Raw genomic sequence first — 54,827 nt, 5'->3', positions numbered from 1 at the left:
CGGCCGGCGCCGATCAGCTGTCCTGCTGCCTTGCGGTCCGCGGGCGGAACGTCGCGCAGCCCGCCGTTCAGGGCAGCGAGCTCGCTCCCCTGCCCGTTGTGCGCGGCCTTCGCGGCCTGCAGCTGGTGGGTCGTCGTGGCGGCGTCGATAGCGGCGAGCGCCGCGGCGACCGCGGCGTCGACGCGTGCGCCGAGGTCGGCGTTCTCGTCAGGGTGTGGCACCCGACGATCCTAGCGGCGGCCGATCAGGTCAGCCGCCTCCGCCGTCCATGCCGGCGCCCGGGTAGCGGGTCGTGTCGGCCATCGGGTCGCGGCCCGCCTGCTGACGCATCGCCTGCGTGGAGACCGGGATCGCCTCGGTCTTCGTGCCGTCGAGGTTCGGCCCGCCCTTGCGCGGCCGGGAGACGCGCTTGTGCAGCCAGCGCACGATGGCCGAGAGGCTGAGGTTGAGCGCGAGGTAGATGGCCAGCAGCACGAAGAACATCGAGAGCGCATACGGACCGCCCTCGCGGTCGTAGAAGTCGACCAGCTGTCGGCCGATGCGCAGGATCTCGGGCGAGCCGACGATGTAGCCGAGCGAGGTGTCCTTCAGCAGCACGATGAGCTGCGCGAGGATGATCGGCAGCATGATGCGCAGCGCTTGCGGCAGCTCGATCTCGAGCGTCGTGCGCAGCGGTGTCAGGCCGATCGCCAGCCCGCTCTCGCGCTGCCCCTTGGGCAGCGACTTCATGCCGGCGCGCAGCGCCTCGCCGATGATCGCGCCGTTGTAGACGATGAGTGCCCAGACGACCGACCAGTAGGCACCGGACGCGAAGACGATGAGGATGAACAGCATCATCAGCAGCACGGGCATGCCTCGGAAGAACTCCAGCACGATCGTCGTGGGGATGCGCACCCACCGGGATGCGGCCGTGCGCAGGATCGAGAAGATGACGCCGAGGATCACCGCGCCGACCGCCGCGATGCCGGCGATCGACAGCGTCGTGCCGAGACCCGCCATGAGACCGCGCGCGGCGAACCACACCTCTGGCTGCGTGAAGATGTCCCAGCGATCCTGGTAGAAGGCTCCCCCGAGCCAGAGCTGGTAGGCCGCGAGCCCGAGCAGCACGACGGTGGCGATCGAGAAGACGATCGACAGGACGCGGGAGCGCCGGATCGCGTTGGGCCCGGGCGCGTCGAAGAGGACGGAACCGCTCATCGCTGCACGCTCCACTTGCGCTCGAGATGGTCGACGAGCTGGCCCAGCGGCACCGTGATCAGCAGGTAGCTGATGGCGATCCCGATGAAGATCTGGAGCGCCTGGTTGCCGTATTCGGTCGAGAGCCGCTGGGCGACCGACGTCAGCACGAAGACGAAGAAGCCCATCGCGACGGAGGTGTTCTTGGTCAGCGCGATGATGACGTTGATGAGGGGCGGCAGCACGCTGCGGAAGGCCTGCGGCAGCACGACCAGCCCCATCGTCTGGCCGAAGGTGAGGCCGACCGAGCGGGATGCCTCCGCCTGCCCGATCGGCACGGAGTTGATGCCGGAGCGCACGGCCTCGGCGAAGAAGGCGCTCGTGTAGTAGGTGAGCGCGAGGATGGCGCCGAGCGTGAAGTCGAAGATGAAGCCGAGCTTCGGGAGCACGAAGGCGGTGAAGAAGAACACCAGCGTCAGCGGCGTGTTCCTGGCCACCTCGGTCCACACCGACGCGACGACGCGCAGGGCGGCGACCGGCGATACGCGCATGGCCGCCAGCAGGATGCCGATCGGCAGGCCGATGAGTGTCACGACGCCCGTGAGCAGCAGCGTCATGCCCATGCCCTGCCACCAGAGCGGCAGGTTCTCGAAGATTGCTTGCATCAGTCCCTCATCCGGAGGCCGGATGCGGGAGGTCGCCCTCCCGCATCCGGTTCGGGTGCTCGATCAGTAGCGGTCGGGTGCGGGGAACTCGGGCGTGGGCAGCACGACACCGGCCGTCTGCTCCCAGAGGGAGTCCATGCGGCCGTCCTCGTACGAGGCCTCGAGCGTGTCGTTGATGAAGGTGCGGAGCTCGTCGTCGCCCTTCTCCAGGCCGATGCCGTAGGGCTCGTCGGTGAAGGTCTCACCATCGGCGACCAGCTCGAACTCGCCCGGGTTCTGGTCGACGAAGCCGGCGAGGATCACGTTGTCGGTCGTCAGCGCGACGACCTGGCCGTTGCGCAGCGGGTCGAGGCAGTTCGAGTACTGATCGGTCGCCTCGAGGTTCGCGTCGTACTCGTCGACGATGGTCGCTGCGGGCGTGGAGCCCTCGACCGAGCAGACCGGCTGCCCGGCGACATCCTCCGGGCCCATGATGCCCTCGGGGTTGCCGGACTGGACCATCAGCGCCTGGCCGGCGAGGTAGTACGGGCCGGCGAAGTCGACCTTCTCCTTGCGGGAGTCGTTGATCGTGTAGGTCGCGACGACCATGTCGACGGTGCCGTTCTCGATGAACGTCTCGCGGTTGGCGGAGACGGTCTCGACCCACTCGATGTTCTCGTAGGGGATGCCGAGCTCTGCTGCGATGAGCGAGCCCACCGCGACGTCGAAGCCGACGGGGTTGCCATCCGGGCCGACGAGGCCGAACAGCGGCTGGTCGAACTTCGTGCCGATCGTGATCGAGCCCGCCTCGGCGAACTCGGCCATCGAGGTGCCCGCCTCGAACTCGGGCGACTCGACGACCTCGAGGCCGTAGGGGTGCTCGGTGCTGGAGGCACCGTCGTCGGCCGGCTCGTCTGCGGGCTCGGTCGATGTCGTGCCTGCGGGGCCGCCGCACGCGGTCAGTGCGAGGACCGCGAACGCCGCGACGCCGAGCGTCACCTTGCTCTTGCTGCGCATGGTGCTTCTCCTTCGATAGTCGTGCTGATGGTGGAGTGAGAGATGGTCAGTGCGTGAGGATCTTCGAGAGGAAGTCCTTGGCGCGCGGTGTCTGCGGGTTCGAGAAGAACGACTCGGGGGTGGAGTCCTCCATCACCTTGCCGTCAGCCATGAACAGCACGCGCTCGGCGGCCTTGCGGGCGAAGCCCATCTCGTGGGTGACGACGACCATGGTCATGCCGCCGTGGGCCAGCTCGACCATGACGTCGAGCACCTCGTTGATCATCTCGGGGTCGAGTGCGCTGGTGGGCTCGTCGAAGAGCATGAGCTTCGGCTCCATCGCGAGCGAGCGGGCGATCGCCACCCGCTGCTGCTGGCCGCCGGAGAGCTGGGCGGGCATCTTGTGCGCCTGGTTGCCGATGCCGACCCGGTCGAGCAGCGTCATCGCGTGCTCCTCGGCCTCCTTGCGCTTCTTGCCGCGCACCTTCATGGGGCCGAGCGTCACGTTCTCGAGGATCGACTTGTGCGCGAAGAGATTGAACGACTGGAAGACCATGCCGACGTCGGCGCGCAACTGCGCGAGCGCACGGCCCTCCGAGGGCAACGGCACGCCATCGATGCGGATCTCGCCGGAGTCGATGGTCTCGAGTCGGTTGATCGCGCGGCAGAACGTCGACTTGCCCGATCCGGATGGACCGATGACGACGACGACCTGCCCCTGCGGGATGCTCACGTCGATGTCGTTGAGGACATGGAGTTCGCCGTAGTGCTTGTTGACGTGGTCGAGCTCGACGAGGGGCTGCATGCGCTCATCAAAGCACGCGGCGTGAGGTGCGGACGCGCCTGCGGGCGGATCGCAACGAAATGGTTACACGACGGTCATTACCGACCGCGCTGGGCGAAGGCGCTCTGATAGAGGCAGACGGATGCGGCAGTGGCGAGGTTGAGCGACTCCGCGTGGCCGTAGACCGGCAGCCGCACCGAGCGGTCCGCCAGCCGCACCGTGTCGGCGTCGAGGCCGCGCGCCTCGTTGCCGAAGAGCCAGGCCGTGGGACGGGCGAGCACGCCGGCGCCCTGCAGGGCGAGCAGGTCCTCGCCCGCGACGTCCGCCGCCAGCACGCCGAAGCCGACCGCCGCAGCCGCGTCGATCGCATCGCTCGTGGCAGCACCGACAGACACGTCGAGGTGGAACAGCGAGCCGGTGGTCGCGCGCACGACCTTCGGGCTGAAGGGGTCGACGGAGTTCGCAGTCACGATCACCGCGGATGCGCCGGCCGCGTCAGCGGCGCGGAGGATGGTGCCGAGATTGCCGGGGTCGCGCACCTCGTGCAGGATCGCGATGAGCGGGTAGGGGGCCTCAGCCGCTCGCGCGATCGCGTCCTCGAGCCGCACCGGCGCCTGCTTGGCGACGGCGACCACGCCCTGCGGATGCACGGTGTCGGCGATCGCCGCGAGCGCGCGGTCGGAGACGTCGGTGACGGGGGCGTGCTGCGCCGCGGCCGCGATCAGGTCGCCGTGCCGTGCACGTGCCGCCGGGGTGGCGAAGACGTCGACGAGCAGCGTCGGCTGCCAGCGCACGATCTCGTCGAGCGCCGCCGGGCCCTCCAACAGGAACAGCCCGGTCTGAGACCGGGCTGTTCGCTGCTGGAGCTTGGCAGCCTCTCGCACGCGCGGCGCGCGGGGGCTGTCGAGCACGTCAGGCTGCGTTCGACGGAGCCGACGTGTCGGTCGGCAGCGCAGCCTTGGCTGCCTCGACGAGGGTGGTGAACGTCGCCGGCTCGTGCACGGCGAGCTCGGCCAGCATGCGGCGGTCGACCTCGATGCCTGCAAGGCCGAGACCCTGGATGAGGCGGTTGTAGGTCAGGCCGTTCTGGCGCGACGCGGCGTTGATGCGCTGGATCCACAGGCGGCGGAAGTCGCCCTTCTTCGCCTTGCGGTCCCGGAACGCGTAGACGTGCGAGTGGAGCAACTGCTCCTTCGCCTTGCGGTACAGGCGCGAGCGCTGTCCACGGTAGCCGGATGCCTGCTCCAGGATGACGCGACGCTTCTTGTGAGCGTTGACTGCTCTCTTGACACGTGCCATGAGTTGTTCTCTCTATCTCTTCGTCGTCGCGCGCGTCAGCGCCCGAGGAGCTTCTTGATGACCTTGGCGTCGGCCGGGGCCAGGATCTTGTCGCGGTTGAGGCGGCGCTTCTGGCCACCCGACTTCACCTCGAGGTTGTGGCGCATGCCGGACTGCTGCGAGCGGACCTTGCCGCTGCCGGTGACCTTGAAGCGCTTCTTCGCACCGGAGTGCGTCTTCTGCTTGGGCATTCTTGTCTCCTACTCGGATGGCTCGCTGGCGGGTGAAGCCGCCGGCTTGGCCTTGGGCGTCGCGGGCTTGGCGGCCGCCGAGGGCGCTGCGGGCTTGCCAGCAGGCTTCGGGGCGCCGGGCTTCGCGGCGGGCTTGGATGCTGCGGGCGTTGCGGGCTTGGCCGCTGCGGAGTCCGCAGCCGGCTTGGCCGCGGCGGCGGGCGCAGCGGATGGGGTGGCCGGGCGCCCAGCGCCGGGGCCGGGGGCACCGGCCGGGCGGGGTGCCCCTGCCGGCGTCGGCTGCACCGTGCGTGCCGTCTGCTTGGGGCGCGAGTCGGGGCGCGGCTCCGAACGGGGCTCGGAGCGGGGCTCGCTCCTCGGCCGCGAGGACGAGCTCGAGCTCGAGCTCGAGCTCGAGCTCGAGGACGGACGCGATGAGGACGCGGGGCGGCTGGAGCGCACGGGCTCACCCTCGCTCCGGACGCGGCTCTGCGCCGGAACCGCGGGGCGCGCGGGGCGCTCAGCCTCGATAGCAGCCTGGTATGCAGCCTGCTTCTCGGCCTCGACGCGGCGCTTCTCCTGCTCCTCCTTCTTGTGCGCGACGCGGGCGGCGTTCTGCTCTGCCTTGGCATCCGACTTCGAGCGGGAGGGGCCGACGATCATGACCATGTTGCGACCGTCGATGGTCGGGTTCGACTCGACAGAGCCGTACTCCTGGATGTCCTCGGCGAAGCGCTGCAGCAGCTTCACGCCCAGCTCCGGGCGCGACTGCTCGCGCCCGCGGAAGAGGATCATCGCCTTGACCTTGTCGCCGCCCTCGAGGAAGCCCTGCGCACGCTTGCGCTTCGTCTCGTAGTCGTGCTCGTCGATCTTCAGACGGAAGCGGACCTCCTTGAGGACCGTGTTCGCCTGGTTGCGACGGGCATCCTTGGCCTTCTGCGCCTGCTCGTACTTGAACTTGCCGTAGTCCATGATCTTGACCACGGGCGGGCGCGCCTCTGGGGCGACCTCGACGAGGTCGAGCTCTGCTTCACGGGCAAGGCGAAGCGCATCCTCGACCCGGACGACGCCGACCTGCTCGCCAGCAGGTCCGACCAGTCGGACTTCGGGGACGCGGATGCGCTCATTGGTGCGGGGATCGCTGATCGCGGGCTCCTTCTCGAATCTCTTGTGTGCACATGCACGGCGAGAGAGAAGCCAGGGCGCGACCGCTGTCGCGTGGCTCAGCACCCGTGACGACGAGCGTCTGGTGCTGCTGACCCGGTAGCCTGATGACGGCTGCGGGTGGGATTGCTCCTCTTTCACCTCCGGGCGAGAGCCCGAAACCTGCACAAGCCTACCAGAGACGATTCCTCAGGAGAAGACTGCGATGACCGACCCCGGCGAGCACACCCACGGCGACGACGCCCTCGAGCAGGCGCGCGACATCGCGGATGTGCCTGCGGTCGAGCTCATCAACACCGTCGCGATCCATCTGCTGAGCGCTGCGGCGGTGAAGGTGGGCCTCGCCGACGATCCGGAGCAGCAGGTCGATCTGGATGAGGCCCGCAAGCTCATCAACGCCCTCTCCGGCCTCGTCACCGCGGCAGCGCCGGAGATCGGCGGCGTGCACGCCGCTCCGCTGCGCGACGGCCTGCGCTCGGTGCAGCTGGCCTTCCGCGAGGCGAGCTCGATGCCCGACGCGCCCGGCAAGGGGCCGGGCGAGAAGTGGACCGGCTCGGTCGTCTGAGGCGTCAACGCGCCCAGTCGCCGCGCGTGATCGCGTAGGCGGCGGGGGCAGCGAGCGGCAGCTGCGCCGCTCCCCCGTCCCAGCGATGCAGTCGCACGGCGACACTCGCGATGCGTGCTCGCACGACGGGCGCCGCGGCGATCTGCGCCGCCGCCGACTGCACCTGAGCCGCGGCTTCCTCCGTCGCGTCGACGAGCGCGTGCACCTCGAGCTCCGGGCCCGCGAGGCGGTTGCGCGGGTCGCCCGTCGTCAGCACCACAGCCTGCACCGCCGGCTGCACGAACAGGGCGTCGGCGACCGCGGCATGCACCGCCGCATCCTCCACGCCCCACGTCCACGCCTCATCCGCCAGCAGGGCTTCGAGCATCGAGCGGGTCAGCACGAACTCGCTCTCCGCGGCCGGGTCGACGACGACGCGCGCGGGCCCGTCGAGGGCCGCAGCCGCCGCGCGCTGCACGCTGGTGGGCACGGGACGAGCACGCGGATTCCACGCCTGCATCGCGCTCACCTGCGAGAACATCGGCAGGATGGTGCCGCCATCCGGCGCCTGCACCGTGACGATCGAGAGCTCCTGCGTCTTGTCGATCATGCGCCCGCGAGCATCGATCCCGGTCTCACCGGCCGCCGCCAGCAGTGGCACGAGCAGCCGTTCGCCGCGCAGCGCGTCGACCACAGCAGCACGTCCCGAGGTGCCCGCCGCGAGGCCAGCCACCGCCTGCAGGTACGCCGGGGGCGCCGAGCCGTCATCGCCCGCGTAGGCGGTGTCGTGGTGCTGGAACGAGCGCCCCTCCCAGGGGCGGCCCGCTGAGTCTGCCTGACGGCTCACGGGGCGCGGCTACTGGCCCGCGACGTCCAGCGCCGCGACGAGCGTGAAGGCGCCGGCGTAGAGCGCCTTGCCGACGATCGCGCCTTCGACGCCGTGCGGCACGAGCTCGCGGAGCGCGGCGATGTCGTCGAGGCTCGCGACCCCGCCGGAGGCGACGATGGGCTTCTGCGTGCGTTCAGCGACCTGCCGCAGCAGATCGATGTTCGGGCCCTGCAGCGTGCCGTCCTTCGTGACGTCGGTGACGACGTAGCGGCTGCAGCCCGCGGCCTCCAAGCGGTCGAGCACGTGCCAGAGGTCGCCGCCCTCCTGCGTCCACCCGCGCGCCGCCAACGTCGTGCCTCGCACGTCGAGGCCGACCGCGATCTGATCGCCGTACTCGGCGATGACGGACGCGGTCCACTCGGGGTTCTCGAGCGCGGCGGTGCCGAGGTTGATGCGCTTGACGCCGGTGGCCAGCGCGGCCTCCAGCGACGCCTCGTCGCGGATGCCGCCGGAGAGCTCGACCTGCACGTGGCCCCTGACCGCCTTGATGACCTTCTTGATGATCGCGCGGTTCTCGCCGCGGCCGAAGGCGGCATCGAGGTCGACGAGGTGGATCCACTCAGCGCCCTGGCGCACCCAGTCCTCCGCCGCATCGATGGGCGAGCCGAACGAGGTCTCGGTGCCGGCCTCGCCCTGGGTCAGCCGCACGGCCTTGCCGCTCGCGACGTCGATGGCAGGCAGCAGCTGCAGCTTGGGCGACTGGTTGAAATCGGTCATGGTGACGATGCCCTCTCGGAGCGGTGGCGGTGCGACAGCCGGTGCGACCGGCCCGTGCGATGGTACTCGTCGGGCTCAGAGGCCGCGAACCCAGTTGGCCAGCAGTGCGATGCCTGCCTCCCCCGACTTCTCGGGGTGGAACTGCGTGGCGCTCAGCGGCCCGTTCTCGACCGCGGCGACGAAGCGCTCTCCGTGGGTGGCCCAGGTGACGCGCGGCTGCCGCATGCGCGGGTGGGGATCGATGCTCCACTCGGTCGCGGCGTAGGAGTGCACGAAGTAGAAGCGCTCGTCGCGCACGCCGGCGAAGAGCCTCGAGTCCTCCGGCGCCTCGACCTCGGCCCAGCCCATGTGGGGCAGCACGTCGGCCTGCAGGCGGCGGACGGTGCCCGGCCATTCGTCGAGACCCTCGGTGTGCACGCCGCCCTCCTCGCCGGCCGAGAACAGCACCTGCATGCCGACGCAGATCCCCAGCACGGGTCGGCCGCCCGCGAGCCTGCGGCCGATGAGCTCACCGCCGTGGATCGCCTGGATGCCGGCCATGCACGCCGCGATGGAGCCGACACCGGGCACCACCAGACCATCCGCGGCCATGACCGTGGTGCGGTCGGCGGTCAGCGACACGTCGGCACCCGCCGCCTCCAGAGCCTTCGCCGCGGAGTGCACGTTGCCGAGGCCGTAGTCGAGCAGCGCGACGGTGGGGCGTGCCGCCGTCATCGCCGCAGCCGCCTCGCGCGCGCTGCGATCACAGCGCGCCCTTCGTGGAGGGCACGCCCGTCACGCGCGGGTCGGGCTCGACGGCCACCCGCATCGCGCGCGCGAACGCCTTGAACTCGGCTTCGGCGATGTGGTGCGGGTCGCGGCCCGCCAGCACGTCCACGTGCGCGGTGATGCGGGCGTTGAGCGCGATGGCCTCGAACACGTGACGCACGAGCGAGCCGGTGAAGTGCCCGCCGATGCGGTGCAGCTCGAAGCCGGCAGGCTCTCCGCCGTGCACGAGGAAGGGGCGGCCCGACAGGTCCACCACGGCGCGCGCCAGCGCCTCGTCGAGCGGCACTGTCGCGTCGCCGTAGCGGCGCACGCCGGTCTTGTCGCCCAGCGCATCCCGCAGCGCAAGGCCGAGTGCGATCGCGGTGTCCTCGACCGTGTGGTGCGCGTCGATGTCGGTGTCGCCCGTCGCCTGCACGTCGAGGTCGATGAGCGAGTGCTTCGAGAGCGCCGTCAGCATGTGGTCGAAGAACGGAACGGTGGTCGAGATCGAGGAGCTGCCGGTGCCGTCGAGATCCAGCAAGAGCCGGATGGTCGACTCGCTCGTGGTGCGCTCGATCGTTGCGGTGCGGGCCATGGCTCAATCCTATTCTGCGGTGAGCGCTGCCATGGCCTCGAGCAGCGCGGTGGTCTCGGCGGGGGTACCGGCAGTGATGCGGAGCGTGCCGGGCAGGCCGACGTCGCGCACCAGGATGCCGCGATCGAGGAGCGCCCGGAACGTGCTCTGCGGATCGGCGATGCCACCGACGAGCACGAAGTTCGCGTCGGACGGGTACGGCGCGAGCCCGAGCGCCATGAGCTCGTCGACGATGCGATCGCGCTGCTGCCGCAGCGCGTCGACGCGCGCGAGCATCTCGCCGCTGTGCCGCAGCGCGGCGACCGCGGCCGCCTGGGTGATGGTCGACAGATGGTAGGGCAGGCGCACGAGGCGCAGGGCGTCGATTACCGCGGGATCGGCCGCGAGGTAGCCGACACGGATGCCCGCGAACGCGAAGGCCTTGCTCATCGTGCGCGAGACCAGCAGGCGCGGGTGTCGCCCGAGGAGCGTCAGCGCCGTCTGGCTGCGGTCGTGGGCGAACTCGGCGTATGCCTCGTCGACGAGCACGATGCCGCGGGCCGACTGCACGGCGGCCTCGACCACGTCGAGGCCGATCGCGGTGCCGGTGGGATTGTTCGGCGAGCAGAGGAAGACGACATCGGGGTCGTGCTCCTCGATCGCGGCCCGGACGGCAGCGGGCGTCAGCGTGAAGTCGGCGGCGCGCGGCACCGGCACCCATCCCATGCCGACGCCCTGGGCAAGCAGCGGGTACATCGAGTAGGTGGGTGTGAATGACAGCAGCGTGCGACCGGGACCGCCGAACGCCTGCAGCACATGCTGCAGCACCTCATTCGAGCCGTTGCCCGCCCAGACCTGCGAGGGATCCACACCGTGGCCGAGGTAGTCGGCAAAGCCCTGCCGCAGCGTGTCGAACTCCCTGTCGGGGTAGCGGTTCGCGTTCGGCAGCGCGCGCGCGATCTCCTGCACGATGTCGAGCGCGACCGCCTCCGGCACGCGGTAGGCGTTCTCGTTGACGTTCAATCGCACGGGGACGTCGAGCTGCGGTGCGCCGTACGGCGTGAGTCCGCGCAGGTCGTCGCGGATGGGCAGATCATCGAGGCTCGTCACGTGACAAGCCTAGGACGATGTCTGATGCCCCATCGCGACGGCCGAGCCGCAGGACTCGGCGGGCGCGGTCAGCTCGTGAAGTGCGCTGGGATCGCGAGCTGCTCGCCGGGCTGGATCGAGCCGTTGATGCCGTTGAGCATCTCGATCTCGGCGATCACGTCGCGCGGGTCTGCCTCCGGGGCGACCGCCTGGGCGATCTGCCACAGGGACTGACCGGGCATCACGGTGACGGTCTCGAACGAGGCCGATCCGGTGGTCGAGGATGCGACTGCACCCGCGAGTGCATCGCCGAGCACGCCAACGCCGGCGAGCGAGGCCACGGCGAGCACGGGGGTCGCGACCAGCAGCGCGAGCGCCCGTCGTCCTCGGACGGTCATGCGAAGCCGAGTCGCTTCAGGGGCAGATGGGGCCGCAGCAGGTGCCGCAGCGGGCATCGTCGCGGCGATCCATGCGGTGGGTGCGATGGCAGTCATCGGTGCTCCTTCCGGTTGGGACCCGCAGGCGATGCTCGGCCGGGAGCATCGCCTGCGAATCTCTGTTTCGAACCTATCTTCGAATGCCCGAGCTCGTCAAGCGATACTGCAAGAATTACGCCCGACACGCTCGAACATCCGTTTGATTCAGGCATCCAGTCGGATACGCTTTCGAACCAGGAGCAGTCAATCCCAGGCCACCCACACGCCCCGTCCGGGGCACCCGGAGGCGCCGGATGACGGAGCGGAGCGGTATGACGAGGCAGCTGACCGAGAAGCAGCAGGCCATCCTGCAGGTCATCCAGAAGGCCGTGCGCCAGCGCGGCTACCCGCCCAGCTACCGCGAGATCGGCGATGCCGTCGGTCTCTCGTCGCTCTCGAGCGTCACGCATCAGCTGGGGCAGCTCGAGCTCGCGGGCATGATCCGTCGCGATCCGGCTCGACCGCGGGCCATCGAGGTGCTCGTGCCGGACGAGCTGGATCCGTCGGTCGGGAGCCTGGAGCAGGCCGCCTTCGTGCCGATGGTCGGCCGCATCGCCGCAGGCATCCCCATCACGGCGGAGGAGCAGATCGACGAGGTCTACCCGCTGCCGAAGCAGCTCGTCGGCGGCGGAGACCTCTTCATGCTCAAGGTCGTCGGCGATTCGATGATCGACGCGGCGATCTGCGACGGCGACTGGGTCGTGGTGCGCCAGCAGCGCGATGCCGCCAACGGCGACATCGTGGCGGCGATGCTCGATGAGGAGGCGACCGTCAAGGTCTTCAAGCAGCGAGACGGCCACACCTGGCTGCTGCCCCGCAACTCGGCGTTCGAGCCGATCGTCGGAGACGAGGCCGAGGTGCTCGGCAAGGTGGTGGCGGTGCTGCGCTCGGTCTGAGGCTGGACGACGACGGAGGCGCCGAACCGCTCACGCGGCCGGCGCCTCCGTCATGCGCGGAGCGCCACGTCAGACGCGGAACTCCGCGAGCTGGCTCAGCACCGCCTCGGAGACGAGCGCGTCGATGCGGGTCCCGGCCTCCTCGTAGCGCTCGCTCACGACGTCGAAGCGGTCGTGGAGCATGGCGATCACGTCGCCGCGCTCGAAGGGCACCAGCAGCGACACCGGAACCTCGGGCCTCGGCAGCAGCTCGGCGATGCGCGCGAGGATCTCGTCCACACCCGCGCCCGTGCGCGCCGAGGCGAAGATCGCATCCGGCTGCAGGCCGCGCAGGACCAGCCGCTCGTCGTCGCCGATCAGGTCGGCCTTGTTGAACACCACGATCTCCGGGATCGCCCGCGCCCCCGTCTCGCCCAGCACGTCGCGCACCGTGGCGATCTGCGAAGCGGGGTCGGGGTGGCTGGCATCGACGACGTGCACGATGAGCTCCGACTCGCCGACCTCCTCCAGCGTCGAGCGGAACGCCTCCACCAGCTGGTGCGGCAGGTGGCGCACGAAGCCGACGGTGTCGGCGATGGTGAACTCGCGCCCGTCCGCCGTCTCCGCGCGACGGACGGTGGCGTCGAGGGTCGCGAACAGCGCGTTCTCGACCAGCACCCCCGCGCCGGTGATCCGGTTCAGCAGCGACGACTTGCCGGCGTTCGTGTAGCCCGCGATCGCCACGCCCGGCACCTCGAAGCGGTCGCGGTTCGCGCGCTTCGCCTGCCGGGCGGGGCCGAAGCCCTTGATCTGCTTGCGCAGCCGGGCCATGCGGGTGTGGATGCGACGACGATCGAGCTCGATCTTGGTCTCGCCCGGTCCGCGCGAGCCCATGCCTGCGCCCTGCCCGCCGACCTGACCACCGGCCTGGCGCGACATCGACTCGCCCCAGCCGCGCAGTCGCGGCAGCAGGTACTCCAGCTGCGCGAGCTCGACCTGCGCCTTGCCCTCGCGGCTCGTGGCGTGCTGACTGAAGATGTCGAGGATCACGGCGGTGCGGTCGATCACCTTGACCTTCACGCGATCCTCGAGCGCGCGCCGCTGGCTGGGCGAGAGCTCGCTGTCGGCGACCACGGTGTCGGCCCCCAGCTCCTGCACCATCGCCGCCAGCGCATCCGCCTTGCCGCTGCCGACGTAGGTCGCCGGATCCGGATTCGGCCTGCGCTGCAGCACGCCGTCGAGCACCTGCGCGCCGGCGGTCTCCGCGAGCGCGGCGAGCTCGCGCATCGAGTTCTCCGCGTCGGTCGTGCTGCCCGAGTAGACGCCCACGAGCACGACGTTCTCCAGTCGCAGCTCGCGATACTCGACCTCGGTGACATCCTCGAGCTCGGTGCGAAGGCCGTCGACGCGCCGCAGCGCGGCACGCTCGTCGCGGTCCAGCTGCGCGCCGTCGCTGTCGCTGTCGCTGGAGGCGTCATCGGCCTGCAGCGCCTGCGCGCGCGCCGAGAGCACCTCACCGTCGGCGCTCTGCGCCCACCGGAGGATGCGCTCCGTCGCGCGCCCTTCTTCGGCGGTGGTGTCCTGCGGTTCTGCCATGCTCTGTCCTTCGCTACTGTCGAGTCCGTGCCGGACCACTACTTCTCCCCCGATCCCGTTGCCCCGAGAATGCTCAGGACGATCCTGGTGCCGATCGATGGCCACGAGCGCGAGATGGTCACGGCGACCGGGGTGTTCTCCGGCGACCGACTCGATGTCGGCACCGAGGTGCTGCTGGATGCGGTTCCCGCGCCTCCCAAGACCGGGGAGCTGCTCGATCTCGGCTGCGGCTGGGGGCCCATTGCCGCGACTCTCGCGACCCGCTCCCCCGACGCGCATGTCTGGGCGGTCGATGTCAATGCCCGCGCGCTCTCGCTCGTGGAGCGGAATGCCGAGCTGCTCAGTCTATCGAACATCACCCCGGCGACTCCTGACCGAGTGCCGAGCGAGGCGCGGTTCGCGACCATCTGGTCGAATCCGCCCATCCGGATCGGCAAGCCGCAGCTGCACGAGCTGCTCGAGCGCTGGATCCCGAGGCTCGAGCCCGGTGGCACCGCGTGGCTCGTGGTGCAGAAGCATCTGGGCGCCGACTCGCTGCTGCGGTGGCTGGCCGAGCGCTTCGCCGGCTTCGACGTCGAACGTGCCGACTCGAAGCGGACGTACCGGATCATCGCCGTCACCGCGCCCGACTGACTCCCCCGTCGATCTCCTCGCCGCGGAAGACCAGCTCCGCGGGGCCCGTCAACCAGGCGTGCCCGCGCTCGTCGACCTCGACCTCGAGCCGGCCGCCCGGCACGTCGACGATCCACCGGTCAGCAGCATCCCCCGACCAGTGCCTGGTCGCGAGTGCGGCGGCGACGGCACCCGTGCCGCACGAGAGCGTCTCACCGGAGCCGCGCTCGTGGACCCGCATGCGGATGGCACCGACGCCGTCGGCGATCGAGCCCGGCACGACGAACTCCACGTTCGCGCCGCCCTCGGGCTCCGGATCGAGGACGGGTGCGGCGTGCAGGTCGAGCGAGGCGAGCTCGTCGGCGCTCGCGAGCGCGACCACGACGTGCGGATTGCCCGTCGACACGTCGAGCCCCGGCCTCGCGACCTCGATGCCGTGCGCGGCGACGAGTCGATCGCCGCCGAGCTCGAAGGTGCCGAGGTCGACGGCGAAGAGCGCCCCCTGGCGGATGACGCGCTTGAGCCCCGAGCGCGTCGCGACCTCGATCGCCGCGCCGTCGGCGAGCTCGATGAGACCGGCATCCAGCAGGAGGCGCACGAACACGCGGACGCCGTTGCCGCACATCTCGCTGACGGTGCCGTCGGCGTTCCAGTAGTCCATCGCCCAGCTGCCGGCGGGCGCGTCGTCGAGCGCGGGGTCGCCCGCGGCGCCCGCACGCACCGCGCGGATCACGCCATCGCCCCCGATGCCGAACCGGCGATCGGCGAGCGCGCGGACTCGCTCAGCGGTCAGCGGGGCGGCACCGTCGGGATCGGCCAGCAGCACGAAGTCGTTGCCGGTTCCGTGCCCCTTGATGAATGCGCCTGTGCCCAACGGTGTCATGCGCCCAGGCTATCGAGCACGCGCCGCGCGATCGTCGTCGGGTCTGCCGGGGGCGATGCGGGGTACCGCTGGAACCAGGACACCTGGCGCCTGGCATACCGGCGCGTGAGGGCCTGCGTGCGCTCGATCGCCTCCGCCTCGGACAGCGCACCGTCGAGCTGGTCGAGCGCCTGCCGGTAGCCGATCGCCTGCTGCGCCGTCGAGCCGCGCTCGATGCCCGCGGCGCGCAGCACTCGCGCCTCGTCGACGATGCCGAGCTCCCACATCCGCCGCACTCTGGCGTCGAGCCGCTCGACGAGGTCGGCTCGCTCGACGCGCACGTGCTGGATGAGGGTGGGCCGCAGGAGCGACTCGTCCGGCGGCAGCCCGACCCGGAACGGCTCTCCCGTGAGCGTCACGGCCTCGAGCGCTCGCACGAGCCTGCGCCCGTTGTGCGCGCCGATCGCCGCTGCGGCTGCCGGGTCGACGGCGAGCAGTCGCGCGTGCATCGCTGCGGCGCCATCACGCTCCAGTGCCGCCTCGAGCTGGGCGCGCAGCGTCTCGTCGGTCGCGGGGAACGCGAAGTCGTACAGCACGCTGGAGGCATACAGGCCGCTGCCACCCACCAGGATGGGCACCGCACCTCGGCGCTCGATGCCGTCCAGCGCGTGCAGGGCCTCCTCGCGGTAGGCGGCCACCGCCGCATCCTCCCAGGGCTCCAGCACGTCGAGCAGGTGATGCGGGTGACCGCGGCGCTCCTCGACGCTCGCCTTCGCGGTGCCGATGTCCATGCCGCGGTAGAGCTGCATCGCGTCGCAGTTCACGATCTCCGCGGTGCCGCCCAGGCGCACGACGGCGTCGGCGATGCCGAGCGACAGCGAGGTCTTCCCGGTGCCGGTCGCGCCGACGACCGCGACGAGCGTCATGCGCTGGAGGCCACCGGCTGCGGTCGGAGCGTCGGCAGGCCGAGCGACACCGGACCGCTGGCGGGGGCGGCGTCGCCGATCGCGGGCACCGCGCAGGTCTCCGCCTGGGCGCGATCCCACGCATCTCCCGCGCGCGTGCGGCGCAGCGCGACCGGCTCGCCGTCGGCGATGAGGTGGAAGGGGGCCGCCTGCGTCACCTGGACGGTGACGATGTCGCCCGGGCGCGGCTGGAGGGAGCCGGGCGCGAAGTGCACGAGGCGGTTGTCCTCGGCGCGGCCCGTGAGGCGATGCGTCTCCGCGTGCCGCTTGCCCTCGGCGGCGGCGACCATGACCTCGACGTCGCGACCGACCTGACCCTGGTTCTCCTCGTGCGAGATGCGATCCTGCAGCGCCACCAGCCGTTCGAACCGCTCCTGCACGACCTCCTTCGGCACCTGATCGGGCATGGTCGCCGCAGGCGTGCCGGGGCGGATCGAGTACTGGAACGTGAAGGCCGACGCGAAGCGCGACGCCTCGACGACCCGGAGCGTCTCGGCGAAGTCCTCCTCGGTCTCGCCGGGGAAGCCGACGATGATGTCGGTCGTGATGGCCGCGTGCGGGATGCGCTCGCGCACCTGCTCCAGGATGCCCAGGAACTTCGCCGATCGGTACGACCGTCGCATGGCCTTGAGGATGCGATCGGATCCGGACTGCAGCGGCATGTGCAGCTGAGGCATGACAGCGGGCGTCTCTGCCATGGCGTCGATGACGTCTCCGGTGAAGGCGGCCGGATGCGGGCTCGTGAACCGGATGCGCTCCAGCCCCTCGATCTCGCCGGCGGCGCGCAGCAGCTTGCCGAAGGCGAGCCGATCGCCGAACTCGACACCGTAGGAGTTCACGTTCTGCCCCAGCAGCGTGACCTCGATGGCGCCGTCGTCGACCAGCGCCTGCACCTCGGCGAGGATCTCCCCCGGCCGCCGGTCGCGCTCTTTGCCCCGCAGCGACGGCACGATGCAGAACGTGCACGTGTTGTTGCAGCCGACCGAGATGGAGACCCAGCCGGCGTAGGTGGATTCGCGCTTCGTCGGGAGGGTCGATGGGAAGACCTCCAGCGCTTCGAGGATCTCGACCGCTGCCTCGCCGTTGTGCCGGCTGCGCTCCAGCAGCGTCGGCAGCGAGCCGATGTTGTGGGTGCCGAAGACGACATCCACCCATGGCGCCCGCTCGACGATCGTCGAGCGATCCTTCTGCGCCAGGCAGCCGCCCACGGCGATCTGGAACCCGTCGCGCTCGCGCTTCGTCTTCGCCAGCTGACCGAGCGTGCCGTAGAGCTTCTGCCCGGCGTTCTCGCGCACCGCACAGGTGTTGATCACGATGACGTCAGGAGCGCCGTCCTGCGCCTCGGCATAGCCGGCCGCTTCGAGCGAGCCGCGAAGCCGCTCGGAGTCGTGCACGTTCATCTGGCAGCCGAAGGTCTTCACCTCGTAGGTGCGCGGCGCGAGCAAGCTGGGCATGGGCTCCATCGTACTGGCGCGCGCCAGCGCTCCGGCCGCTCCGGCGCAGGCGGCGGGGCGTCAGTCCTGCGTCGCCGTCACCGTGTAGTCGTTGCCGTCGGTGCCCTGGCCGCTGAGCGCCATCTGTCCCCCCTCGGCGGTCCCGGATGCGGTCAAGTCAAACGCTCCCTCCTCGATCCCCTGGATCGTCACCGTCAGGTCCGACGCGTCGCCCGACCACACGTCGCCCGGCGAGTCGTACGTCTGGCCGGTGCTGCCCCACTCGGTGATGTCCACTGTGCCGTCGGCATTCAGCGTGAAGCCGAGCGGCGAGATCACGCCTTCGAGCTCGCCGGTCCACGAGGTGCCAGCGAGCTCCGCGGGGGTCGAGCCGCCGTCGGTCGCCGGCTCGGTGGTGGTGCCGCCCCCCGAGCCCGCGATGGGCGGCAGCTGGATGCATCCCGTGAGCACGAGCAGCGATGCGGCGGCGACGGCCGGAAGCGCGAGGATCCTGGAGGTCTTCATGCCCACAATGTAGCCCGCTTCCCGCCGGTGCGGTGCGCACCACCCTGAGCCTCAGCCGAGGGCCCCGCAGGACCTCAGCGGAAGGCGCCGCAGGGCCTCAGCGGAACCGCGGCCCCCGCGGCCGCGTGCGCTCGATCGCAGTCCGCACCGCAGAGCCGCCGAAGCCGCGCCGCTGCAGGAAGCCGTACAGGCGCCGCTCGGCTGTCTCGTCGTCGAGACTGCCCATGCGCCTACGCCGATCGGCTGCCGCGTCGATCGCGCGCTGCAGCTCGTCGTCGGCGTCGCTCGGTTCGATCGCCTCCGGGTCGAGGCCGCGCTTGCGCAACTCGGCGGAGATGCCGCGCTCGCCCAGGTGCTTGCGCTCCCGCAGTCGCTCCGCGAGATCCTGCGCGAGCTGCGCGTCATCGACCAGGCCCTCGACTGCGAGGCGATCGAGCACTGCCTCGCGCACCTCGGGCCCGACGTCGCGGCGCTCGAGCGCTCGATCGAGCTCCTGCCGACTCGCGGCCTTGCGGCCGAGCGCGCGCAGCGCGATCGAGCGCGCGGACTCCTCGTCCACGCACTCCGCGGCGCTCGCGTCCGAAGCGGCCGCGTCGCGAGCATCCGCCCCGCCGGCGTCTCGCCGGCCCTCGACCGGATCGTCCTCTCGCGAGGCGATCCAGGTGGAGAGCTCGGTGACGCCGGCGAGACGGTCGGTGTCGCTCACGCGCCCTGGCGCTCCTGGCGGCGCGCGTCGAGCGACTCGACCTCGGCCTGCTGCTCGGCGGCTGCTGCCTTGCCGGCCGCACCGACGCCCAGCTTGCCGAGGATCTGGCGCTCGATCTGGGCTGCCAGGTCGGGGTTGTCGAGCAGGAACTGCCGCGCCTTCTCCTTGCCCTGCCCCAGCTGGTCGCCGTCGTAGGTGTACCAGGCACCCGACTTGCGCACGATCGCGTGCTCGACGCCGAAGTCGATCAGGCTGCCCTCGCGCGAGATGCCGGTGCCGTAGAGGATGTCGAACTCCGCCTGCTTGAACGGCGGTGCCATCTTGTTCTTGACCACCTTCACGCGCGTGCGGTTGCCGACCGCGTCGGTGCCGTCCTTCAGCGTCTCGATGCGACGGATGTCGAGGCGCACCGAGGCATAGAACTTCAGCGCCTTGCCGCCGGCCGTCGTCTCGGGGCTGCCGAAGAACACGCCGATCTTCTCGCGCAGCTGGTTGATGAAGATCATCGTGGTCTGCGTCTGGTTCAGGCCACCGGTGAGCTTGCGCAGCGCCTGCGACATGAGGCGCGCCTGCAGGCCGACGTGGCTGTCGCCCATCTCGCCCTCGATCTCGGCTCGCGGCACGAGCGCCGCGACGGAGTCGATGACGATGAGGTCGATCGAGCCCGAGCGCACGAGCATGTCAGCGATCTCGAGCGCCTGCTCACCGGTGTCGGGCTGCGAGACGAGGAGCGCGTCGATGTCGACACCGAGCTTTTTCGCGTACTCGGGGTCGAGCGCGTGCTCTGCGTCGATGAAGGCAGCGATGCCGCCGTTGCGCTGCGCGTTGGCGATGGCGTGGAGCGTCAGCGTGGTCTTTCCGGAGGACTCCGGACCGTAGATCTCGATGATGCGACCGCGCGGCAGGCCGCCGACCCCGAGGGCCACGTCGAGCGCGATGGAGCCGGTGGGGATGACCTCGACCGGTGCTCGCTCCTCGCTGCCGAGTCGCATCACCGACCCCTTGCCGAACTGGCGGTCGATCTGGGCGAGCGCCGCCTCGAGCGACTTCTCGCGGTCTGCTGGTGTGGGCATTGCTGGCCTTCCGTTCGCCGTGCGTGGCTGGTGTGTTGCGCTCACGGTACGTCGGGCCACTGACATGCGAGCGGCCCGGAGGTCCGCCTGTGGATGACGGGCCTGTCGTGCGGTGCCAGCCTAGGCGCTAATCGAACGCATCTTCGAACGATGCGCGGCGTGTCGCGACGGTCGCGCGCACTGCGAGGCGCCGGCCCGGCTCAGCGCTGCGGCTCCCGCAGACCTCGGCCGTGCCGGCGTTCGGCCGGAACATCCTTCGCGTCGCACAGGGCGCGCCAGATCTCGCGCGCGGAGACCCCAGCAGCGAGCGCCTCGGCGCCCGTGCGTCCGCCCAGGCTTCCGAGGCTCAGGTCGGTCATGAGGACCGACCCGAGCGACCCGAACTCCTCGGACAGCGCGGTCTGCAGCTCGCTCGTGCGCATCTGCGTCAGTGGACGGCCGAGTCGAACTCCGCCACCATGTCGGCCGGCAGCGTGTCCGGCACGGTCGTCGGCAGCGAGTCGAGCCCACCGAAGTCGAGTCCTTCGAGCACGGCGAGACGGTCCCCCACCTCTCGCAGCACACTGGAGAGCGGCACGTCGAGCGCGTCGGCGACGGACGCGAGGATCTCGCTGGACGCTTCCTTCTGGCCCCGCTCCACCTCGCTGAGGTAGCCGAGTGCGACTGACGCGCGGGACGCGACCTGACGCAGTGTCCTGCCCTGACGCAGCCGCGTGTCGCGCAGCACGTCGCCGATCTCCTGTCGAACCAGCACCATAGTCTCCCCCTTCACCGTGGTCGGATGCATCAGCCTAGTCGCAGTGTCCCTGCGATCTTCCCCGATGCCCACGTTGGTGATAACACCCATTCGATCGGGGGCATTCCGCAGCCGACCGTGGTCACGATGTGGATTGGCTGTGGGTGTCGAGATCGGTGCGGTCGAGCGCGGTGTCCAGCTGCCGCAGCGCCGCCAGCAGCGCCGCCGCTCGCACCGCCTCGCGATCGCCGCCGACCTGATGGGATCCCGACTCGACGATCACGCCGCTCGTGGTGCGGATCTCGATGCCGACGTGGAACTCCCCAGGGGGGTGCCCCTCCTGCGCGTCGGGGCCGGCGACGCCCGTGGTGGCAAGGCCGATCGTGCACTCCGCCCGGTCGATCGCCGCGAGCTGCCGCACGCCCCGCGCCATCGCGATGGCGACCTCGGGGTCGACGGCGCCGCGCTCCGCCAGCAGCGCCGCCGGCACGTGCAGCACCGCGTGCTTCATCGCCGTCGCGTAGGCGACGACGCCGAGCCGCAGCACGCCGGAGGCGCCGGGCGTGCGCACGAGCGTGGCGGCGACGAGACCGCCCGTGAGCGACTCGGCGACCGCGATCGTCACGCCCCTGGCCGCCGCTCTGGCGACGATCGAGCCCGAGAGCTCGCCGATCTGCCGCACGGCGGCCAGCGCGGCCTGGCCGGGCCCCTGGCTCCTGCGCGCATCCGTCATCGCTGCCCCCGCACGGCGTGCACCAGGAACTCGATCCCGGAGTAGACGGTCAGCGCCACGGCGATCGTCATGGTCACGACGCAGATCCAGACGCCGGGATCGCCGATCCACGCCTGGAGCGGCAGCAGCGCGAGCGGCAGCGCGATCGCCTGCGCCATGGTCTTCGCCTTGCCCGCCCAGTCGGCCGCGATCACGACCTGGCTCGCCACCAGCAGCCGGTAGACCGTGATGCCCCACTCCCGCAGCAGCACCACGATGGTGATCCACCACGGCAGCTCGCCCAGCACCGACAGCACCACGAACGCGCTGCCGGTGATCGCCTTGTCGGCGATCGGATCGATGAGCTTGCCGAAGTCGGTCACCAGGTCGCGGCTGCGCGCGATCACGCCGTCGACGAAGTCGGTTGCGATGAGCACCACGAACAGCAGTGCGCCCAGCGTGCGGGCGGCTCCCGGCTCCGGGTTCGTGAGCGCCACGACGATGAAGACCGGCGTCAGCAGGATGCGCACGACCGAGATGAGGTTCGGCACGCTCGCGACGCTCGCGGGCTCATCCCCGCGACGCCAGACTCGCCCGCGCCACGGGCTCAGTATCCCCATGGGAGCAGGCTACCGAGTTCCGGTCTTCAGTCTCGACCGGTCAGCGACCAGGCGTCGTCATCGTCGTCGCCCTCGGCCTCGACCACCTCGAGGCCAGCCGCATTGGCCTCGTCGAACGGGTCCGCGTAGCGGTCGTCGGCATCGACCCACGGGCCCCGATCGTCCTCGTCGTCGGCGTCGTCCGCCGGCATCGAGCTCTGTTCGGACGGCGGCACGGCCGGCTGCGGCGTCTGTTGCGGCTGCGGCGCCGCGGAGGCCGGCGCCGCAGCCGGGGCGGCTGCTGGGCCCTCTCCGCGCAGCGACGCGAGCACGTCTGCCAGCCCGTCCGGCGGCACCAGCACGTCGCGCGCCTTGGAGCCCTCGGAGGGTCCGACGATCTCGCGCGACTCCATGAGGTCCATGAGCCGGCCCGCCTTGGCGAAGCCGACCCGCAGCTTGCGCTGCAGCATCGAGGTGGAGCCGAACTGGGTGGAGATCACCAGCTCGGCCGCCGCGCACAGGTCGTCCAGGTCATCACCGATGTCGGCGTCGATCTCGCGCTTCTCGGCGACCTCGGCGACGTCGTCGCGGTACTCGGGCTTCGCCTGGCCGGTGACGTGCTGCACGACCCGCTGGATCTCGGCCTCCTCGACCCAGGCGCCCTGCACGCGCATCGACTTGTTCGCGCCCATCGGCAGGAACAGGCCGTCGCCCTGGCCGATCAACTTGTCGGCGCCCGGCTGGTCGAGGATGACGCGGGAGTCGGTCACGGAGGAGACCGCGAACGCGAAGCGGCTCGGCACGTTGGCCTTGATGAGCCCCGTGACGACATCCACCGACGGCCGCTGGGTCGCGAGCACGAGGTGGATGCCGGCGGCGCGAGCGAGCTGCGTGATGCGCACGATCGAATCCTCGACGTCGCGAGGTGCGACCATCATCAGGTCGGCGAGCTCGTCGACCACCACCAACAGGTACGGGTAGGCCTTGAGCGTGCGCTGGCTGCCGGCCGGCAGCACGATCTCGTCGGCGCGCACGGCGGCGTTGAAGTCATCGATGTGCTTGTAGCCGAACGACGCGAGGTCGTCGTACCGCATGTCCATCTCCTTCACGACCCACTGCAGCGCCTCCGCTGCCTTCTTGGGGTTCGTGATGATGGGGGTGATGAGGTGCGGCACGCCCTGGTAGGCGGTGAGCTCAACCCGCTTCGGGTCGACGAGCACCATCCGGACCTCCGACGGCGAGGCGCGCATGAGCAGGCTCGTGATCATGGAGTTCACGAACGACGACTTGCCGGAGCCGGTCGAGCCGGCGACCAGCAGGTGCGGCATCTTCGCGAGGTTCGCCACCACGTAGCCGCCCTCGACGTCCTTGCCGATGCCGATCGTCATGGGGTGCTTCGAGTCGGCGGAGGCGCGCGAGCGCAGCACGTCGCCGAGCTTCACGGTCTCGCGATCGGGATTGGGGATCTCGATGCCGATCGCGCTCTTGCCCGGGATGGGCGAGAGGATGCGCACCTCGTTCGACGCGACCGCGTACGAGAGGTTCTTCGACAGTGCCGTGACGCGCTCGACCTTCACGCCCGGCGCGACCTCGACCTCGTAGCGGGTGACGGTCGGGCCGCGCGAGAAGCCCGTGACCTTCGCGTCGACGTTGAACGATGAGAGCACCTGGGTGATCGCCGCGACGATCTCGTCGTTGGCCTGCGATCGCGCCTTGGGCGGGTCGCCCTGGCCGAGCGAGGAGATCGATGGCAGGCGGTACGGGCGCTCGCGCACCGGCGCGGGTGCCGCAGCCGGGGCCGTATCCGCGGCGCCGGCGACCTCGCCCGTGTGCTTGCGCATCGCCTCCTCCGCCTGCTCGAGCGAGGCGAGCACCGCGGTGGCGTAGTCGTCGTGCTCGGCGTCGGACTCGTCGGAGGGCAGCGGCTCGACGGGCGCGGCGGGCACCTCGCCCACGCGGGTCGTCGGCTGGTCGCGATCGACGACGACGGGGCTGTCGTAGGCCTGCTCGTGCACGCCGTCGAGATCGAGTCCCTCGATGCCCTCGAACGGCGGATCGACCTCGCGGCCGGTGGCGTTGCGGCGCCAGAACGGCAGCGACTCGGCGCCGTCGACGGGCTCCTCCTCTGCCGCCTCGAGCTTCGCGAGCTCTCGCGCCTGCTTGCGCTCGCGGCGGGCCTCCTCGCGCTCCTCCTCCGTGCCGGTGTCCACTCCGAAGAGGTAGCCGTACAGCTCGGTGAGACGCGCGGGGATGCGGTTGGGGGCGGTGCGCGTGACGACGAGCACCGCGAGCGCTGCGACCATGCCGCAGACGATGCCGGCGCCGATCGGGGTCAGCAGCGCGGCCAGCGGGGCGGAGGCGACCCAGCCCAGGATGCCGCCTGCGTCGGCGAGCGCGGGCATGCCGAGGGACGCATCCGGGAGCCCTGTGAGCACGTGCGTGAGCCCGGCCACTGAGATGAGCAGGAGCGACAGGCCCACGCCGACCCTGCCGTTGTCGCTGACGGAGGCGGGGTGGCGGAACATCCAGAGCGCGAGCAGCACGAAGACCACGGGCAGCGCGATCGCCACCTGGCCGAAGAGCCCGCCGAAGGTGTAGGCGGAGATCGCCTGGGCGACCGCGTTGGCGGGCAGGATCCACTCGATGATCGCGCCGAAGACGGCCAGGATCGTGAGGAAGAACGGCACGCCATCGCGGCGCTCGTCCTTCGCGAGCTGCTCGCGCCCGAACACGCGCGCGGCGCCGCCGGTGGCATGCGCGAGACCCATCCAGGCGCGCTGGCCGAGACCGGGAGCGTCGTCCTCGAACACGGGCTGCGCCTTCGTCGCGCGCGTCTGCCGCTGCACCTTCGTGGTGGTGCCCGTCGACGTGCCCTTCGCGGGTCTCTTGGGCGCGGACTTGGGCGTCACCGGGCGCGTCGGCTTGGTCGTGGACATAGCGGACACCCTAGATCCAGGTGGCCACACGCCCCGCAAGGCACTCCGGATCGCCGGCAATCCGGCACCCGGCGCATCAGAAGCGGATGGCCTCGATCACCTTGGAGCGCACCGCGATGGTCGCGGGGATGCTGCCGGCGATCGCCCCGACCAGGGCGGAGACGAGCAGCCCCGTGACCGCTGCGCCCATCGGGAAGCCCGGCAGCGCGACGCCCGCGAGCCCCTGCGTGAGCGTCTCCTGCACGATCGGCAGCCGGTAGGCGAAGATGCACAGCGCGATGCCGATCGTGCCTGCCACGACCGTGCCCACCACCGACTCGAGCATGACCGCGACGAAGATGCGGCTGCGCGAGGCGCCGAAGGCACGGCGGATGCCGAACTCGCGCACGCGCTGGCGGATGGAGACGACCGCGACCGTGATGAGGCCGAGCGCGCCCAGCAGCAGGATCACCGACGCGGTGCCGATGAGGGTGAGCTGCAGCGGCAGCAGCGGGTCGAAGCCTTCGAATGCCTGCCAGTCGCTGCGGTACGCGTCCACGCTCGCGCCGGGCAGCGCGCTGCGGAGGTCCTGTGCGAGCATCCGCTCGCCGTCTGCGGCGATCTCCTCCGGCACCCAGGCCTCGAGCTGGAAGGAGTTCAGGTACGCGCTCGGGCCCAGCGCCTCGGCGACCCGCACCAGGTCGCGCGGCAGCATCCACGCCTGCGGCCAGTCGTCGCCGCCACCGCGGTCCACAACGCCGACGATCACCGCGGTGACCCCGCCGAGCTCGACCGTCCGCTGCGTCGTGGGTCCCCCGATCGCGTCGAGCACGCCGCGGTTGACGACCACCGCGGGCGCGAGCCGCACGCGGTCGCTGTCGTTGAGGAAGCGACCGTGCGCGGTCGCGAGGTGCCGCATGACGGCGAAGTCGGGCTCGGCGGCCTCGACCGAGACCCGCACGCCACCGGCACCGCCGCCCAACGGCAGCTCTGCGGTCGATCGGGCGCTGGCGTAGTCGATGGCGTAGCGCTCGACGGCGGCATCCATCACGTCGAGCGCGGCTCGGTGATCCGCCGCCGTGGGACCGGACTCGGCCGACGAACCGACGTTCACGGAGACGGTGGCGGGTCGTCCGCTCTGCGACTCGAACGACACCAGCAGCGTCGATCGCGCGAGCTCGCCGACGGCGACGGAGGCGGTGAGCGCGGCGATCGCGACCGTCACGCCGATGAGGCTCATGAGCACGCGACCACGATGGATGCGCAGCTCTGTCCAGGCGTCCTGGATCGCGGCGACGATGTCGGTCACGCTGCGACCTGCTCGGCAGCGACGAGGCGGCCGTCGACGATGCGCAGCATGCGACGGGCGCGGGCGGCGACGGCGACGTCGTGGGTGATGGTGATGAGCGCGGCGCCGGCGTCGGCGGCCACCTCGTCGAGGAGATCCATGATGCGGCCCCCGGTCTCGATGTCGAGCGCACCGGTGGGCTCGTCGGCGAGGATCAGCCGGGGCGTGCGCACGAGCGCCCTGGCGATCGCGACGCGCTGCTGCTCGCCGCCGGAGAGGTTCGTGGCACGCGTGTCGACGCGGTGGCTGAGGCCGACGCGGTCGAGCATCTCCCGCGCCAGCCGATGCCGCTGCCAGTAGCGCTTGCCTGCGCCGTAGTGCAGCGGCACGGCGACATTCTCAGCCGCCGTGAGGCCCTCGATGAGGTTGAACTGCTGGAAGACGAACCCGACGGTCGCGCCGCGCAGGCGATCGCGATGCCGCCCGCTCATGAGCGCGACCGGCTCTCCGTCGAGCTCGACGATGCCGGTGGTGGGCTGGTCGATGAGGCCCAGGATGTTGAGCAGCGTCGACTTGCCGGAGCCGGAGCGGCCCACGATCGAGAGTCGATCCCCCTCGGCGACATCCAGGTCGACGCCCTTGAGGATCTGCAGCGCGGGGCCGTCGATGGAGGCGAACTGGCGGGTGACGCCGCGCAGGTGCAGCAGCGGCATCAGTAGCCGCAGAGCATCGGGTCGGCGGTCTCGGGATCGGCGCAGGGATCCGCGGCGCCCGGCACGAACTGCAGCACCTCGTCGCCCTCGGCCAGTCCTCCGCGCACCTCCACCACTGTGCCGTCGCTGATGGCGAGCTCGAGGCGCACCTCCTCCGGCTCCCCGGGCATGCCATCGGCACCCATCGTGGGCCGGTACGCGATGCCGACATCCGCGCTGCCGAGCACCGCCGTCGTCGGCAGCACGAGCACGTCGGCTGCGGATCCCGCCGCGAGCTCGACCTTCGCCGAGAGGCCGACGAACACGCGCACGCCATCCGGCACGGCGCACGTGAGCGTCGCGGTGCTGCCTGCGGCCGCCTCCTCGCCGGTGGGCTGGTCGATGGCGACACCGCCGCACTCGAAGGGCGCCGGGCCGGAGTCGATCGTGACGGTGGCCGATTCCGGCTTCGAGCTCAGGCGATACTGCTCGGTCGCGCCGACCGCGGCCTGCACGAGGTGCTGCGGCGGCTGCACGGCACCGGTCTCGCCGCCGAGGTCGACGCTCTGGCCGGCGAGCAGCGTGAAGTCCGTGAGCGTGCCGGCTGCCGGGGCGCGCATGTTCCAGATCGCGAAGGTGGGCTCGCCCATGACGCCCTCCTCATCGGGCTCCGGCGGCGCCTCGACGCGCACCGTGTAGAGCACGTCGCCCTGCGCGACCTCGAGACCGTCGTCGATGAACACCCGCGCGACGGTGCCGGTCTGCGTCGAACGGATCGGCACGGCTGCGACCGGCACGATCGTGCCGTCGATAGCGACGGAGTTCTCGATCTCGCCGCGCTCGACGACGACCATGGGCTCGTCGAACATCGCGCCCGCCATCGGATCCTCGGCCACCGCCTCGTCGACGGCTGGGAAGAACGCGAGCTTGACGAGCGCGATGGCGATGGCCGCCGCGACACCGAGCTTCAGGACCGGCAGCACCCAGGTGCGCCAGGCGCCGGGGCCGCGGGCGGCGCGCTCAGAGCGCTGCAGCTGCTTGCGCTCGAGCACTTCTAGACGCTGCTGGTTCCGGGCCTGGCGTCGCGCCGCGCGGGGGCTGCGCTCGGCATGCGAGGCGGGAGGGAACTGCTGCTCTGCGGAGTCGAAGAGCGCGTCGGCGCCCTGCTCGGAAGCGTTGTCGTTCACAGGCGCCACGGCCGGTCCTCTCGCGCGACGGGGCCGTGCGTCGGCGCCCTTGGAATCAACCTAGACGGAAGATGCGCGTTCGGCACTCATCCTGCCGGATGAGATTGCGGGAATCGTCGCGGGGTCTCGTGACGCGCGCCTGCGGCGCGCTCCTCGACCGACGGGACTGACCCGCGCACCGCAGGTCGAGGAGGCTGCGTCCCGCAGCACCCGCAGGTCGAGGAGGCCTACCTGCCGCAGCACCGCAGGTCGAGGAGGCCTACCTGCCGCAGCACCGTAGGTCGAGGAGGCGGCGTCCCGCAGGGACGCCGCCGTCACGAGACCGCAGGGCGCCGAACGCGCGCCCCTCGAGATCCGAGGAGCGCGCCTTCGTACGTGAGGCTAGGCCTCGATGACCACCGGGACGATCATCGGGCGGCGGCGGATGCGCGTGCCCATCCAGCGTCCCACCGTGCGACGCACGACCTGCTGGTACTGGTGCTGGTCGCGCACGCCCTGCTCCCCCGCCTCGGCGAGCGCCTTGACGATCTTGGGGCGGATGTCGTCGAAGATCGAGTCCTCCTCGGCGAAGCCGCGCGCGTGGATCTCGGGGCCGACGATGACCTTGCCGGTCTGCGACTCCAGCGCGATGAAGATCGAGATGAAGCCCTCCTCGGCGAGGATGCGGCGGTCCTTGAGGTCGGCCTCGTCGATGCGGCCGACGGACGAGCCGTCGACGTAGACGAAGCCGATCTCGTGCTGGCCGGCGACCGTGACCTGGTGGTCCTTCAGATCCCAGACCGTGCCGTTCTCGCCCACGAACGCGTTCGAGCGCGGCACGCCCGTGTCGATCGCGAGCTGCGCGGCCGCGTGCAGGTGGCGGTACTCGCCGTGCACGGGGATGACGTTCTCGGGCTCCAGGATGTTGTAGCAGTAGATGAGCTCGCCGGCCGACGCATGACCGGAGACATGCACCTTGGCGGAGCCCTTGTGCACGACCTTCGCGCCCAGCTGCATGAGGCCGTTGATGATGCGGAAGACCGCGTTCTCGTTGCCTGGGATGAGGCTTGACGCAAGGATGACGGTGTCGTCCTCGCCGACCTCGATCCGGTGCTCGCGGTTGACGATGCGGCTGAGCACCGCCATCGGCTCGCCCTGCGAGCCGGTCGACATGTAGACGACCTGCTCCGGCGGCATGTTCTCTGCGGTCTTCTGCGCGACCACGACGCCGTCGGGCACGTGCAGGTAGCCGAGGTCGGCGGCGATGCCCATGTTGCGCACCATCGAGCGGCCCACGAACGCGACCTTGCGGCCGTTCTCGGCAGCGGCATCCAGCACCTGCTGCACGCGGTGCACGTGGCTCGAGAACGAGGCGACGACGACGAGGCCGGTGGTCTTCGCGATCACCTGCGACAGGACGGGGCCGATCTCGCGCTCCGGAGCCGTGAACCCGGAAACGTCGGCGTTCGTCGAGTCGACCAGGAACGCATCCACGCCCTCTTCACCGAGGCGCGCGAACGCCCGCAGGTCGGTGATGCGGTCGTCGAGCGGCAGCTGATCCATCTTGAAGTCGCCCGTGTGCAGCACGAGACCCGCACTGGTGCGGATGGCGACCGCGAGCGCGTCGGGAATGGAGTGGTTGACCGCGATGTACTCGGTCTCGAACGGGCCGAGCTGCTCGATCTGGCCCTCCTTCACCGTGTGGGTGTAGGGCTTGATGCGGTGCTCCTTGAGCTTCGCCTCGATGAGCGCGAGCGTCAGCTTGGAGCCGAGGAGGGGGATGTCGGCCTTGAGGCGCAAGAGGTAGGGCACGGCGCCGATGTGGTCCTCGTGGCCGTGCGTCAGCACGATGCCCACGACGTCGTCGAGTCGATCGCGGATGGGACCGAAGTCGGGCAGGATCAGGTCGACGCCGGGCTGGTGCTCCTCCGGGAAGAGCACGCCGCAGTCGACGATGAGCAGCTTGCCATCCTGCTCGTAGACCGTCATGTTGCGTCCGACCTCGCCGAGGCCGCCGAGCGGGAAGAAGCGGAGCGTGCCTGCCTTCAGCGGGGCAGGCTGGTTGATGGCCGTCAATGGCCCTCCTTACATATGTGGCTCGCGAGTGTGCGAGCTGTTGTGTGGTGCGCGCACCTCGCGCGCATGGATGTCTGTGGGTTTCGGCTACCTGGTGGTGCCGTGCACCTGGGGCAGTGCACCGCCGGCGGCCGCGTTGCGGTCGGGGCGGAAGCGGCTCAGGTCGAGTCCGTCGACGCCCGTGACGAGCGCGAGCTCGTCTTCGATGAGCGCCGCCTCGCTGTCCTCCGGACCGACCAGGGGCAGCCGCACGCGCGGACTGCCGATGCGGCCGAGGCCGTGGAGGATGTACTTCGCAGCAACGGTGCCCGGTACATGGGTCATGGTAGCGCGAACCAGCGGCTCGAGCGCCCGGTGCTGCGCCTGGGCGGTGAGCAAGTCGCCGGCGTTCACGGCGTCGACGATCGTGCGGTAGGGCCTCGGCGCCACGTTGGCGGTCACGCCGATGAGGCCGGAGGCACCGATCGCGAGGTGCGGGAGCACGTTCGCGTCGTCGCCCGAGAAGTAGAGCAGATCGGTCTGGTTGAGCACTCGGCTGACCTCGGCGAAGTCGCCCTTGGCGTCCTTCACGGCGAGGATGTTGGGGTGCTTCGCGGCGCGCAGCAGGGTCTCGAAGCGGATCGGGATGCCTGCGCGGCCGGGGATGTCGTAAAGGATCACCGGTAGGTCCGTCGCGTCGGCGATCATACGGAAGTGCGTCAGCACGCCCGCCTGGGTGGGCTTGTTGTAGTACGGCGTGACGATCATGACGCCGTCGGCGCCGGCCTGCTCAGCCTGCTTGTTGAGGTCCATCGCGTGCGCGGTCTCGTTCGAGCCGCCGCCCTGGATCACCTTCGCTCGGTCGCCCGCGACCGACTTCGCGATCTCGACGAGCTTGATCTTCTCGGGGTCGGTGAGGGTGGATGTCTCACCGGTGGTGCCGGAGACGACGATGCCGTCCACGCCGTTGCTGACAAGGTCGTCGATGAGCCGCTCGACGTCGCCCCAGTCGACCTCGCCGTCGGCGCGGAACGGGGTGACGAGCGCGACGAGGACCTGGCCGAAGGGGTTGTCTGTCACGGAACCAGGCTAGCGCGCCATATATCGAGGACGGGAAGCGTGGGCGGTGCGGGCCGGCGCCCGCCTCGCGCGTTCCGCGCTGCCCGCGTCCCAGCTCGGGGTTGCTTGCGTCCCAGATCGAGGAGAGGTCGCCAGCAGAGGACGATCCGTCCTCCCGTCGCAACGAATCGCGGATCCGTCCTCCGGTCGCGACCGGTATGGAGCGGCGCTGGCCTGGGTCGGGGCGGTGCGGGGCTGCGCTGGGCTAGGTCGGAGCGGTGCGGTGCGGGACGGTGCGGGTGCCGCGGCGCCTGTCGGGAGTGCACGCACGCCGCCGCGAGTATACGCGTCTGGGCGTGGCCGGATCGTTATGCGGAGTGCGCAGAGTTGGCGATCGGGCACATTAGGCTCAACCTCACCCCAGCCTGCCGGCGACGTCGCCGGCCCTGCCACAGGACACCCATGCGCACTCTCCTTGCCATCGCCGCTGCACTCGCGCTCGTCGCGACCGGTCTCACGACCGCGGCGGCGCCCGCTGCCGCAGTCGACACCCACCGGATCGCGGGCGCCAATCGATTCGCGACCGCCGTCGAGGCCGACCGCGCCATGGAGTCGGTCGGCGGCCCGGTCTATCTCGCCAGCGGCTCGAAGTTCCCCGACGCTCTGGCCGCTGGCCCGGTGGTCGTCGCGGAGGGCGGCACCTGCTGCTCACCGCGAAGGACACGCTCCCCGAGGTCGTCGCGGAACGCATCCGCGAGCTCGCCCCGAGCGAGATCGTGCTCGTCGGCTCGAGCGCGTCGATCTCCGAGCGGGTCGCGGCGTTGGCAGCCCAGGCGGCGCGCGCGGGAGGGGGCACCGCCCCGACCCTGACTCGCATCGGCGGCACCGACCGGGTGGAGACGTCGCTGCTGCTGTTCGAGCGACTGCTGCAGCACGGCCCGATCGAGCAGGTTTGGGTCGCCTCGGGCTCGAAGTTCCCGGATGCGCTCGTCGCGGCGTCGGTCGCGGGCCGCCACGGCCATGCCGTCATCCTCGACCATCACGGGCCGACCGAGACCAGCGCTCGCGCGTGGATCGAGCGTGTCTCCGCGAGCGTGGCCGGCCGCCGGGTGACGATCGCTGGTGGAGAGCCCTCCGTCAGTGCGTTCGACGCGCAGGCACTGCGCGGCGCGGGGACGATCTCGGTGGAGCGCTACGCCGGTGCAAACCGATACGAGACAGCTCGGGTCATCAATGCGGCTTGGGCGGCGGAGAGCCTGGAGCCGACGATGCTTCTCGCGACGGGGCAGAACTTCCCGGACGCCCTCGCCGGTGCCGTGCTCGCGGCCGTGGTGGGCGTCCCGCTGTTCCTGTCGCCCAGTGCATGTAATGACGACGTCTCGGCGATGCTGTGGAATGAGGCCGATCGCCGCGGCATCGATACCGTGGTGGGGCTCGGCTCTGCTGCCGCGATCCGGTCGTCGGCGCTCGACCTCGAGCACTGTCCGATGTCCCTGCCGCAGGAGCTCGGCGCGCGGTATGGAACGTTCGCCGCCCAGTCCTTCGCCGGCACGGGCAACCGAGTCGTCGACCTGGGCACGTCCGTGCCGTTCGCGCGCATCCGTGCGACCTTCGCCTCGTCGGGCCTGAACGAGATCGTCGGCATCGACATCTACCAGCGCGACAACGCCTACCCGGTCCACACGCGCGGCAACGCCTATCGCGGTGAGAGCCTCATGGTCGCGCGGGAGCTAGTCGGCGTGCGATACCTGGAGATCCGGACGACCGGCGCTTGGACGGTCGACGTCCGCGACCTCACGGGCGCGCCGATCATGACCAGCTCCACTCGCGGGCAGTGGGACGCTGTCTACCTGTACGACGGCCCCCCGCGCAGCCTGACCCTGGCGTCTACGCGCGGCACCGAGTTCAGCGCCATCGCGTACGACGACACCGGTGCGCACGGGCTCGTCAGCCGCCAGAGCGGCCCGTTCACGACCACCGCTGCGCTCGGTGAGGGCCCCTCGATCGTCAGCGTGACCGCTAGCAGCCCCTGGACGCTGGCGCTGCGGTAGCCCTCGGGCGCCGACCAGCGCCGCACTCCTCAAGGGTCGCGCTCGAGGGTGCGGTAGGCATAGCGCAAGCCCGTGCGGCTGGTGTGCCAGCCGGATGCCGGGTCGCGTGCGATCTCGCGCCAGGATGCGTCGCGCGGGCTTGCGTTGTGCGCAGCGGAATCGGGAGCCGCAGGGTCGGGAGCGGCGGGGTCCGGGGCCGTGGTGTCGCCGGACGCGTCCAGGTCGATGTCGGTGATCTCGAGCCGATCGGCGGCGGGCAGCGCGTCGCGGTAGACGCGTCCGCCGCCGATCACCCAGATCTCGCCGTCGGGGTCATCGAGCAGCGCACGCGCCGCCGCGATCGCCTCCTCGAGGCTGCCGACGACGCGGGCGCCGGGCGCGACGAAGTCGGGATTCGACGTGATGACGATGTTCTCGCGGCCGGGCAGCGGCCGGAACGCTTGCGGAAACGACTCCCAGGTGCGACGACCCATCACGACCGGGTGCCCCATGGTGATCGCCTTGAAGCGCGCCATGTCCTCGGGCAGCCGCCACGGCATGTCCCCGGCCTCGCCGATCACGCCGCCTCGGGCCTGCGCCCAGATCATGCCCAGCATCCGTCTCCCCCGCTCAGACCGCGACCGGCGCCTTGATGCCGGGGTGGTGCTCGTAGCCGACCACCTCGAAGTCGTCGAAGTCGTAGTCGAGGATCGAGTCGGGCGTGCGGGCGATGCGCAGCGTCGGCAGCGCGAAGGGCTCGCGCGCAAGCTGTCGCTCAACCTGCTCGACGTGGTTGTCGTAGATGTGGCAGTCGCCGCCGGTCCACACGAAGTCACCCACCTCGAGGCCCGTCTGCTGCGCGACCATATGGGTCAGCAGCGCGTAGCTGGCGATGTTGAAGGGCACGCCGAGGAACATGTCGGCCGAGCGCTGGTAGAGCTGGCAGCTCAAGCGGCCGTCGGTGACGTCGAACTGGAAGAACGCGTGGCAGGGCGCGAGCGCCATCTCGGGGATGTCGGCGGGGTTCCAGGCCGAGACGATGTGCCGGCGGGAGTCGGGGTTGGTGCGGATCGACTCCACCACCTGCGCGATCTGGTCGATCGACCCGCCGTCAGGGTTCGGCCACGAGCGCCACTGCACGCCGTAGACGGGGCCGAGCTCGCCGTCGGCATCCGCCCACTCGTCCCAGATCGTCACGCCTTGGCTCTGCAGCCAGCGCACGTTCGACTCGCCGCGCAGGAACCACAGCAGCTCGAGCGCGATCGACTTGAAGTGCACGCGCTTGGTGGTGATGAGCGGAAAGCCCTGCGAGAGGTCGTACCGCAGCTGCCGGCCGAACACCGATCGGGTGCCGGTGCCGGTGCGATCGCCCTTGTGCGCGCCGTTCGCGAACACATCGGCGAGCAGCGCCTCGTAGGGGTGTGCGGTGCCGCGCTCGTTCTCGTGCATCATGCCTCCTGCGCTCCAGTCTTCCGCAGCGTGCGGAGGTTGAGGGACTTGCGCGCCGCCATGCGGGCACGCTTGCGGTCGCGGGCCGCGTCGTAGGCCATCGAGAGCCGCAGCCACGACTGCCACGACTGCGGGTGCGCCTCGACGTCTGCCTTCGCAACGGGGAATGCCCGCTCGGCCGCGTCCTTCTCGGCGCGGCCGGATGGGGTGGCCGGCAGCGGCGCCGGCATGCCGTCCTCGGCGTCGAGGGCTCGTACCGCGCGATCCAGCCGCACGCCGAAGACCAACTCGCGGCCGAGCGCCCACGCCCCGGCGAGGAAGAAGACGACCAGGCCGATGCCCATGAGGATCCCGACGAGCTCCCCGGATGCAATGAGCCGCACGGCGCGGTCGCCCGCGAGCACGAGGTAGAGCGCGAGCGCGCCCGCCATGATGAGCGCCAGGGTCATGCCGATGCCCGCGGGCGCGGCTCTGCGTGCGCTCACGCGAGACCCAGCAGATCGCCGATGCCGACCGTGACGCCCGGGAGCGGCTCGGCGCGCAGGGCGAGCAGGATGCCCGCGGCGTAGGACTCGCTCGACGAGGTGTCGTGGCGGATCGTCAGGGTCTCGCCGAGGCCGCCGAAGACGACCTCCTGCCGCGCGACGATCCCTGGCAGGCGGATGGCGTGCACCGGCACGCCGGAGATCATCGCGCCGCGCCCGGGCTCGTCGGGCGTCGCGGGCTGGAAGCCGCGCACGGCGCCGATCGCCTCTGCGGTGCGGGTGGCGGTGCCGCTGGGGGCATCGCGCTTGCGGTCGTGGTGGGCCTCGACGATCTCGACCGAGGCGAAGTGCTGCGCGGCGATCGTCGCCAGGTGCGTCTCGAGCACGCTGCCGAGCGAGAAGTTCGGCACGATGCGGATGCGCTCGGCTCCCCGATCGCGCAGGCTCTCGACGCGCTCGTCGGTCCAGCCGCTCGTAGCGACGACCATCGGCACGCCGGCGTCGACCGCTGCGGCCACGAGCGTCGCGCTCGCGCCGAGCACGGTAGCGTCGAAGATCACGTCGAGTCCGTCGAGGTCTGGAGCATCGCGCACATCCAGCTCGACCGGCTCGAGGTCGTCGGCATGCTGCACGAGCCGCAGCGCCAGCGAGCCGAGCCGCCCGGTGGAGCCTGCGATCCCGACGCGCCTGGTGCCTGCCATGCGATCCAGCCTACGGCCTGCGCCGGTGCTCGGCCGTGCCCGCACTCGCGGCGCGAGGGGCGGTTCTAGAGTGAGCGGGTGAACATCACGATCGCCCCGGAGGACCCCGCGACCCCGGTCGCGCGGTCGCTGCTGCAGGCCTACTTCGCCGACCGCGCCATCACGTTCATCGGCGGTGCGTACACGCCGAAGCCGGCGGATCCCGCGACCCTGCGGGCGCCTCATGGCGCGTTCCTCGTGGCCTGGAGCGGCGAGCAGCCGGTGGGATGCGGCGCGCTGCGCAGGCTCGAGCCGCACCGCTTCGAGGTGAAGCACCTCTATGTCGCGCCCGACGGACGCGGGCAGGGCACGGGAGCCGCGCTGCTGCGGGCGCTCGAGGCGCGCGCGCTCGAGCTCGGTGCGACCGAGGTGGTGCTCGACACGAACAGTGCGCTGGCGGCCGCGAACGGCCTGTATGCGAGCCGCGGGTACGCGGCCATCGAGCCGTACAACGACAACCCGAACGCGACGAGCTGGTTCCTGAAGCGGCTGGGGTGATCTCGTGACGCGCGCGGCCTGCGGCCGGGCGCTCCTCGATCAACGGGCGATGGCCGGGGTGGTCTCGTGACGCGCGCGGCCTGACGGCCGGGCGCTCCTCGATCGACGGGCGGCGCGCGCGGTCTGCGGCCGAGCGCTCCTCGATCGGCGGGCGGGTGCAGGCGCGGGTCAGTAGGGCTGGGGCAGGGGCATGCCGGTGCGGTCCTCTGCGGGCAGGTGCCCCAGGTCGTTGTGGACCACGAGCTGCGGCGGCTTGCCGCTGCGGCGGCGGATGATCGTCAGGCCGCAGTTGGCCTGATTGAGGCTCATCCACTGCCACGCCGGCGACTGCATGACCTGGCGAACGAACCACCCGATGACGAAGTTGTGCGTGACGAGCAGCTCGTTGACGTCGCCGCGCGACGGCCGCAGCCAATGCTCTCCGGCGTCATGCATCTGCGCTGCGCCTGCCTCTGCCTCCTCGGGGCGCACGCTCTTGAGGAAGCGATGGAATCCCACCGGGGTCTCGGCCGTCATGCCGGACGGGATGCAGTCGAGCAGCAGCGCCGACTTCTCGAACTCGACAGCCGTCAGCCGCTCCTGCATGATCGCGGCCGTCTCGGTCGCGCGCAGCAGCGGCGACGTCCACGCCTGATCGAAGTCGACGCCGGAGAGCCGCTGGGCGATCGCCTGCGCCTGCCGCACGCCGCGGGCAGAGAGCTTGCCGTCGTCGACGCCGTGCTCCGCATCGAGCTGCTCCCCGTGTCGGACCAAGTAGAGCAGGTGGGCCATGGTGCCTCCGTGTGGGCGCGGCGGTGCGCCCGGTCGTGAACCGCTGGACGCGCGAGCGCCGCTGTGACTAGCGAGCGGCTGGGGCCGCTGCACCCACCGTATCTGTCGCCGCTGACGAGGCGAGCAGCTCGAGCCCGTGCGGCACCTGACCGACGGCTGCGATCGACCGCGGGGAGCCGGCGAGCTCCGCGGCCAGCTGCCGAACATCGGCGTCGGTGACGCGGTCGATGCGCTCGAGCGTCGCGTCGATGTCGAGGAACTCGCCGAGCGTCAGCTCGGCGCGACCGAGCCGCGACATGCGCGTGTCGCTCTCCTCCAGCGCGAGCGCGGAGCCGCCCGCGAGCTGCCCCTTCGCGCGCTGCAGCTCCGCGGCGTCGGCACCCTCGGATAGTCGCTCGAGCTCTGCGAGCATGAGGCCGGCGACCTCGAGCGTCTTGTGCGGCTGGCAGGCCGCCGCCATGCCCATGAGGCCCGCGTCGGCGTACCCGGCCGCGAAGGAGTAGACGGAGTAGGCCAGGCCGCGCTTCTCGCGGATCTCCTGGAACAGCCTCGACGACATCCCGCCACCCAGCACGGCGTTCAGCACCGCCATGGTGCTGCGACGCGGGTCGCTCGCCGTCATCCCGGGCATGCCGAGCAGCAGGCTCACCTGCTCGAGCGGGCGGCGAACGACCGTGAGCCCGCCGTCCGTGTACGGCTGCAGCGCCTGTGGACGCCGCTCCTTCGGCTTCGCGTCGCCGAGCGCCCAGCCGTAGCGGCTCAGCGCCTCCTGCAGCTGCTCAACGACCACGTCGTGATCGACGGCTCCCGCGATCGTCACCACGAGGTCGCTCGCGTCGTAGTGCTCGCGGTAGTGCTCGGCGACCCGGTCGCGCGAGACGGCGCGGATGGATGCGGCCGTGCCGCCGATGGGTCGGCCCAGGGGTGCGTCGAGGCCGTGGACGAGCTCGCTGAGGCGCTCCCCAGCGACATCCCCCGGGTCGTCGTCGGCCATCGCGAGCTCCTCGAGGATGACCTCGCGCTCGTGCTCGAACTCGGCAGCGTCCAGCAGCGATGAGGTCACCATGTCGGCGAGCACGTCGACGGCCATGCCGAGGTCGCGGTCCCGCACCTTGGCGTAGTAGCAGGTGTGCTCCTTGGCGGTGAGGGCGTTGTGCTCGCCGCCCACCTCGTCGAACGCGACGGCGATGTCGAAGGCCGAGCGCGTCGGGGTGCCCTTGAACAGCAGGTGCTCGAGGAAGTGGGTGGCGCCGCGCGCGTCCTCGCGCTCGTCGCGTGAGCCGATCGGCACCCAGAAGCCGACCGACGCGCTCGCGGCACCAGGCACCTGCTCACTGAGCACGCGCACGCCGCTGGGCAGCACGCTGCGGCGGACCACCGAATCACCGGCGGCGTTGATGATGATCTCGGGAGTGTCGAGCGGGAGGGCGACGGAGGGCATCCGACGATTCTAGTTGAGCGGGCTCCCGGATACGTGCGATGCCCCCACACCTCGCCGAGGGTGGGGGCATCGCACGTGGAGCGAGCGTCCTACTCGGCTGCGCCCGCCGAGACGGTCTCCGCGTCGGCCGCAGCCGGTGCGTTCTCGTCGACCACGTCGAGCGAGAGCTTGCCGCGGTCGTCGATCTTCGTGATCTCGACCTGGACCTTCTGGCCCACCGAGACGACGTCCTCGACGGCCTCGATGCGCTTGCCGCCGTTGAGGGCACGCATGGCCGTCACGTGCAGCAGGCCGTCGCGGCCCGGCATCAGCGAGACGAACGCGCCGAACGACGCGATCTTCACGACCGTGCCGAGGAAGCGCTCGCCGATCTCGGGGTTCGAGGGGTTCGCGATCGCGTTGACCGCGGCCCGCGCAGCCTCCGCAGAGGGGCCGTCGACGGCGCCGATGTACACGACGCCCGAGTCCTCGATCGAGATCTGGGCGCCCGTGTCGTCCTGGATCTGGTTGATCGTCTTGCCCTTCGGGCCGATCAGCTCGCCGATCTTGTCGATCGGGATCTGCACGCTGATGACGCGCGGCGCCGTGGGCGCCATCTCGTCCGGCGCGTCGATGGCGGCGGTGAGGACCTCGAGGATCTTCGTGCGCGCCTCCTTCGCCTGCGTGAGCGCACCGTGCAGCACCGAGGCCGGCAGGCCCGAGAGCTTGGTGTCGAGCTGGATCGCCGTGATGAACTCCGGCGTGCCCGCGACCTTGAAGTCCATGTCGCCGAGGGCATCCTCTGCGCCCAGGATGTCGGTGAGCGCCGCGTAGCGGGTCTCGCCGTCGACCGTGTCGCTGACGAGGCCCATCGCGATGCCCGCGACCGGAGCCTTGAGCGGCACACCGGCGTTGAGCAGCGCGAGGGTCGACGCGCAGACGGAGCCCATCGACGTCGAGCCGTTCGAGCCCAGCGCCTCCGAGACCTGACGGATCGCGTAGGGGAAGTCCTCGCGGCTCGGCAGCACGGGCATGAGCGCACGCTCGGCGAGCGCGCCGTGGCCGATCTCGCGGCGCTTCGGGCTGCCGACGCGGCCGGTCTCACCGGTCGAGTACGGCGGGAAGTTGTAGTTGTGCATGTAGCGCTTCGTGGTGACAGGGCTCAGCGAGTCGATCTGCTGCTCGAGCTTGAGCATGTTGAGCGTCGTGATGCCCATGATCTGCGTCTCGCCGCGCTGGAAGATCGCCGAGCCGTGCACGCGCGGCACGACGGCGACCTCTGCGTCCAGCGGACGGATGTCGGCAAGGCCGCGACCGTCCATGCGCACGCTCTCCGTGAGGATGCGGCCGCGGACGACCTCCTTCGTCACGGCCTTGTAGGCGCCCGAGACGTCGCCGGCGATGCTGGCGGAGAGTTCGCCGCGCTCGATGCGCTCGTTGATCTCCTGCTTGACCTGCTCCTTGAGCGCGTCATCGGCGTCCTGGCGCTCGATCTTGCCGGCGATGCGGTAGACCTCTGCCAGACGGTCCTTGGCGATGCCGCGGACGGCCTCCAGGGCCTCGTCGGTGTACGGCGGGAAGAGCGGGTACTGCTGCGTCTCCTTCGCGGCGGTCTTGGCGACCTCTGCCTGCGCGGCGACGAGCTGCTTGATGAACGGCTTCGCGGCCTCCAGACCCTCGGAGACGACCTCCTCGGTCGGCTTCACGGCGCCGCCGGCGATGAGCTCCCAGGCGTTGTCGGTGGCCTCGGCCTCGACCATCATGATCGCGACGTCGTCGGCGCCTGCGGCGTCGGTGACCACGCGGCCGGCGACGACCATGTTGAACACGGCCTGCTCGAGCTGCGAGTGCTTGGGGAACGCGACCCACTGGCCGTCGATCAGCGCGACGCGGACGCCGCCGATCGGGCCGTCGAAGGGCAGTCCGGACAGCTGCGTCGACATGGACGCGGCGTTGATGGCGAGCACGTCGTAGAGCTCGTCGGGCTCGATCGAGAGCACGGTCACGACGACCTGCACATCGTTGCGGATGCCCTCGACGAACGACGGGCGCAGCGGCCGGTCGATGAGACGGCAGGTCAGGATGGCGTCGGTCGAGGGGCGGCCCTCGCGACGGAAGAACGAGCCGGGGATGCGGCCCGCTGCGTACATGCGCTCCTCGACATCCACCGTCAGCGGGAAGAAGTCGAAGTGATCCTTCGGGTGCTTGCCGACGCTCGTCGCGCTCAGCAGCATGGTCTCCTCGTCGATGTACGCGACGGCGGAGCCCTGCGCCTGCTGCGCGAGGCGGCCGGTCTCGAAGCGGATGGTGCGCTTGCCGAAGCGGCCGTTGTCCAGCACGGCCTCGGCGAATGTGATCTCTGGACCCTCCATAGGGTCACTCCTCTCGTGGGCGCGCGAACGCGCTGTCGATGCTCGTGCATCGGCGTCTCGAGGAGGCGGTCATCAGTGGAGGAGGTCGAAGCTCCGCTTCGGCATCCTCCACCAACGACCGGCCTCTCGGTCTCGTCTGCGGATGCACGACGGCCGCGAAAACGTGCTGCGGCCTCGTGCAGACTATCAGCCGCATGCCCGAACGGCGCGGAAGCCGCCGGCGAACGCGAAACAGGGCCGCCCCGGATGGGAACGGCCCTGGTTCAGCAGGCTTCGGAAGGCGTCAGCGACGGAGGCCGAGGCGCTCGATCAGCGCGCGGTAGCGCGTGATGTCGACGTCCGACAGGTAGCCGAGCAGACGACGACGCTGACCGACGAGCAGCAGCAGACCACGACGCGAGTGGTGGTCGTGCTTGTGCTCCTTCAGGTGCTCCGTGAGGTCGAGGATGCGGCGCGACAGCATCGCGACCTGCACCTCGGGGCTCCCGGTGTCGCCCTCGTGCGTGGCGTACTCCTCGATGATGGCCTTCTTGACATCTGCGTTCAGGCTCATATGGGGCCCCTTTCTCCTCGCAGCGCGGTGCCCGTGCCGAATGCACGAGCGCTCTTGATCCGCGGCCGATTCACGGCAACCGGCCAAGACTACCAGGTCTGGTGCCCGCTGGAGCGCTCAGCGGCGCACCGGCCAAGCGGGGTCGAGATCGCCGAAGCGCTGCACGCGCGCTCCGCCCGGCTGCGCACCGATCGGCGGCGCCATCGCCCTCCCCTGCTCCAGCGGCACCGGCTGACCCATCACGGCGCTCGCCATGGTGCGCCTGACGTGCAGCAGCTCAGCGAGCAGCGTCACCTCGTCCGCGACGTGCCGCCGCTTGTCGCGACCGACGAGCGCGTGCTGCCGGTGATTCGCCAGCCTCGTCGCCGTGCGGATGTAGTGCTGCATCTGGGCGCGGAGCCCGCGGCGCTTCGCCCAGTCGAGCAGCAGCGCGCGACCGTCGCCGGAGGCGAGACGCTCCACCTCGGCCGGGCTGAACCAGCCGGCGCGGCCGTAGTCATGGAGCCTGGCGCGGGTGATCTTGATCTCCTGCCGTAGCAGCAGCCACACGAGACCGGCAGCGATCACGCACAGCGGCACCTGCACGACGAGGTAGTAGGCGAAGAAGCCGACGGTGCCGCCCGGCACCCACCAGCTCGCCGAGTTCCAGAGCGCGTGCAGCAGTGCGGAGACCAGGTGGCCGGCGGGGAGCGCGAGCAGGATCCACCATCGCGATCGCAGCCGAGCGGCGAAGCCGAGCGCCAGACCGATGCCGACCGCGGTGAAGATGGCGTGCGTGAGCGGGCTCATGATGCCGCGCATGAAGAAGATGAAGGCGCCGTCGCCGGTCTCGCTCAGCGACGTGCCGAAGTACAGGATGTTCTCGGTGAAGGCGAAGCCCGCCGCCGACAGCGCGGCGAACACGATGCCGTCGACCGGGCCGTCGAACGTCTTCCGGAAGAACAGGAACATGATCACCACCGGAACGGCCTTCCACAGCTCCTCGGTGAAGGGGGCCTGGATGACCGTGGCGTAGAACTCGAACTGCTCCGGCGTGCGCAGGAACGGGGCGACGAGCGGCTGCAGCACGGCCTCGTTGAGCAGCAGCGTCAGGAGCACGGCGGCGATGCCGCCCCAGAGCGCCGCGAACCACAGCGCGATGCGGGGCTCTGGCTCCCAGCGATCGATCGCGAGCACCGCCCAGATCACGAACGCGAGCGGCAGGAGCGCCATGAGCCCGGAGGTGGCGACGAGCGTCGCGTCGCCGATAGCGCCGGCGAGGATGAAGATGACGGCGAACGAGGCCAGCGACAGCACGACGACACCGATCACGCCGACGATGAGCCCGACGTTGGGGCCCTTGGGGCGCGCGAGCGGAGACAGCGGAACGGGGGCACTCACCCGGGGATCGTATCCGGGAGCGCCCCCGTTCGTCGCGGGCTGCGTCAGACCTTGTCCCCGATGTCGATGATCGGGATGGCCTGGGTGACCGGCTCCAGGCCCGAGAGCCGCGCCGGCTGCAGCAGCTTCTCCACCCGCTCGCGATCCATCAGACCGCTGTCGACCACGAGGTCGGCGATCGACTTGTGGCTCGTGAGCGCCTCGTGCGCGAGCTTCGCGGAGTCGGCGTAGCCGAGGTAGGGCGTGAGCGCCGTGACGACGCCGACCGAGGAGCCGACCATGAGGTCGAGCCGCTCGCGGTTCGCCTCGATGCCGTCGATGCAGTTGACGCGCAGCGTCATGCAGGCTTGCGTCATCCAGTGCAGGCTCTGCAGGATCTGGTGCGCGATGACGGGCTCGAAGGCGTTCAGCTGCAGCTGCCCAGCCTCGGAGGCGGCGGTCACTGTCGCATCCGATCCGATGACCGCGAACGCGACCTGGTTCACGACCTCCGGGATCACGGGGTTGACCTTGCCCGGCATGATCGACGAGCCCGCGGCCTTGGCGGGCAGCGAGATCTCGCCGATGCCCGCCTGCGGTCCCGAGGAGAGCAGCCGCAGGTCGTTGCAGATCTTCGAGAGCTTCACGGCGCAGCGCTTCAGCGCACCGGAGACGGTCATGAAGACGCCGGTGTCGCTGGTCGCCTCGATGAGGTCGCTCGCGGTGACGATCGGCAGGTGGGTGAGCTCGGCGAGGTGGCGGCTCGCGGCCTCGGCGTAGCGCGGATCGGCGGTGATGCCGGTGCCGATCGCGGTCGCGCCCAGGTTGACCTCGGAGAGCCACTTGATGGTCTCCTCGAGCCGGTCGTAGTCCTCGCGCAGCGTCACGGCGAAGCCGTGGAACTCCTGCCCGAGCGTCATGGGCACGGCGTCCTGCAGCTGCGTGCGGCCGACCTTCAGCACATCCCGGAACTCCGTCGCCTTCGCGTCCAGCGCATCCGTGAGCCTCGTCAGCTCGTCGAGCAGTCGGCGCAGGGTGAACGCCATCGCGACCTTGATCGACGTCGGGTAGGTGTCGTTCGTCGACTGCGAGCGATTCACGTCGTCGATGGGGCTGAAGTGCTCGTACGCGCCCTTGGGGTGGCCCAGCTCGACCAGCACCGCGTTGGCGATCACCTCGTTGGTGTTCATGTTCGTCGAAGTGCCGGCGCCGCCCTGGATGACGCCCACCTTGAACTGGTCGTGCAGCTCGCCGGCCTGGATGCGACGGCAGACCTGGTCGATCAGGTCGGCCTTCTCGGGCTCGAGCGAGCCGATCTCCTTGTTGGCGCGCGCACACGCCTGCTTCACGACCGCGAGCGCGTTCACGAGGTCGGAGTAGACCGAGATCGAGCGGCCCGTGATCGGGAAGTTGATCAGTGCGCGCTCCGTGTGGATGCCCCAGTAGGCGTCCTCGGGCACTGGCAGCTCGCCGAGCGAGTCGCGCTCGATGCGCGTGGGGCCGGAGTAGGTGTGCTCCCCCTGCGGAGCGGGGTCGAGCTTGTATGCGGGAACATCGGTCATGGCTGGCTCCATTGCCGTCGGATGCCTCGTGGGCGGCGGATGAGTGCGTGCGGGAGGTGCCCGCGCCACGAGCCTAGCCCGCGGCGCATCCTGCCGCCGGGTGCACGCTCTGTCATCGCTGCGCCCGCAGCTCGACCGCGAGGGGGTCGGCGGCGTCACGTCGGGCGGCCGATGCGGCGGTGCCGCCGCCGGCTGGAGGTCGGGCGACGAGGCTCACACCTCGTCCAGGTCGTACCAGGTGAAGGGCAGCGATCCTGCCCGATGCAGGTTCGCGATGACGGATTCGTCGTCGGTCACGTCCGCGGAGAATGTGCTCAGTGTCGGCCCGGGCGGCAGCAGCCCCTCGGCCAGCAGCGCGTCGACGAGCGCCGTGCCCTCGATGCCCGCCTGTCGCAGGGCCGCGACCTCGCTCTGATCGAGGTCGAAGCGAGCGAGGCCGTTGCCGAGGTCGGTGCCGTAGGCGACCGCTCCCCCGGCTGCGGCGAAGCGCGCGAGGTTGTCGGTGGCACGCGCGAAGGCGAGCTCGTCGCCGTCGCGGCTGTGCATCGCGAGCGTCGAGATCCACGTCTGGCTCACGGCCGCAGCACGGATGGCGTCGTCGTCGAGCCGCTCGGTCCATGGCGTGTGCGCGAGCACCCCGACCCCCGCGGCGATCGCGCGCTCGGCCTGCCCGGGCCCCTGCACGTGCGCGACGAGCGGCAGCGCCGCGGCACGGGCCTCAGCGACCAGGGCAGCGAGCACCGCGTCGTCGAGCACCGGCCCCGCCTCGCTGTTGAGCGTGACCTTGATGGCGGAAGCACCGGCCGCGGCCTGCGAATGCACGGAGCGCGCCGCGTCGGCGGCATCGGCGAGCTCGGCGACCGCGCCCGGCGGCGCCCAATCGCGGTCGGACGGGTAGCCGCCGACTGCTGTGTGGAAGGGACCCGCGAAGCGCACGTCGAGGCCGCGATGCGCACCGTGGGCCGCCTCGAGCATCTCCGGCAGTGCGGCGGGATCCCAGCCGAGATCGAGCACCCGGCCGAGCGCGGTCGGCTCGTGCAGCGCAGCATCGACGAGCCCGACGTGCACGTGGGCGTCGGTGATGGGCGGCAGCAGCGAGCCCTGGATGCGCCTGCGGATGCGCGGCGGCGCCTCGCCCTCCGGCACCAGGCGCATGCCGGTCTCGCTGAGCTCGACCAACGCATCCGTCACCCAGTGGCCCGCGATGCGTGCGCGCTCAACACGCGCGAGGACGGGCGCGGTCACTCCTCGATCCGGGTGCGGACGACGTACAGCTCGGGGAAGAAGGTGAGCTCGAGTGCGCGCTTGAGGAAATCGACGCCGCTCGATCCGCCCGTGCCATGCTTCATGCCGATCGTGCGCGTGACGGTGCGCAGGTGGCGGAAGCGCCAGAACTGGAAGTTGTCCTCCAGGTCGACGAGCTCTTCGCATGCCTCGTAGGCGCGCCAGTCCTCATCGACGTCGGGGCGGCCGGCGTCCTCGTAGATCTTCTGGAAGACCGGCACGAGCGCCTCGGTGTACACGTGCGCCTTCGTCACGTCGCGCTCAAGCAGTTCGGCGGGCACGTCGTGGCCGCGTCGGGCGAGCAGCCGCAGGAACTCGTCGTAGAGGCTCGGGCGGTGCAGCTCGGCCTCGAGCGCGGCGTGGTCGGCCGGGTTCGACTCGAACACCTGCAGCATGCGCGCGTGCTTGTTGCCGAGCGCGAACTCGACCATGCGGTACTGGGCGCTCTGGAAGCCGGAGGCGCTCGCGAGCGAGCCGCGGAACTGCGCGTACTCGGTGGGCGTGAGGGTGGCGAGCACCGACCACTGCTGCGTCAGCACCTCCTGGATGTGCTTGACGCGGGCGATGCGCTTGAGCGCCCCGCCCAGGTCGTCGGCCGCGAGCAGCCGCCGGGCGTCGTCGAGCTCGTGGATGACGAGCTTCAGCCACAGCTCGGTGGTCTGATGCTGGATGATGAACAGCAGTTCGTCGTGGTGCTCGGGGCTGCTCTTCGGGTGCTGCGAGTCGAGCAGCGTGTCGAGGCCAAGGTACGACCCGTAGGTCATGCGCTCGGAGAGGTCGGTGACGACCCCGTCCTCGATCTCTCGGGTGTTCTCCTCCACTGCCACTGCGGCCTCCTCGCTGCTCGGCCTCAACGGTAACGCGCCGCCGGGCTAGCGAGTCGCGACGAGGGCCGTCGCGCCGCTGGCCTCGTCGGTGCGCACCACGACGCTGACGAACCCGGCCTGCTCGAGCATCGCGGTCGCGGTCTCGACCTGATGCGGCGCGACCTCGGTGACGGCGATACCGCCCGTGCGCAGGCGAGCACCGATCGCCCAGGCGTGCTCGTGCAGCGGGTCGAGCCCGTCGGTGCCGCCGTCGAGCGCGATCAGCGGCTCGAAGTCGCGCGCCTCGTGCGGCATGAGTGCCAGCTCTGCCGTCGGCACGTACGGGAGGTTCGCGGCGACCACGTCGAAGGGCTCGGATGCGCCGTGGTCGTCGAGCGCGTCGAGCGCGCTCGCCTGCACCACGAGTGCGCCCGGCAGGTTGACGCGAGCGCACGCGACGGCGTTCGACTCGGCGTCGACAGCGACGATGTCGATGCCTGGCACCCGATGGGCAGCGAGCGCCGCGATCGCCCCCGTGCCGCAGCCGAAGTCGAGCAGCCGCGGCCTGCCGGTCGCCGCGTCGGCGACCTCGCGCAGGCGGTCGGCGACGATCGTCGCAACGAGCTCGGTGCGGCGACGCGGCACGAACACGCCCGGGTGCACGACGATGCGCAGCTCGGCGAAGCGCGCGCTGCCGACGATGTGCTCGATGGGCTCCCCGAGCGTTCGCCGCTCGACGTACATCTCGATCGCCTCGATCACGTCGCTCTCGTCGGCTGCTCGCTGCAGCTCGGCCAGCTCCTCCTCGGCGAAGACGCTGCCCGCGCCGCGCAGCGCGGCCACCAGCTCTGCCGTATCCCGCATCTCCATCCCGGCCGACGATAGCCTGCGCGGGTGCAGATCGCCGAGACCAGCCTCGACCACCTGATCGCGCTGGTGCGCGTGCCCACCGAGTCGCCGGAGCAGCTGCCCGCCTTCCGGGCGGCGCTGCGCGAGCGCTTCCCGCGCCTGTTCGCCGACCTGGAGGTCGAGGAGCTCGGCGACACGCTGCTGGCGCGCTGGCCGGGTCGCGACGCGTCTGGGGCTCCCGCGCTGCTGATGGCGCACCAGGATGTCGTGCCCGCGCCCGATGCCGAGGGGACCGGCGCCGTGTGGACGCATCCGCCCTACTCCGGCCACCGCGACGCCACGCACGTCTGGGGCCGCGGCACGCTCGACGACAAGGGCTCACTCGTCGGCATCTGCGTCGCGGTGGAGGCGCTGCTGGAGGCGGGCTTCACGCCGGAGCGCGACGTGTGGCTGCTGTTCGGCCACGACGAGGAGACCATGGGCGCGGGCGCCCAGACCGCGATCGCCGAGCTCGACCGGCGCGGCGTGCGGCCCGCGTGGGCGCTCGACGAGGGCGGGGCGATCATCGAGCCGCCGATCGCGGGCGTGACGCGGGATGTTGCCGTGGTCGGCGTCGCCGAGAAGGGCTTCGCGAACGTGCGGCTGCGGGTGGCGCAGGTCGGCGGCCACGCCTCGACGCCGCCGCGACTGCCGGCGACCTCGCGGCTGGCGCGGGCGATCCGGCGGCTGGATTTCGCCACCTGGCCGCGGTCGCTGCCGGAGCCGGCGCTGCGGATGCTCGAGCTGCTGGGCGCGGAGGCGACGGGCGCGCAGGGCGCGGTGCTGCGCAGGGTGCGGCGCGCGCGGCCGCTGGTGGAGCGCCTCCTGGCCCGGCAGGACGAGACGCGCGCGATGCTCGCCACCACCGCCGTGGTGACGCAGCTCTCGGGCGCGGCGGCCGCGAACGCGCTCGCGGAGGAGGCGACCGCGGTCGTGAATGCGCGCATCGCCGTGGGCTCGACCGTGGATGAGACCGTGTTGTTCATGCGCCGCGCGATCGCCGACGACGCCGTCGAGCTCGAGGTGCTGCACGGGCACGAGCCGAGTGCGCAGAGCCCCTCGGATGGGCTCGGCTGGGATGCGATCGAGGATGCGATCACGCGCCTGCGGCCCGACGTGCTGACCGTGCCGTACGTGATGCTCGGCGGCACGGATGGTCGGCATGCGCATCGCATCACCGACCGTGTCTACCGCTTCACGCCGTTCGAGATGACGCGCGACGAGCGTCTGACGCTGCACGCGCGCGACGAGCGCATCCGCATCGACACGTGGCTGGCCGGGTGCCGCTGGTACGCCGACCTGATCGAGACGAGCTGCTGAGACCGGCCTCCCGCAGGTCGAGGAGCGGCACGCGCAGCGCGACGCGTCACGAGACCGGTCGCGGCTCGGTCTCGTGACGCACGCGACCTCCGGCCGCGCGCTCCTCGACCTACGAGGGTCACCTACCGCAGGTCGAGGAGCGGCGCGCGCAGCGCGGCGCGTCACGAGACCGGTGACCGTTCGGTCTCGTGACGCACGCGACCTGCAGCCGCGCGCTCCTCGACCTACGAGGGCCGGAAGTCAGTCGTGCAGGTGCGGCTCGTGCTCGGCGTGGCCGGGCGGCTCGAGCTGGAAGGTGGCGTGCTCGAGCTTGAGCGGGAAGTGCTCGGCGGCGCACTCCTGCAGCAGATCGAGCACGCGCGGCGCGTGCCCGTCGGCGAAGCACGACTGATCCACCACCACGTGCGCGGTGAGCTGGTGCAGCCCCGTGCCGAGCGTCGAAGCATGCAGGTCGTGCACGGAGACGACGTGCTCGATCTCCATCAGATGCTCGCGCACGTCGTCGAGGTCGAGCTCCTCCGGCGCCGCCTCCAGCAGGATGCGACCGGTCTCGCGCAGCAGCACGACCGACCGCGGCACGATGAGCGCCGCCACCAGCGCGCTCGCGATCAGGTCGGCCTGCTGGAAGCCCCACAGCCAGATCGCCACCGCTGCGGCGATCACGGTGACCGAGCCGATGGCGTCGTTCAGCACCTCGAGGAAGGCCGCGCGCAGGTTGAGGCTCGATCCCCTGCCGCCCGCGAGCACCGCGAGCGAGACGAGGTTGCCCGCGAGCCCGACGATGCCGAACACGAGCAGCAGCGGCCCCGGCACCTCGGTCGGCTCGCCTAGCCGGCGCACGCCCTCGACGACCACCAGCAGCGCCACCACGAGCAGCGCGGCCGCCTGCGCGGCCGCCGCGAGCACCTCGACGCGCACGAGCCCCCAGGTGCGGCGGCCCTTGGGCGGCCGCCGCAGCAGCCACTGGGCCGTGAGCGCGACGCCGAGGCCGGCGACATCCGTGAGCATGTGCACGGTGTCGACCAGCAGCGCGAGCGAACCGGTGAGGATCGAGCCGACGACCTGCGCGATCAGCAGCGCCGCGGTGATGCCGAACGCGATCGCGATGCGCGTCGTCGACGCGTCGGCGCCGTGCCCCGCAGCGCCGTGCCCCGCTGCGCCGTGCCCCGCAGCATCGTGCGCGTGACCGCCTGACACCGCCGCCCCTACAGGCGCGACTTCGTGTGCCAGACCGTCTTGGTCTCCGTGAGGGCGATGATGCGCTGCGGCGTCTCGGGCGCGATGCCCGGCTCGGGGCGCAGCACGCGCTTAAGCGTGTCGGCCGCGATCTGCTCGAGCTCGACCCAGTCGAGGTCGCCGGCGCCCGTGAGGTCGAGCGCGTTCACGTCGGCGTGGCCGGCGAGCCACGGCGCGAGCTCCGCGGGGTCACCCGTGAGCACGTTGACGACACCGCCGGGCAGGTCGCTCGTCGCGAGCACCTCGCCGAGCGAGATCGCCGACAGCGGCGAGGCGGCGCTCGGCACCACGACGACCGCGTTGCCGGCGACGAGCGCGGGCGCAATCACCGAGGTGAGGCCGAGCAGGCCCTGGGTCTGCGGCGCGATGGCCGCGACCACGCCGGTGGGCTCGGGCACCGAGATGTTGAAGTAGGGGCCTGCAACCGGGTTCGCGTTGCCGCCGATCTGGGCGATCTTGTCGGTCCAGCCGGCGTGCCACACCCAGAGGTCGATGGTGTCCTCGACCTGCTTGGCGGCGCGCGCGGCGGTGAGGCCCTCGGTCTTGACGAGCTCGTCGACGAACTGCGCCTTGCGGCCCTCGAGCACCTCGGCGACGCGGTACAGCACCTGGCCGCGGTTGTACGCGGTCGCGCCAGCCCAGCCCGGCTGTGCCTTGCGGGCAGCGCGCACGGACTCGCGTGCATCCTTCCTGGACGCCTTGGCGACGTTCGCGACGAAGCGGCCGCGGGCATCCGTCACCTCGGTCACGCGGCCGGACTCGGAGCGCGGGAACGCGCCGCCGATGAACAGCTTGTACGTCTTCGGCACGTCAAGCCGTGCGCTCGACGACTTCGCCGGGGTCTTCGTGGCGGTCTTCGTGGCGGTCTTCTCGGTCGCCATCACTTGCCTGCCTTCAGATATGCCTGCATGCCCTGGCGGCCGCCCTCGCGGCCGTAGCCCGACTCCTTGTAGCCGCCGAAGGGGCTCGTGGGGTCGAACTTGTTGAATGTGTTGGTCCAGACGACGCCGGCTCGCAGCTTGTCGGCGACGGCCAGGGCGCGAGAGCCCTTGTCGGTCCAGACGCCGGCCGAGAGGCCGTAGGGCGAGTTGTTCGCCTTCGCGATCGCCTCGTCGGGCGTGCGGAAGGTGAGCACCGACAGGACGGGTCCGAAGATCTCCTCGCGGGCGATGGTGGAGGATGCCTCCACGCCCGTGACCACGGTGGGCGCGAACCAGTAGCCCTCCTTGGGCAGCTCGCACGCGGGGCTCCAGGCGTCGCCGCCCTCGGCGATGCCGGTCTCGACCAGGCGCGTGATGCGCTCGAGCTGCTCGCTCGAGTTGATCGCGCCCACGTCGGTGTTCTTGTCGAGCGGGTCGCCGACGCGCAGCGTCGACATGCGCTCCTTCAGCCGGTCCATGACGATGTCGTGGACGTTCTCCTGCACCAGCAGGCGGCTGCCGGCGCAGCACACCTGGCCCTGGTTGAAGAAGATGCCGTCGACGATGCCCTCGATGGCCTGGTCGAGCGGGGCGTCGTCGAAGACGATGTTCGCGCCCTTGCCGCCGAGCTCGAGCGTGAGCTTCTTCTCCGTGCCCGCGAGCGCCTTCGCGATCTCGCGGCCGACGGCGGTGGAGCCGGTGAAGGCCACCTTGTCGACGTCGGGGTGGCGCACGAGCGCCGCGCCCGTCTCGCCCGCGCCCGTGACGAGGTTGACGACGCCGGCGGGCAGGCCCGCCTGCTCGCAGATCTCGGCGAACAGCATCGCGGTGAGCGGCGTGGTCTCCGCGGGCTTCAGCACCACGGTGTTGCCGGCGGCGAGCGCCGGGGCGACCTTCCACGACAGCATCAGCAGCGGGAAGTTCCACGGGATGACCTGCGCGGCGACGCCGTGCGGCTGCGGGGCGGCACCCAGGCCCACCCAGTCGAGCTTGTCGGCCCAGCCGGCGCAGTGGAAGAACCACTGGGCGACGAGCGGCACGTCGGCGTCGCGGGTCTCGCGGATCGGCTTGCCGTTGTCGAGCGACTCGGCGACGGCGAGCTCGCGCGCCCGCTCCTGCAGGATGCGCGCGATGCGGAAGAGGTACTTGCCGCGGTCGCGGCCCGACATCGGGCCCCAGGTCTCACGGAAGGCCTTGCGCGCGGCCTTGACCGCGGCATCCACGTCACCCTCGTCGGCGGTCGCGAAGGTGGCGATGCGCTGCTCGGTGGAGGGTGCGATGGAGGCGAAGCTCGAGCCGCCGCCGCGCGTCCACTCGCCGCCGATGAAGAGGCCGTAGTCGTCGCGGAGGTTGAGGATGGAGGTCGACTCGGGGGCCGGTGCGTATTCGAGGAATGTCATGGGGGCCTCAGTCGATCGTGACGTAGTCGGGGCCGGAGTAGCGGCCGGTGGTGAGCTTCTGGCGCTGCAGCAGCACGTCGTTGAGCAGGCTCGAGGCACCGAAGCGGAACAGGTGCGGGTCGAGCCACGCCTCGCCGCAGGTCTCGGCGACCGCGACCAGGTACTTGATGGCGTCCTTCGAGGTGGAGATGCCGCCTGCGGGCTTCACGCCGATGCGCTCCCCCGTCAGCCGCTCCCAGTCGCGCACGACCTGCAGCATGAGCGTCGTCACCGGCAGCGTCGCGGCGGGCTGCACCTTGCCGGTGCTCGTCTTGATGAAGTCGCCGCCCGCGAGGATCGAGAGCCAGGATGCGCGGCGCACATTGTCGTAGGTGACGAGCTCGCCGGTCTCGAGGATGACCTTCAGGTGGGCGTACGTGCCGTCGTCGCGACGGCAGGCATCCTTCGTCTGCACGATCTCGTCGAAAACCTTGCCGTAGTTGCCCTCGAGGAACGCACCGCGGTCGATCACCATGTCGATCTCGTCGGCACCCGCGGCGACGGCATCACGGGTGTCCATCAGCTTGACGCCCATGCTCGCGCGGCCGGAGGGGAACGCAGTGGCGACCGCGGCGACGTTGATGCCGGTGTCCTTCCCAGCGCTCCATGCCGAGCCCAGTGCCTCGACGGCGCCCGCGACCATGTCGCCGTACACGCACACGGCAGCGGGCCGCGGGGTCGAGAGGTCGGATGCGTCGGGCACGAGCGCCTTCGCGACCAGCGAGCGCACCTTGCCGCGGGTGTCGGAGCCCTGCAGCGTCGTCAGGTCGATCATGCGGATGATGAGGTCGAGGGCTGCCGCCTTCGACGTGGTCTTGATGGAGCGGGTGCCGAACTTCGCAGCACGCGCCTCGAGGCCGACCGCGTCGACGGCGGGCAGCCCCTCGAGGTGCCGCCGGAGCGCGACCTCGGAGAGGTCGCCGCCAAGCAGCTGGACGGCGCGCTGCGCGGGGGCGAGCGCCTGGCTGGGAGTGGACACGCTGCTCCTTCTGGACACCGCGGCGGCCCTGCTGGCCGCAACGCGGGGTGGGTGGTGGTGGCAGTCTACCGAGCGCCGATCAGGCTCGGTCGGCGAGCAGCGGCTCGACCGCCTCGCGCGTGAGCTCGACGTCTCGGTGCATCTGTGCGATGAGCTGGTCGAGGCCCTCGAACCGGTGCATCGACCGCACGAAGTCGACGAGCTCGAGCTCGATCGGTCGGTGGTACAGGTCGAGGTCGACGTCGAGCAGGTAGGCCTCGACGGTCTTCGCCTGCACGCCCTCGAACGTGGGGTTGTGCCCGATCGAGACGGCCGCGGCGAACGTGCCCGCGTCGACGTGCGCGATGGCGGCGTAGACGCCGTCGGCGGGGATGAAGCCCTCGATCGGGTCGCCGAGGTTGGCGGTCGGGAAGCCGAGCGCGCGGCCACGGCTGAAGCCGCGCACGACGTCGCCGCGCAGCAGGTGGCGGCGACCGAGCATCTCGTTCGCCTCGGCGATGCGTCCGAGGTCGAGCGCCTCTCGGATCCAGGTCGACGAGACGCGGCGCCCGTCGGTGAAGCAGATGTCGTCGATGGATTCGACGCGCACGCCGCGCGGCTCGCCGAGCTCGCGCAGCAGCGCTGGCGTGCCAGCACCCTTGAAGCCGAAGCGGAAGTCGTCGCCGACCAGCAGCATCCGCGCCCCGAGCCCGTCGAGGAGCACGCGCTCGGCGAACTCCCGGGGCGGCTGCGCGGCGGCGGCCTTCGTGAAGGGGATCACGACCACGCGGTCGGCGCCGGCGGCGCGCAGCAGCGCGATCTTGTCATCGAGCGAGACGAGCGGCAGCGGGGCGATGTCGGGGCGGACGACCTCGAGCGGGTTCCGGTCGAAGGTGACGACCGTCGTCGCGAGCCCGGCGGGCTCGGCGATGGCTCGCAGCTGCTCGAGGATGCGCTGGTGGCCGATGTGCACGCCGTCGAACTTGCCGATCGTGACAGCGCTGGCCACCGTCTCGAGCTCGTCGATCCACGCCATCGGGGCGGCCTCGGATGCGCTCATGCGGCGACCCGCTCCCGGCTGACGCGCAGCCACCAGAGACCGAGGAACGGCAGCACCGCGGGGATGAAGAGGTAGCCGATGCCGAAGTAGCTCCAGACCGAGTCGTGGCCGAACAGTGCGGGTGCGACGAGCGACAGCGTGCCGACGACCAGCACACCGATCAGTTCGAAGCAGACGGCGGCGAGGGCGACCTTGCGGGCCGTCTCGCTGCGCTGCATCGCGAGCGCGACGGTCGCGACGATGTAGACGACCGCCGCGAGGGCGCTCAGCGAGTACGCGAGGGGCGCTTCCTCGAACCGCTGGACGATCTGCACGAACGACCGACCGGTTGCCGCGAGTGCCAGCACCGCGTACACCGCGATGAGGACCCGCCCGATGCCTGCATGCCTGCGCTCGCTCACTCGGTCGATTCTATTCGCTTCCCGGCGCCGCCGGTGCGCTCCCCGCAGATCGAGGAGCGGCCGGCGCCCGTAGATCGAGGAGCGCCCCCGTCCGTAGAT

At 70.9% G+C, this 54,827-nt stretch carries 58 protein-coding genes (1 of these 58 only partly in view); 7 read left to right on the top strand and 51 right to left on the bottom strand.

Annotation, left to right across the window (positions count from 1 at the left end; genetic code table 11):
- The 9 genes from pheS to infC all read right to left on the bottom strand — a co-directional run.
- Positions 1-221, bottom strand: partial view of a phenylalanine--tRNA ligase subunit alpha gene (gene pheS, locus ACJJVL_RS05385; protein WP_405217302.1) — the 5' end (the start) only. It extends 826 nt beyond the left edge of the window; only the first 221 of its 1,047 coding nucleotides appear in the window; it begins with the start codon at positions 219-221; its stop codon lies beyond the left edge, outside the window.
- A 28-nt stretch (positions 222-249) separates the two neighbouring features.
- Entirely contained in the window at positions 250-1,197 is a 948-nt protein-coding gene (locus ACJJVL_RS05380) for an amino acid ABC transporter permease (RefSeq protein WP_405217301.1), read from the bottom strand.
- Positions 1,194-1,841, bottom strand: coding sequence for an amino acid ABC transporter permease (locus ACJJVL_RS05375; protein WP_405217300.1), 648 nt, complete (start codon positions 1,839-1,841; stop codon positions 1,194-1,196). Before ACJJVL_RS05375 ends, ACJJVL_RS05380 begins: the two co-directional genes overlap by 4 nt.
- 63 nt (positions 1,842-1,904) lie before the next feature.
- Entirely contained in the window at positions 1,905-2,837 is a 933-nt protein-coding gene (locus tag ACJJVL_RS05370) for a transporter substrate-binding domain-containing protein (RefSeq protein WP_405217298.1), read from the bottom strand.
- A 46-nt stretch (positions 2,838-2,883) separates the two neighbouring features.
- Positions 2,884-3,621 (bottom strand): amino acid ABC transporter ATP-binding protein, encoded by a 738-nt coding sequence (locus tag ACJJVL_RS05365; protein WP_405217297.1) that lies wholly within the window; start codon positions 3,619-3,621, stop codon positions 2,884-2,886.
- Between the two features lie 77 nt (positions 3,622-3,698).
- Positions 3,699-4,511, bottom strand: a complete 813-nt coding sequence (locus ACJJVL_RS05360; RefSeq protein WP_405217295.1) for a TrmH family RNA methyltransferase — start codon at positions 4,509-4,511, stop codon at positions 3,699-3,701.
- A 1-nt stretch (position 4,512) separates the two neighbouring features.
- Complete coding sequence (rplT, locus tag ACJJVL_RS05355; protein ID WP_405217294.1) at positions 4,513-4,899, bottom strand: 50S ribosomal protein L20; 387 nt, start codon at positions 4,897-4,899, stop codon at positions 4,513-4,515.
- A gap of 35 nt (positions 4,900-4,934) precedes the next feature.
- The gene (gene rpmI / locus ACJJVL_RS05350) at positions 4,935-5,129 is read right to left on the bottom strand and encodes a 50S ribosomal protein L35 (RefSeq protein ID WP_347754036.1); all 195 of its coding nucleotides are present in this window, start codon (positions 5,127-5,129) and stop codon (positions 4,935-4,937) included.
- A 9-nt stretch (positions 5,130-5,138) separates the two neighbouring features.
- Positions 5,139-6,338, bottom strand: coding sequence for a translation initiation factor IF-3 (gene infC / locus ACJJVL_RS05345; protein WP_405217292.1), 1,200 nt, complete (start codon positions 6,336-6,338; stop codon positions 5,139-5,141).
- A gap of 139 nt (positions 6,339-6,477) precedes the next feature.
- Here infC and ACJJVL_RS05340 point away from each other — a divergent pair, with 139 nt between their 5' ends.
- Positions 6,478-6,837: a DUF1844 domain-containing protein gene (locus ACJJVL_RS05340; protein ID WP_405217291.1), complete on the top strand. Its 360-nt coding sequence runs from the start codon at positions 6,478-6,480 to the stop codon at positions 6,835-6,837.
- Positions 6,838-6,841: 4 nt separating this feature from the next.
- On the opposite strand, the gene ACJJVL_RS05335 is transcribed toward ACJJVL_RS05340, so the two are convergent.
- The 6 genes from ACJJVL_RS05335 to ACJJVL_RS05310 all read right to left on the bottom strand — a co-directional run bounded on the left by ACJJVL_RS05335 (position 6,842) and on the right by ACJJVL_RS05310 (position 11,326).
- Entirely contained in the window at positions 6,842-7,663 is an 822-nt protein-coding gene (locus ACJJVL_RS05335) for an SseB family protein (protein WP_405217289.1), read from the bottom strand.
- A gap of 9 nt (positions 7,664-7,672) precedes the next feature.
- Positions 7,673-8,422 carry a bifunctional 1-(5-phosphoribosyl)-5-((5-phosphoribosylamino)methylideneamino)imidazole-4-carboxamide isomerase/phosphoribosylanthranilate isomerase PriA gene (gene priA / locus ACJJVL_RS05330; RefSeq protein WP_405217288.1) on the bottom strand — a complete coding sequence of 250 codons (750 nt, stop codon included), beginning with the start codon at positions 8,420-8,422 and terminating at the stop codon, positions 7,673-7,675.
- Positions 8,423-8,497: 75 nt separating this feature from the next.
- Positions 8,498-9,136: an imidazole glycerol phosphate synthase subunit HisH gene (gene hisH, locus ACJJVL_RS05325; RefSeq protein WP_405217286.1), complete on the bottom strand. Its 639-nt coding sequence runs from the start codon at positions 9,134-9,136 to the stop codon at positions 8,498-8,500.
- A gap of 28 nt (positions 9,137-9,164) precedes the next feature.
- Positions 9,165-9,764, bottom strand: a complete 600-nt coding sequence (gene hisB / locus ACJJVL_RS05320; RefSeq protein WP_405217284.1) for an imidazoleglycerol-phosphate dehydratase HisB — start codon at positions 9,762-9,764, stop codon at positions 9,165-9,167.
- A gap of 9 nt (positions 9,765-9,773) precedes the next feature.
- Entirely contained in the window at positions 9,774-10,853 is a 1,080-nt protein-coding gene (locus ACJJVL_RS05315) for a histidinol-phosphate transaminase (RefSeq protein ID WP_405217283.1), read from the bottom strand.
- Between the two features lie 68 nt (positions 10,854-10,921).
- Positions 10,922-11,326, bottom strand: coding sequence for a hypothetical protein (locus ACJJVL_RS05310; RefSeq protein WP_405217282.1), 405 nt, complete (start codon positions 11,324-11,326; stop codon positions 10,922-10,924).
- Positions 11,327-11,562: 236 nt separating this feature from the next.
- Between ACJJVL_RS05310 and lexA the strand changes: the two genes are divergently transcribed.
- Positions 11,563-12,204 carry a transcriptional repressor LexA gene (gene lexA, locus ACJJVL_RS05305; RefSeq protein WP_405217281.1) on the top strand — a complete coding sequence of 214 codons (642 nt, stop codon included), beginning with the start codon at positions 11,563-11,565 and terminating at the stop codon, positions 12,202-12,204.
- Between the two features lie 69 nt (positions 12,205-12,273).
- Here the strand turns inward: lexA and hflX are convergent, their stop codons facing one another.
- Complete coding sequence (hflX, locus tag ACJJVL_RS05300) at positions 12,274-13,779, bottom strand: GTPase HflX (protein ID WP_405217280.1); 1,506 nt, start codon at positions 13,777-13,779, stop codon at positions 12,274-12,276.
- Positions 13,780-13,848: 69 nt separating this feature from the next.
- Here hflX and ACJJVL_RS05295 point away from each other — a divergent pair, with 69 nt between their 5' ends.
- The gene (locus ACJJVL_RS05295) at positions 13,849-14,412 is read left to right on the top strand and encodes a class I SAM-dependent methyltransferase (protein WP_405217513.1); all 564 of its coding nucleotides are present in this window, start codon (positions 13,849-13,851) and stop codon (positions 14,410-14,412) included.
- Here ACJJVL_RS05295 and dapF read toward each other — a convergent pair.
- The 16 genes from dapF to dapA all read right to left on the bottom strand — a co-directional run bounded on the left by dapF (position 14,396) and on the right by dapA (position 31,198).
- On the bottom strand, positions 14,396-15,274 hold the full coding sequence (gene dapF / locus ACJJVL_RS05290; RefSeq protein WP_405217279.1) for a diaminopimelate epimerase: 879 nt from the start codon (positions 15,272-15,274) through the stop codon (positions 14,396-14,398). The two genes, ACJJVL_RS05295 and dapF, sit on opposite strands and share 17 nt — an antisense overlap.
- The gene (gene miaA, locus ACJJVL_RS05285; RefSeq protein WP_405217278.1) at positions 15,271-16,179 is read right to left on the bottom strand and encodes a tRNA (adenosine(37)-N6)-dimethylallyltransferase MiaA; all 909 of its coding nucleotides are present in this window, start codon (positions 16,177-16,179) and stop codon (positions 15,271-15,273) included. The genes dapF and miaA overlap by 4 nt, the downstream gene beginning before the upstream one ends.
- Complete coding sequence (miaB, locus tag ACJJVL_RS05280) at positions 16,176-17,672, bottom strand: tRNA (N6-isopentenyl adenosine(37)-C2)-methylthiotransferase MiaB (protein WP_405217277.1); 1,497 nt, start codon at positions 17,670-17,672, stop codon at positions 16,176-16,178. Before miaB ends, miaA begins: the two co-directional genes overlap by 4 nt.
- A 60-nt stretch (positions 17,673-17,732) precedes the next feature.
- Positions 17,733-18,176, bottom strand: coding sequence for a hypothetical protein (locus ACJJVL_RS05275; protein WP_405217276.1), 444 nt, complete (start codon positions 18,174-18,176; stop codon positions 17,733-17,735).
- Between the two features lie 97 nt (positions 18,177-18,273).
- Complete coding sequence (locus ACJJVL_RS05270; RefSeq protein ID WP_405217275.1) at positions 18,274-18,882, bottom strand: regulatory protein RecX; 609 nt, start codon at positions 18,880-18,882, stop codon at positions 18,274-18,276.
- On the bottom strand, positions 18,879-19,955 hold the full coding sequence (gene recA / locus ACJJVL_RS05265) for a recombinase RecA (RefSeq protein WP_405217274.1): 1,077 nt from the start codon (positions 19,953-19,955) through the stop codon (positions 18,879-18,881). Before recA ends, ACJJVL_RS05270 begins: the two co-directional genes overlap by 4 nt.
- A gap of 200 nt (positions 19,956-20,155) precedes the next feature.
- Positions 20,156-20,377, bottom strand: a complete 222-nt coding sequence (locus tag ACJJVL_RS05260) for a DUF3046 domain-containing protein (RefSeq protein ID WP_405217273.1) — start codon at positions 20,375-20,377, stop codon at positions 20,156-20,158.
- 5 nt (positions 20,378-20,382) lie between these two features.
- Positions 20,383-20,712, bottom strand: coding sequence for a helix-turn-helix domain-containing protein (locus ACJJVL_RS05255; RefSeq protein ID WP_405217272.1), 330 nt, complete (start codon positions 20,710-20,712; stop codon positions 20,383-20,385).
- 121 nt (positions 20,713-20,833) lie between these two features.
- Positions 20,834-21,424 (bottom strand): CinA family protein, encoded by a 591-nt coding sequence (locus ACJJVL_RS05250; protein WP_405217271.1) that lies wholly within the window; start codon positions 21,422-21,424, stop codon positions 20,834-20,836.
- Positions 21,421-22,023 carry a CDP-diacylglycerol--glycerol-3-phosphate 3-phosphatidyltransferase gene (gene pgsA, locus ACJJVL_RS05245; RefSeq protein WP_405217270.1) on the bottom strand — a complete coding sequence of 201 codons (603 nt, stop codon included), beginning with the start codon at positions 22,021-22,023 and terminating at the stop codon, positions 21,421-21,423. Before pgsA ends, ACJJVL_RS05250 begins: the two co-directional genes overlap by 4 nt.
- Positions 22,024-22,049: 26 nt before the next feature.
- Entirely contained in the window at positions 22,050-24,938 is a 2,889-nt protein-coding gene (locus ACJJVL_RS05240) for a DNA translocase FtsK (protein ID WP_405217269.1), read from the bottom strand.
- A 76-nt stretch (positions 24,939-25,014) separates the two neighbouring features.
- Positions 25,015-26,226: an ABC transporter permease gene (locus ACJJVL_RS05235; protein WP_405217268.1), complete on the bottom strand. Its 1,212-nt coding sequence runs from the start codon at positions 26,224-26,226 to the stop codon at positions 25,015-25,017.
- Entirely contained in the window at positions 26,223-26,918 is a 696-nt protein-coding gene (locus ACJJVL_RS05230) for an ABC transporter ATP-binding protein (protein WP_405217266.1), read from the bottom strand. Before ACJJVL_RS05230 ends, ACJJVL_RS05235 begins: the two co-directional genes overlap by 4 nt.
- Positions 26,918-28,093 carry a hypothetical protein gene (locus ACJJVL_RS05225; protein WP_405217264.1) on the bottom strand — a complete coding sequence of 392 codons (1,176 nt, stop codon included), beginning with the start codon at positions 28,091-28,093 and terminating at the stop codon, positions 26,918-26,920. The genes ACJJVL_RS05230 and ACJJVL_RS05225 overlap by 1 nt, the downstream gene beginning before the upstream one ends.
- Before the next feature lie 372 nt (positions 28,094-28,465).
- Positions 28,466-30,139, bottom strand: a complete 1,674-nt coding sequence (locus ACJJVL_RS05220; RefSeq protein WP_405217263.1) for a ribonuclease J — start codon at positions 30,137-30,139, stop codon at positions 28,466-28,468.
- 87 nt (positions 30,140-30,226) lie between these two features.
- Complete coding sequence (gene dapA, locus ACJJVL_RS05215; RefSeq protein WP_405217262.1) at positions 30,227-31,198, bottom strand: 4-hydroxy-tetrahydrodipicolinate synthase; 972 nt, start codon at positions 31,196-31,198, stop codon at positions 30,227-30,229.
- 441 nt (positions 31,199-31,639) lie between these two features.
- On the opposite strand from dapA, the gene ACJJVL_RS05210 reads away from it, so the two are divergent.
- Positions 31,640-32,047 (top strand): cell wall-binding repeat-containing protein, encoded by a 408-nt coding sequence (locus ACJJVL_RS05210; protein ID WP_405217261.1) that lies wholly within the window; start codon positions 31,640-31,642, stop codon positions 32,045-32,047.
- Complete coding sequence (locus ACJJVL_RS05205; protein WP_405217260.1) at positions 31,954-33,228, top strand: cell wall-binding repeat-containing protein; 1,275 nt, start codon at positions 31,954-31,956, stop codon at positions 33,226-33,228. Before ACJJVL_RS05210 ends, ACJJVL_RS05205 begins: the two co-directional genes overlap by 94 nt.
- Before the next feature lie 29 nt (positions 33,229-33,257).
- Here the strand turns inward: ACJJVL_RS05205 and ACJJVL_RS05200 are convergent, their stop codons facing one another.
- From ACJJVL_RS05200 to dapB, 4 genes are read right to left on the bottom strand one after another with little or no spacing between them, the layout of a single operon-like run.
- The gene (locus ACJJVL_RS05200) at positions 33,258-33,815 is read right to left on the bottom strand and encodes a dihydrofolate reductase (RefSeq protein WP_405217259.1); all 558 of its coding nucleotides are present in this window, start codon (positions 33,813-33,815) and stop codon (positions 33,258-33,260) included.
- A gap of 22 nt (positions 33,816-33,837) precedes the next feature.
- A complete protein-coding gene (locus ACJJVL_RS05195) occupies positions 33,838-34,656 on the bottom strand; it encodes a thymidylate synthase (protein WP_405217258.1) in 819 nt (272 codons plus the stop codon).
- Positions 34,656-35,141, bottom strand: a complete 486-nt coding sequence (locus ACJJVL_RS05190) for a hypothetical protein (RefSeq protein WP_405217257.1) — start codon at positions 35,139-35,141, stop codon at positions 34,656-34,658. Before ACJJVL_RS05190 ends, ACJJVL_RS05195 begins: the two co-directional genes overlap by 1 nt.
- Positions 35,138-35,842 carry a 4-hydroxy-tetrahydrodipicolinate reductase gene (gene dapB / locus ACJJVL_RS05185; RefSeq protein ID WP_405217256.1) on the bottom strand — a complete coding sequence of 235 codons (705 nt, stop codon included), beginning with the start codon at positions 35,840-35,842 and terminating at the stop codon, positions 35,138-35,140. The genes ACJJVL_RS05190 and dapB overlap by 4 nt, the downstream gene beginning before the upstream one ends.
- 78 nt (positions 35,843-35,920) lie before the next feature.
- Here dapB and ACJJVL_RS05180 point away from each other — a divergent pair, with 78 nt between their 5' ends.
- Positions 35,921-36,379 carry a GNAT family N-acetyltransferase gene (locus tag ACJJVL_RS05180; RefSeq protein WP_405217254.1) on the top strand — a complete coding sequence of 153 codons (459 nt, stop codon included), beginning with the start codon at positions 35,921-35,923 and terminating at the stop codon, positions 36,377-36,379.
- Positions 36,380-36,547: 168 nt separating this feature from the next.
- Here the strand turns inward: ACJJVL_RS05180 and ACJJVL_RS05175 are convergent, their stop codons facing one another.
- The 9 genes from ACJJVL_RS05175 to ACJJVL_RS05135 all read right to left on the bottom strand — a co-directional run bounded on the left by ACJJVL_RS05175 (position 36,548) and on the right by ACJJVL_RS05135 (position 47,376).
- The gene (locus ACJJVL_RS05175; RefSeq protein WP_405217253.1) at positions 36,548-37,150 is read right to left on the bottom strand and encodes a histidine phosphatase family protein; all 603 of its coding nucleotides are present in this window, start codon (positions 37,148-37,150) and stop codon (positions 36,548-36,550) included.
- 67 nt (positions 37,151-37,217) lie between these two features.
- The gene (locus ACJJVL_RS05170) at positions 37,218-38,591 is read right to left on the bottom strand and encodes a M16 family metallopeptidase (protein ID WP_405217251.1); all 1,374 of its coding nucleotides are present in this window, start codon (positions 38,589-38,591) and stop codon (positions 37,218-37,220) included.
- 89 nt (positions 38,592-38,680) lie between these two features.
- Positions 38,681-40,942, bottom strand: coding sequence for a polyribonucleotide nucleotidyltransferase (locus ACJJVL_RS05165; RefSeq protein WP_405217250.1), 2,262 nt, complete (start codon positions 40,940-40,942; stop codon positions 38,681-38,683).
- Positions 40,943-41,225: 283 nt separating this feature from the next.
- A complete protein-coding gene (gene rpsO / locus ACJJVL_RS05160) occupies positions 41,226-41,495 on the bottom strand; it encodes a 30S ribosomal protein S15 (RefSeq protein WP_405217249.1) in 270 nt (89 codons plus the stop codon).
- A gap of 117 nt (positions 41,496-41,612) precedes the next feature.
- Positions 41,613-42,875 carry a PrsW family intramembrane metalloprotease gene (locus tag ACJJVL_RS05155; RefSeq protein ID WP_405217248.1) on the bottom strand — a complete coding sequence of 421 codons (1,263 nt, stop codon included), beginning with the start codon at positions 42,873-42,875 and terminating at the stop codon, positions 41,613-41,615.
- 44 nt (positions 42,876-42,919) lie between these two features.
- On the bottom strand, positions 42,920-44,416 hold the full coding sequence (locus ACJJVL_RS05150) for an aspartate ammonia-lyase (RefSeq protein WP_405217247.1): 1,497 nt from the start codon (positions 44,414-44,416) through the stop codon (positions 42,920-42,922).
- Positions 44,417-44,629: 213 nt separating this feature from the next.
- Positions 44,630-45,661: a hydrolase gene (locus ACJJVL_RS05145; protein WP_405217246.1), complete on the bottom strand. Its 1,032-nt coding sequence runs from the start codon at positions 45,659-45,661 to the stop codon at positions 44,630-44,632.
- The gene (locus ACJJVL_RS05140) at positions 45,658-46,527 is read right to left on the bottom strand and encodes a tryptophan 2,3-dioxygenase (RefSeq protein WP_405217245.1); all 870 of its coding nucleotides are present in this window, start codon (positions 46,525-46,527) and stop codon (positions 45,658-45,660) included. Before ACJJVL_RS05140 ends, ACJJVL_RS05145 begins: the two co-directional genes overlap by 4 nt.
- Before the next feature lie 45 nt (positions 46,528-46,572).
- On the bottom strand, positions 46,573-47,376 hold the full coding sequence (locus ACJJVL_RS05135) for a N5-glutamine methyltransferase family protein (protein ID WP_405217244.1): 804 nt from the start codon (positions 47,374-47,376) through the stop codon (positions 46,573-46,575).
- Positions 47,377-47,400: 24 nt separating this feature from the next.
- Between ACJJVL_RS05135 and ACJJVL_RS05130 the strand changes: the two genes are divergently transcribed.
- Positions 47,401-48,714, top strand: coding sequence for a M20/M25/M40 family metallo-hydrolase (locus ACJJVL_RS05130; RefSeq protein ID WP_405217243.1), 1,314 nt, complete (start codon positions 47,401-47,403; stop codon positions 48,712-48,714).
- Positions 48,715-48,954: 240 nt separating this feature from the next.
- Here the strand turns inward: ACJJVL_RS05130 and ACJJVL_RS05125 are convergent, their stop codons facing one another.
- The 6 genes from ACJJVL_RS05125 to ACJJVL_RS05100 form a co-directional block, all read right to left on the bottom strand.
- Positions 48,955-49,911 carry a cation diffusion facilitator family transporter gene (locus ACJJVL_RS05125; protein ID WP_405217242.1) on the bottom strand — a complete coding sequence of 319 codons (957 nt, stop codon included), beginning with the start codon at positions 49,909-49,911 and terminating at the stop codon, positions 48,955-48,957.
- A gap of 8 nt (positions 49,912-49,919) precedes the next feature.
- Positions 49,920-50,831: an aldehyde dehydrogenase family protein gene (locus ACJJVL_RS05120; RefSeq protein ID WP_405217241.1), complete on the bottom strand. Its 912-nt coding sequence runs from the start codon at positions 50,829-50,831 to the stop codon at positions 49,920-49,922.
- A complete protein-coding gene (locus tag ACJJVL_RS05115) occupies positions 50,831-52,270 on the bottom strand; it encodes an aldehyde dehydrogenase family protein (RefSeq protein WP_405217240.1) in 1,440 nt (479 codons plus the stop codon). Before ACJJVL_RS05115 ends, ACJJVL_RS05120 begins: the two co-directional genes overlap by 1 nt.
- Positions 52,271-52,277: 7 nt before the next feature.
- Complete coding sequence (gene deoC / locus ACJJVL_RS05110; protein WP_405217239.1) at positions 52,278-53,288, bottom strand: deoxyribose-phosphate aldolase; 1,011 nt, start codon at positions 53,286-53,288, stop codon at positions 52,278-52,280.
- 79 nt (positions 53,289-53,367) lie between these two features.
- Complete coding sequence (locus tag ACJJVL_RS05105; protein ID WP_405217238.1) at positions 53,368-54,327, bottom strand: bifunctional riboflavin kinase/FAD synthetase; 960 nt, start codon at positions 54,325-54,327, stop codon at positions 53,368-53,370.
- Complete coding sequence (locus tag ACJJVL_RS05100) at positions 54,324-54,737, bottom strand: hypothetical protein (RefSeq protein ID WP_405217512.1); 414 nt, start codon at positions 54,735-54,737, stop codon at positions 54,324-54,326. Before ACJJVL_RS05100 ends, ACJJVL_RS05105 begins: the two co-directional genes overlap by 4 nt.
- Positions 54,738-54,827 lie beyond the last annotated feature (90 nt).

The organism is Agrococcus sp. Ld7 (genome assembly GCF_045064095.1).
Lineage (GTDB): Bacteria > Actinomycetota > Actinomycetes > Actinomycetales > Microbacteriaceae > Agrococcus.
The sequence above is the reverse complement of the archived record's forward strand: the minus strand, read 5'-3'. Positions and strand labels throughout refer to the sequence as shown.

Excerpts from the sequence above, each read along its gene's own strand:
- ACJJVL_RS05380 (WP_405217301.1), bottom strand. The coding sequence starts at position 1,197 with ATGAGCGGTTCCGTCCTCTTCGACGCGCCCGGGCCCAACGCGATCCGG.
- ACJJVL_RS05375 (WP_405217300.1), bottom strand. The coding sequence starts at position 1,841 with ATGCAAGCAATCTTCGAGAACCTGCCGCTCTGGTGGCAGGGCATGGGC.
- ACJJVL_RS05370 (WP_405217298.1), bottom strand. The coding sequence starts at position 2,837 with ATGCGCAGCAAGAGCAAGGTGACGCTCGGCGTCGCGGCGTTCGCGGTC.
- ACJJVL_RS05365 (WP_405217297.1), bottom strand. The coding sequence starts at position 3,621 with ATGCAGCCCCTCGTCGAGCTCGACCACGTCAACAAGCACTACGGCGAA.
- rplT (WP_405217294.1), bottom strand. The coding sequence starts at position 4,899 with ATGGCACGTGTCAAGAGAGCAGTCAACGCTCACAAGAAGCGTCGCGTC.
- rpmI (WP_347754036.1), bottom strand. The coding sequence starts at position 5,129 with ATGCCCAAGCAGAAGACGCACTCCGGTGCGAAGAAGCGCTTCAAGGTC.
- ACJJVL_RS05340 (WP_405217291.1), top strand. The coding sequence starts at position 6,478 with ATGACCGACCCCGGCGAGCACACCCACGGCGACGACGCCCTCGAGCAG.
- priA (WP_405217288.1), bottom strand. The coding sequence starts at position 8,422 with ATGACCGATTTCAACCAGTCGCCCAAGCTGCAGCTGCTGCCTGCCATC.
- hisH (WP_405217286.1), bottom strand. The coding sequence starts at position 9,136 with ATGACGGCGGCACGCCCCACCGTCGCGCTGCTCGACTACGGCCTCGGC.
- hisB (WP_405217284.1), bottom strand. The coding sequence starts at position 9,764 with ATGGCCCGCACCGCAACGATCGAGCGCACCACGAGCGAGTCGACCATC.
- ACJJVL_RS05310 (WP_405217282.1), bottom strand. The coding sequence starts at position 11,326 with ATGACTGCCATCGCACCCACCGCATGGATCGCCGCGACGATGCCCGCT.
- lexA (WP_405217281.1), top strand. The coding sequence starts at position 11,563 with ATGACGGAGCGGAGCGGTATGACGAGGCAGCTGACCGAGAAGCAGCAG.
- hflX (WP_405217280.1), bottom strand. The coding sequence starts at position 13,779 with ATGGCAGAACCGCAGGACACCACCGCCGAAGAAGGGCGCGCGACGGAG.
- ACJJVL_RS05295 (WP_405217513.1), top strand. The coding sequence starts at position 13,849 with ATGCTCAGGACGATCCTGGTGCCGATCGATGGCCACGAGCGCGAGATG.
- dapF (WP_405217279.1), bottom strand. The coding sequence starts at position 15,274 with ATGACACCGTTGGGCACAGGCGCATTCATCAAGGGGCACGGAACCGGC.
- miaA (WP_405217278.1), bottom strand. The coding sequence starts at position 16,179 with ATGACGCTCGTCGCGGTCGTCGGCGCGACCGGCACCGGGAAGACCTCG.
- miaB (WP_405217277.1), bottom strand. The coding sequence starts at position 17,672 with ATGCCCAGCTTGCTCGCGCCGCGCACCTACGAGGTGAAGACCTTCGGC.
- ACJJVL_RS05275 (WP_405217276.1), bottom strand. The coding sequence starts at position 18,176 with ATGAAGACCTCCAGGATCCTCGCGCTTCCGGCCGTCGCCGCCGCATCG.
- recA (WP_405217274.1), bottom strand. The coding sequence starts at position 19,955 with ATGCCCACACCAGCAGACCGCGAGAAGTCGCTCGAGGCGGCGCTCGCC.
- ACJJVL_RS05260 (WP_405217273.1), bottom strand. The coding sequence starts at position 20,377 with ATGCGCACGAGCGAGCTGCAGACCGCGCTGTCCGAGGAGTTCGGGTCG.
- ACJJVL_RS05255 (WP_405217272.1), bottom strand. The coding sequence starts at position 20,712 with ATGGTGCTGGTTCGACAGGAGATCGGCGACGTGCTGCGCGACACGCGG.
- ACJJVL_RS05250 (WP_405217271.1), bottom strand. The coding sequence starts at position 21,424 with ATGACGGATGCGCGCAGGAGCCAGGGGCCCGGCCAGGCCGCGCTGGCC.
- pgsA (WP_405217270.1), bottom strand. The coding sequence starts at position 22,023 with ATGGGGATACTGAGCCCGTGGCGCGGGCGAGTCTGGCGTCGCGGGGAT.
- ACJJVL_RS05240 (WP_405217269.1), bottom strand. The coding sequence starts at position 24,938 with ATGTCCACGACCAAGCCGACGCGCCCGGTGACGCCCAAGTCCGCGCCC.
- ACJJVL_RS05230 (WP_405217266.1), bottom strand. The coding sequence starts at position 26,918 with ATGCCGCTGCTGCACCTGCGCGGCGTCACCCGCCAGTTCGCCTCCATC.
- ACJJVL_RS05210 (WP_405217261.1), top strand. The coding sequence starts at position 31,640 with ATGCGCACTCTCCTTGCCATCGCCGCTGCACTCGCGCTCGTCGCGACC.
- ACJJVL_RS05200 (WP_405217259.1), bottom strand. The coding sequence starts at position 33,815 with ATGATCTGGGCGCAGGCCCGAGGCGGCGTGATCGGCGAGGCCGGGGAC.
- ACJJVL_RS05195 (WP_405217258.1), bottom strand. The coding sequence starts at position 34,656 with ATGCACGAGAACGAGCGCGGCACCGCACACCCCTACGAGGCGCTGCTC.
- dapB (WP_405217256.1), bottom strand. The coding sequence starts at position 35,842 with ATGGCAGGCACCAGGCGCGTCGGGATCGCAGGCTCCACCGGGCGGCTC.
- ACJJVL_RS05175 (WP_405217253.1), bottom strand. The coding sequence starts at position 37,150 with ATGGCCCACCTGCTCTACTTGGTCCGACACGGGGAGCAGCTCGATGCG.
- ACJJVL_RS05170 (WP_405217251.1), bottom strand. The coding sequence starts at position 38,591 with ATGCCCTCCGTCGCCCTCCCGCTCGACACTCCCGAGATCATCATCAAC.
- ACJJVL_RS05165 (WP_405217250.1), bottom strand. The coding sequence starts at position 40,942 with ATGGAGGGTCCAGAGATCACATTCGCCGAGGCCGTGCTGGACAACGGC.
- rpsO (WP_405217249.1), bottom strand. The coding sequence starts at position 41,495 with ATGAGCCTGAACGCAGATGTCAAGAAGGCCATCATCGAGGAGTACGCC.
- ACJJVL_RS05150 (WP_405217247.1), bottom strand. The coding sequence starts at position 44,416 with ATGACCGATGTTCCCGCATACAAGCTCGACCCCGCTCCGCAGGGGGAG.
- ACJJVL_RS05135 (WP_405217244.1), bottom strand. The coding sequence starts at position 47,376 with ATGGAGATGCGGGATACGGCAGAGCTGGTGGCCGCGCTGCGCGGCGCG.
- ACJJVL_RS05120 (WP_405217241.1), bottom strand. The coding sequence starts at position 50,831 with ATGGCGACCGAGAAGACCGCCACGAAGACCGCCACGAAGACCCCGGCG.
- ACJJVL_RS05115 (WP_405217240.1), bottom strand. The coding sequence starts at position 52,270 with ATGACATTCCTCGAATACGCACCGGCCCCCGAGTCGACCTCCATCCTC.
- ACJJVL_RS05105 (WP_405217238.1), bottom strand. The coding sequence starts at position 54,327 with ATGAGCGCATCCGAGGCCGCCCCGATGGCGTGGATCGACGAGCTCGAG.